Raw genomic sequence first — 57,671 nt, forward strand, 5'->3', positions numbered from 1 at the left:
TATACGGTATCTGATGACGGTATGTGGCTTGCTTATCGTTTAAATAAAAAAGACGATGACGCAAAAGTAGAAGATAAAACCGATAGCGCTAAAAACGAAGTAGACAACGCTATCACGCCCGATAAAAAAGATAAGAGCTATGCGCTTGTTATCGTAAATTTATCTGATAAACGCACCCATACAATAGAAAACGTATTTAGCTACGCGATTAACTCAGCCAACAGCCAGCTATTAGTGAGTCAAAGTTACAGCGATGGTAATAACAACCAAATAGCGTTAATTGAGCTAAGTGACTTTAATAGCAGCGTATTAATTGATGAACCAGGCGCAATCGCAAATAAAATAGCATGGCACCCAACTGACAATATTGCAGTGTTTACATTAGGTAACTATGTAAATGATGATACGCGTCGCCGTAGCTACAGTTTACAGCTATATAAAAACGATAAACTTTCAACAATAACTTCACCTGATAAAACATGGACTCTAGGTAAAACAGCTTCCCTTAAATGGTCAGAAAATGGCGAGCGCTTATATTTTGAAAACCATCCAAAATTAGCAGCTAAAGTAAAAGCCAAAGAATATACCGACGAGGCCTCATTGTACGACTTTGATACCATACGTGAACATAAAGGTTTAGATGTATGGCACAACAACGATGCGCAAATAAAACCGCGTGAAGAACAGCAATGGAACGAAGTTAATAAAAATCGCCATTACAGCGCGGTATATCACGTTAACTCGCAAAAAGTGGTGCAGCTAAGTACCACTAATATGCCTGAAGTTGCACTGAACCCTGAGCGAGATGCCTCTTTACTTGGCTCATCTAACATCCCCTACCTAGAAAAAATAATGTACGGCGGTTTTTTTGCTGATTACTTTGCAGTAAATATAAACACCGGTACACAAACTCCCATTATTAGTAACTACCCGTTTAAACCAAGCCTTGCCCCTAATGGTGAGTTTGCAGCTTATTTTAGCGATAGCCAAATACAGTTAAAAGATTTAAAAAATAATAAAGTAACACCGCTTACAAAAGTGATTCAGGCAACCTTTGCTGATGATAAACACGACTACCCATCAGCTCAACCTAGTTATGGTTTTGCTGGTTGGATGACCGATAGCAGCCAAGTGCTTGCTTATAGTAAATACGATATTTGGGCATTTGACGTAAAAACGCAGCAAGCTAAACGCCTAACTAATGGTAAGCAAAGCAATACGCAGTACCGTGTTATTAAGCTTGATAAAACCCAAGTGGGCTTTAAAAAAGGCGATACATTACTTGTCTCTGCTATTAACTTACAAACTAAACAAAGCGAAGTTGCAAAGCTCGACTTAACCACTAACACACTAACTAAGGTGCTTAGCGGTAATAAACGCTTTGATATGGTTAAAAAAGCCAAAAAGGCTGACAAGTACTTATTTACCTCGCAAACTTATAGCCAATTTCCTGATTACTACCAAACAGATTTTAGCTTTAGCGCACCAAAACAAGTGACCACGCTAAACCCACAAATTAATAATTTTGCGTGGGGCGAAAAACCAGAGCTAATAAGCTATAAAGGGTTTGATGGCGAAGACCTACAAGGCGTACTAATAAAACCAGCGGGCTATAAAAAAGGCGATAAAGTGCCTGTGGTTGTGTATTTTTACCGTTACATGAGCCAGCGTATGTTTGATTTTCCTAAAATGGAATTAAACCATCGCCCTAACTTCCCTATGTTTACCTCAAACGGTTATGCGGTATTTTTACCTGATATTCGTTTTGAAATAGGTCACCCAGGTAAATCGTCAACGCAAACCATGATAAACGCCACCCAAAAATTAATAGATTTAGGCATAGCTGATAAAAACAAAATTGGTTTGCAGGGTCACTCTTGGGCAGGTTATCAAAGTGCGTTTATGATCACCCAAACAGATATGTTTAAAGCGGTTGTATCAGGTGCGCCAGTATCTAACATGACCAGCGCGTATAGTGGCATTCGCCTTAAATCGGGTCTTGCACGTCAATTTCAATACGAAACAGGGCAAAGCCGTATAGGTAAAAACTTATTTGAAGCACCAGAGCTTTATATAGAAAACTCACCGGTCTTTTTTGCAGACAAAGTTAATACGCCTATTTTAATCATGTCTGGCGATAAAGATGATGCTGTGCCTTGGCATGAAAGCGTGCAGTATTACCTAGCGCTACGCCGTGCAGGAAAAGACGCTACATTTTTACAATACGAAGGTGAACCACACCACTTGAAAAAGTTTCCTAATCAGGTCGATTTTTCAGTGCGTATGATGCAGTACTTTGATCATTACTTAAAAGGCAAACCGGCTGCTAAGTGGATGACACAAGGCGAGGCATTTATAGAGGAATAGATATAACATTTATTCAGAGCTCTACGTAAGCGATAACGGCGAGCTCTGCGTCAATTAAATCAAGGCGAGGCATATTACATTTAAGTAATCAGTCACTACCTAGTCCTTCATACCTTTGAAAAATGCTGTAATGATCTTTAAACTTTTATAAACACCACCGTATATAAGCGTTTTAATCAAAGTAAAAAACTATAATAAAAGCCTAATATAAGTAATAATCACTAAATTCAGAGGTTAAAGAGTCGTTCATTATGCTAGGTTTTTGGTACAAAGAGTTTCCACAATACCCAAAAGACCATAAGGATTTTTGGCGTACTCGCTTAATAGCCCACTCTTTACTAATAACTACATGTTACTTTTTAGTTTTTAGTTTTAACACTCCTCAATCTTTTTTATTTTAAAAGCTATGACATTGCTTTAATTGATGCCTTAGGACTTACTATATCGTTAGGTATTTATACTTGGTTTAATAAAACAGCCAACGTAAATGCAGCAGCGTGGGCTGTTACCCTTATGGTCGTTAGCTTAATTATGATGTTTGTGGTTTCTGTAGGTGGGCATGCGCATTCTTTATTTTGGGCGACGTTAATCCCGCCTTTTAGCTTTTTTTTAGTTGGAAGAAACTGGGGAAGTCTATTTAGTGCAGTCGCCTTTACTATTTGTGCGTATCTTGTGTATTTACAACAACAGCAAACCGTAACAATTGGCTTAGGCTCTTTATTTAATCTTATAGAGGTAAGTCTTGCTCATATTTTAATTTTTAGATTTTACGAAAAAACACGGTTTTCGGCATACACTCGATTATCTATCCGTAACTTAGAAATTCAACACTTAGCAGAAACCGATAAGTTAACGGGGCTTTATAACAGGCAAAAATTTGATTTTGAATTATCACAGTTAATTGCTAAAAATGACGTTTTTAAAACCCCGCATTGCTTACTTATTTGCGATATAGACCACTTCAAAAATATAAACGATACCTACGGGCATTTAGTTGGCGATAACGTACTCACTGAATTTTCTAAAATATTAAAAATGCGTATGGGAAATGATGCACTTATTGCGCGATGGGGCGGAGAAGAATTCACGATTATTTTATCGAACACCTCTTTAAATGATAGCGCTAAAAAAGCTGATGACCTGAGAAAATATATTGCCGAAAACAGCATTACAAATATAGCATTTACTATAAGTATTGGGTTAGCAACGATACAAAAAGACGATACAGTGCTAAAACTATTGGAGAGGGCTGATACTGCGCTATATAAGGCTAAAAATAATGGACGCAATAAAGTATGTGTTAGCGATAACGATTCAACCGTTATCGCTCAATCAACTTACTTAAATGGGTCTATAGCCTAAACTTAAGCGTACTGCCCACAAGCAAATCCACAGCTCCAAGCATACTGGAAATTGTAGCCCCCTAACCAACCCGTTACGTCAGTTACTTCGCCTATAAAGTATAGGCCTTTAGCTTTTTTAGCTTCAAAGGTTTTTGAGCTCAACTCGTCGGTATCTACACCGCCCAAAGTTACCTCAGCAGTACGATAGCCCTCGGTCCCATTAGGCTTTATTTGCCACGCATGAATATAATTTACTAACTCATCTATTTGAGCATGTGTAAGCTGATTAATATTACAATCTGGTATCGCTTTGCTTTCGTGCAGTATTTCTATAAAGCGTTTAGGTAAAATAGTCGCAAGGCTGTTTTTTAACGACTTTTGGGCTTGTGTTTCACGCCAATCAGCAAGTTGCTGCTTTAAATTAATTTCAGGTAATAGGTTTATAGTTACAGCCTGCCCTGCTCGCCAAAATGAGCTTATTTGCAATATTGCAGGGCCCGATAACCCTCGGTGAGTAAAGAGGATATTTTCTTTAAATACGGAGCCATCTTCGCTTGAAACTTCACATGGGATACTAATTCCCGAAAGTCCTTCAAAACGGTCTTTATCGTGCTGGTGCAAAGTAAATGGTACAAGTGCTGCCATGGTTGGTAATACATTTAACCCAAACTGCTCTGCAATTTTATAACCTATTGGTGTAGCCCCTAGTTTTGGCATGGTTAAGCCACCTGATGCTATAACTAACGACTCACAGCTTAAGGTTTCTTGCTCTGTGGTAACGCTATAGCCGGTTTCGGTTTTTGATACGCTGATCACTTCACTGCGTAGCTTTATATTTACTCCGGCCCACTCACATTCGGTTAGTAAAATATCAACAATGTCTTGTGCATTGTTATCGCAAAAAAGCTGGCCTAGTGTTTTATGGTGATACGCCAAGCCATGTCTGTCCACCAGCTCAATAAAGTCATGCTGTGTATAACGACTTAAGCATGATTTAACAAAATGAGAGTTTGTGCATAGGTAGTTATCCGGGGTTGCATTTTCATTTGTAAAATTGCAACGCCCACCACCACTTATTAAAATTTTACGACCTGGTTTTTTCCCCATATCAAGTACTGTAACGCTTCGGCCACGGTATCCAGCTTGCGCTGCACACATTAATCCTGCTGCTCCCGCACCTATTACAATTACATCTACTTGGGTCATTTATTTATCTCATTAAAAAATTTGCTCGATTATAGCAAAGTTTAATAGCTAACAACGCAGCATTTGAATTATTAGTAATAACACAACAAAAACGCATCAGTAATAAGTAGGGAATAATTACCCCCACAATAAAACAACCCTTTATGCTTATTTTTAATTTATATGACAAATACTAAACAACGAGTAAACCGCTAAAAACCTGGGTTATAACTAAATGAAAGAGGTACATAATAAATTGATATTTTAACCTAGTTAACAGATCGTTTACTTTTGTTCCCGCATCGTGATCTTATATCACGAAATAATAAATAAAAATCTAGGGATAATTATGACAACTAGTAAAACTTTTAAAAGATGCGCAATTGCAATTACAGTTAGTACGCTTTTTGCAGCAACATCTGGCATGGCTCAATCAGTTTCAAGTTCAATGGCTGAAACATCGGCTAAACTACAAAGCCAAGGCAGTTTCGAAACTCAGTTCATTATTAAATATAAAAATAATAACGAAATGGCGAGCTTTTCAACTGCTGACGCAAACCCGTCTAGCATGAAAAAGCGCGCACAGAGCTTTGTTAAAAACTTCGCTTCTAAAAAAGGCAAAGTAAAAGCAAAATATATTCGTGCAATGGCACTTAATAACCACCACGTAATGCGTGCTGATAAAAAATTAAGTGCGGCAGAGGCCCAAGAGTTTATGCAAGAAATGGTTGATTCAGGCAATGTTGAATACATTGAAGTGGATCAAATGTTAAAGCCGTTTTCAACTCCTAACGATCCACGCTTTGATGACCAATGGCACTACTACGAGCAAGCCGGTGGTTTAAACTTACCTACTGCATGGGATACCGCAACGGGTAGCGGTGTAGTTGTAGCTGTACTAGATACGGGCTACCGCCCACATGCCGATTTAAATGCTAACATTTTACCGGGTTACGATATGATCTCTAACCTATCGGTAGCTAACGATGGCGGTGGTCGCGATAGCGATGCACGTGATCCTGGTGATGCAGTTGCTGCGAATGAATGTGGCACTAACGGTGCACAAAACTCTAGCTGGCACGGCACGCACGTAGCCGGCACAGTTGCTGCGGTAACCAATAACGGTGAAGGTGTTGCAGGCGTAGCTTATAACGCAAAAGTAGTGCCTGTTCGTGTACTTGGTAAGTGTGGTGGTTTAACCTCTGATATTGCAGATGGTATTATTTGGGCATCTGGCGGAAGTGTTTCAGGCATTCCTGCTAACTCAAACCCTGCAGATGTAATAAATATGAGTTTAGGTGGCAGCGGTTCATGTAGCTCTACAACTCAAAATGCAATTAACACCGCGCGTAGTAACGGCACTGTGGTAGTTATTGCTGCAGGTAACGATAACGATAACTCCGCAAACTACAACCCAGGTAACTGTAATGGTGTAGTAAACGTAGCATCAGTAGGTCGTAATGGCGGTCGAGCTTATTACTCAAACTACGGTAGCAATATTGATGTTGCAGCACCGGGTGGCGCGCAAAGTTTTGCAAACGACTCCGAGGGTGTTCTATCAACTTATAACTCAGGTTCGTCTACACCTTCAAGCGACAGCTACGGTTATTCGCAAGGTACATCAATGGCTGCGCCTCACGTAGCAGGTGTTGCGGCACTTATTAAGCAAGCAAAACCAGATGCAACGCCTGACGAAATAGAAAGTATTTTAAAATCAACAACCCGTTCGTTCCCTGCTACATGTACTAGCTGTGGTACGGGTATTGTTGATGCAGCCGCAGCTGTTGCAGCTGCAAGTGGCGGCACTACTCCGCCTACAGGCGGTGATAGCGAGCTTATTAATGGTGAAGCTAAAACAGGTTTAAGTGGGGCTGCAAATGCACAAGCGTTTTACACTATGACCGTACCAAGCGGTGCAACTAACGTAACATTCACTATGAGTGGTGGTACTGGTGATGCTGATTTATACGTACGTGCGGGCAGTAAACCTACAACTACTACCTATGACTGTCGCCCTTATAAAGGCGGTAATAGCGAAGAGTGTTCTATTGATAACCCTACTGCGGGAACTTACCACGTAATGCTTAACGGCTACTCTGCGTATTCAGCTGTGAGCTTGGTAGGTAATATTACTGGTGGTTCATCGTCTGGTGGCGGTACAGGCACTCCACAAGCAGGCGGCGGCACTATAAGCGATGTGACAGCCAATACTGGTCAGTGGAAACATTACACGTTAGATGTACCTGCAGGAATGAGTACGTTTACAGTAACAACGTCGGGTGGAAGTGGCGATGCAGACTTATTTGTAAAATATGGCAGCCAACCAACAACCACTACGTACGATTGTCGCCCTTATAAAAATGGCAACGCAGAAACATGTACATTTACCAATCCACAAGCAGGTACTTGGCACTTGAGCGTTAACGCTTATAGCACTTTCTCTGGTTTAACACTTAGCGGACAATACCAACCGTAATTTAAAATTTGAGCCGTAAATAAAAAACCGATGTTGTTTCCAACATCGGTTTTTAAATAGTAAGTAGCTGATTAATTAAAGCTAAAACCTACATTTTATTACTGTTATAGCTTCTCTAGTACTGATTCTGCACGGCTTACAACAAACTCTTTGTCTTGCTCTACAAATAAACCAGTTACTACTGCATTTTCAACAATCATAGCGTAACGCGTTGAACGTAAACCACCAAAACTAGCGGTATCTTTATCAAGCCCTAACGATTTAGTGAAACTTCCATCGCCATCAGCAAGCATTGTAATTTCTTGCGCGTTTTGCGAGTCGCCCCATGCTTTCATAACAAATGCGTCATTAACAGATACACAGTAAATAGCATCAACACCTTTTGCTTTAATTTTATCAGCAAGAGTAATAAATTCAGGTAGATGTGCATTTGAACACGTTGGTGTAAATGCACCTGGCACTGCAAATAACACGACTTTTTTACCTTCAAACAACTCTTTGTTTGTAAGAGATTGCATACCGTCGTCAGTTAATTGCGTTAACGTAACCGATGGTAATTCTTGGCCTTGCTCAATCATGGTGGTTCCTTTAAAAGATCAATACAGAATAAGTAACAATCATACTACGTAACCTATTACAGTGTAGGTAAAGTGTAACTAACTTAGTAACCCAGAGTAGTCTAGCAAAGGTTTATAGACCGCGTTCACTACATTTTATGAAAACTATTTTAGCTTCTATAGTTTTCATAAAATTTATTGCTCTGTAGTTAAGGTAAATTCAAATCGTTTATAAAGCGAGAAAAGTCATTACCTAACTTTTTATCCCGCATGCTGTACTCGACAATTGCTTTTAAATAGCCTAACTTATCTCCGCAATCGTGAGAGCGACCACTCATATGGAATGCTTCAACAGTTTCTTGTGCCATTAATGCGTCAATAGAATCTGTAAGTTGTATTTCACCGCCAGCACCTACAGACGTTTTTGCAAGTAGAGGCCAAATATTCTTACTCAGTACATATCGCCCTACAACAGCAAGATTTGAAGGTGCTAAATCTGCATCAGGTTTTTCAACCATTGCTTTAATTGCAGCACTTTTACCTGGCATTAACTCAACACCGTTTATATCAGCAATACCATATTTACTAACGTCTTCTTTAGCTACTGGCTCAAGCATTATTTGACTTGCTTGAGTTTCTTTAAAGCGTTTAATCATGGCCGCTAAGTTTTCAGTTTTTTGGTCCGCTGTATAAGCATCAAGTATCACATCTGGCAGGAGCACTACAAAGTTATCGTCACCAACTATTGGCTTAGCACACAAAATAGCATGCCCTAGCCCTTTAGCTTCACCTTGGCGTACACTCATAATGGTGACATCAGGCGGACAAATAGAGCGAATCTCATCTAATAAAGCACGTTTAACACGTTTTTCAAGAGTAGCTTCTAGCTCGTAACTTGTATCAAAATGGTTTTCGATTGCATTTTTAGAGCTGTGTGTAACTAATACAATATCTTTAATACCGGCAGATACACATTCGCTGACAATATATTGAATTAGAGGTTTATCAACTATAGGGAGCATTTCTTTTGGAATAGCTTTTGTCATAGGGAGCATTCTCGTCCCTAAGCCTGCTACTGGAATTACAGCTTTCATATCTATCCTTAGTGATTAAGTTTGTAAATAAACTAGCAGATACAAAATAGATACCAGCTGAATAAAGTTACCTCTTTTGAAGGAGTAAATTTGAAGCTGCTTTTAAAGTGAAGACTCTACACTTTGGGAATATAAAATAGATAGGTAAATAGTGAACTTATTAATGATTTTGTTGGGGGGGGGGGTGAGATTACATTAGCTAAATAAAAAAGCCTGAGATTGTTATTAATAACAACTTCAGACTAATCAATATTTAACAATACCTTACTGAAGGTAGAGTTATAAAACCTTTTTATAATTAAAGACCAGCGCGATCTTTAATCACTGCAATAAGTGGTGAGCTAGCAAAGTTGCCTTCAGCCCAAGCAATATCAGCACCATCTGTTAACGCACTTTTTGATAAGTTTTTAACTATATACTCACCAGTATCCACTGCATTACTAGCAACAGCATGGCGTAATAAGTTATTACCATTACATTGTACTGCATCATAAATATTACGAATTTTTACACGAGAGCTTTTAAGCTTGCTGCGTAATCGGTTTTTATCGTCTGCCGCAATATATTCACAAATAGATACTGCTAATTGATCTTCAGCATTTGCAGGTGCTGTATACGAAAAAGAACTTACAGCGACAACAGCAGTAAGTGCAACTAGCTTTGGTAATTTAAACATGACAAACCCTTTATAATACTTTGTTCTTATATAGACTATCAAATATTATATCAATCTATCAAAAATTACGCAATAATGTTAATGTTCTTTATACAAAGTTACGAATTTATAACTAGATTTGTTTTTTTCATCAGGGAGGTTTTCTTGCTCTTCTTTCACGCCCCAATTAGCAACTTTATTGTAATCAGGAAACTGTGTATCGCCTTTAATATCTAAATCAATAAAGGTTAAATACAAGCGTTCTGCTTTTGGTAAAAATTGCTCATAAATATTACCGCCACCAATAATCATTACTTCTTCAACAGCACAAACCAGTTCTAGTGCGGCCTCTGGTGTGGTTACCACTTCAATACCCTGTGCAGTATATTCGCTGTTTCGAGTAATAATAATATTACGACGCCCAGGTAAAGGACGGCCTATTGACTCAAAAGTTTTACGACCCATGATCACAGGTTTACCCGTAGTTATTTTTTTAAAATGCTGAAGATCCGCAGGTAAATGCCATGGCATTTTATTATCTAGGCCAATTACACGGTTATTTGCCATTGCTGCAATCATTGAAATTATCATAATAAACACCTAGTACTTTATTCTTAAACAAAGAAAAAGGAGCATAAGCTCCTTTTTAATAAATTCTATTTAATTAACGCTCGTAGACAACTTCTACGTCGTAATCATCTTCATCCCAGTCGTCCCAATCATCATCATTGCCTTTACCTTTAGTGGCTTTTTCATGATAGGTATCCCACTTGAATTCAACTTCTTCATCTTCAACTTGTACAAACTTCTCTTTAGGCATGCTATCAAGTAGTGTCATTATGTTGTGGATTAAAGGTTGAGTATTAAGTTTATTAATTGCTGAAATGTGATAAATATTTTCAGTTTCGCCCAGCTCTTCTGCAATCGCTTCGCATAGCGCTTTTGCTTCATCTTCTGGTAATAAATCTATTTTATTAAACACTAACCAGCGTGGTTTTTCAGCTAATTTAGGACTGTATTGGTGTAGCTCGTTAATAATCGAGAATGCATTATCAACAGGGTTTGAACCATCTACCGGCATTACATCAATAATGTGCAATAACACACGACAACGCTCTAAATGCTTCAAGAAGCGAATACCTAGGCCTGCACCATCAGATGCACCTTCAATTAGACCCGGAATATCGGCTATAACAAATGATTTATTTGCTTCAGGACGTACCACACCTAAATTAGGAATAAGCGTCGTGAATGGGTAATCAGCTACTTTTGGTCTTGCTGCAGATACACTGCGGATAAACGTAGATTTACCTGCATTTGGTAATCCTAGCAAGCCCACATCAGCTAATAATAGTAACTCTAACTTTAAGTTACGTACTTCACCGGGTGTGCCCAATGTTTTTTGACGAGGTGCTCGGTTAGTACTTGATTTAAAACGTGCATTCCCCAAGCCGTGGAAACCACCTTTTGCAACCAAAATTCGTTGACCATCTTGAGTTAAGTCGCCAAGTCCCTCTTGGGTATCAACATCCATGATGCGCGTGCCTACAGGCACCATAACAAATAAGTCATCGGCTTTTCGGCCTGTACAGTTACGGCTACGACCGTTAGTACCACGTTCAGCTCTATGAAAGCGCTCAAACTGATAATCAATTAGGGTATTTAAGTTTTCATCAGCTTGTAGATAAACACTACCACCGTCTCCACCGTCACCGCCGTCTGGTCCACCATCTGGAACATATTTTTCACGACGGAAAGACACGATGCCGCTGCCACCGTCTCCAGCTTCTGCGCGAATTTCTACTTCATCTACAAACTTCATGATTACTCACTTTAGGGATTGGCTTGTTTAATAACTCTATTATATACCCAAGCCAACACAAATGCAGGCTTGGGTATATATTTTGACTGACTACAAAACAAAAAACCCCGCAAAGGCGGGGTTTTTAACTACCTTACTGATTACTCAGTTACGATAGTTACGTATTTACGGTTTAAAGGACCTTTTTGTTCAAACTGAACTTTACCATCTGCTTTTGCGAAGATAGTGTGGTCTTTACCGATACCTACGTTAGTACCAGGGTGGAAACGAGTTCCACGCTGACGAACAATGATGCTACCCGCTAGAACTGATTCGCCACCAAAACGCTTAACACCTAGGCGTTTGCTTTCTGAATCGCGACCGTTACGAGTACTACCAGCTGCTTTTTTATGTGCCATTTCTAAGTACCTCTAATTAAGCGCTAATGCTAGTGATTTTAACTTCAGTGAACCATTGACGATGGCCCATTTGCTTACGAGAATGCTTACGGCGTCTAAATTTAACAACCTTAATCTTCTCACCGCGACCATGTGAAACAACCTCAGCTGTTATCTTGCCACCGTTTACGAACGGTACACCGATCTCGATTTTCTCACCATCAGCAACTAAAAGTACTGAATCAAATTCTACTGCCGCACCAGTTTCAACGTCTAATTTTTCAAGACGAATCGTTTGACCTTCAGTCACACGATGCTGTTTACCACCACTTTGGAAAACCGCGTACATAATTAACTCCGTCTGTGCACCCTCAAATCGGCGCAACTAAAATATTCTTCGATAGGGCGCGAAGTTTACGCTAACGCGAAATAACTAGCAAGCCTATTTTGTAATTAAAATGAATAAAAAGTAGCTGCTTTGAGAGCAATTCAATATTTACCCCATTTTATATTAATTAGCCCTTTTGCCAAGCGCTTTTTAACTCTTAGTCGAAATAAATTAATGTACTCAAATATGACCCTCACAGCTTAATATCTAAGCACACCATAAACTGTATATTGATTATCAATTAATCAGTTATCTTGGCTAATTCAGTCTAAATTAAGTACTTTAATAGTGTTTTTTCAATCAATCGTCACAAAATATCGAGCTAGTGCATTTTTTGTTGTACAATCTGCGCCGTTCACACATAAAAATTGGCTCGGAGATCAATGGATATAAAAGCTATCCAGGCGTTAATCGAAAGCGATATGAATGACGTCAATCAACTTATACATGCGCAAATGCGCTCAGATGTGGCGTTAGTTAATCAGCTTGGTTTATATATAGTTAGCAGTGGCGGCAAACGCGTTCGTCCAATGCTGGCGATTTTAGCAGCCAAAGCGCTCGGTTATCAGGGTAAAGATCACATAACACTTGCAACAATTGTTGAGTTTATTCATACAGCAACGCTATTGCATGACGATGTTGTAGATGAATCAAACTTACGACGTGGCACACCTACAGCAAATGCTGAATTTGGTAATGCTGCTAGCGTATTGGTTGGTGACTTTATTTACACTCGTTCATTTCAGCTTATGGTTGGCCTTGGAAAAATGCAGGTTATGCAAGTACTTGCCGATGCAACAAACATTATTGCTGAAGGTGAAGTATTGCAGTTAATGAACTGCAACGACCCAGATACAACCGAAGCCAGTTATATGCAGGTTATTTACTCTAAAACAGCTAAGTTGTTTGAAGCAGCGACAGGCCTTGCTGCCATTATTACTGAGCAAGACCAAACTACTCTCGATGCACTAAACCTATATGGTATGCATTTAGGTACTGCGTTTCAGCTAGTAGACGATGTACTCGATTACAATGCAGATGCTGAGCAGTTGGGTAAAAACATTGGTGATGATTTAGCTGAAGGCAAACCAACGCTTCCACTTATTTATGCTATGCAACATGGTAGCGAGCAGCAAACGCAGCTTATTCGTGATGCAATAGAGCACAGTAATGGTATGGAGCATTTAGAAGACATTCTATCGGCACTAAAGCAAACTAATGCGCTTGAATTTACAATGCAAAAAGCAGAGCTTGAAGCTGACAAAGCTATTGCGTGTTTAGACTTTTTAGCTGAGTCTGACTATAAGCAAGCACTCATAAGCCTTGCTCGTATTGCGGTTGACCGCGACCACTAGTTTTAACTAGTTACACAGTGTGAAATTAATTCTGAGCAATAAAAAAGCCTGCAAATGCAGGCTTTTTTGTTATTCTACTTTGGCTATTACGCCATGAAATCAACACCTTCTTTGATGTCTTTTTTCAGTGTTTCAAGCATGTCATTTTTTGCTTTTGTTTCAAATGCGCTTAGTTCGCCGTAAGAAAGAATTTCTTCTACGCCGTTTTTACCTAAACGTACTGGATGTGCAAAGTACTCTGCATCGCCATTTTCAACAGCAACGTAAGCGTAATCTACAACTTCTTCACCCTGTAGGCCTTTAACTAAAGACATACAAAAACGAGCTGCAGCAGCCCCCATAGATAGCGTAGCTGAACCACCGCCTGCTTTAGCATTTACAACTTCAGTACCCGCATTTTGGATACGTGGAGTAAGTGCAGCAACTTCTTCATCAGTGAAAGAAACACCTTCAACTTGAGAAAGTAGAGGAAGAATAGTTGTGCCTGAGTGACCACCAATTACTGGTACTTTCACAGTTGCTACGTCTACGCCTTTAAGTTCAGCAACAAATGCTTCTGAACGAATAACGTCAAGCGTAGTAATACCGAATACGCGTTTAGCGTCGTAAGTACCTGCTTTTTTGAATACTTCAGCAACGATTGGAACTGTGCCATTTACTGGGTTAGTAATAATACCTACTAACGCTTTAGGACAGCTAGCAACAATGCCTTCTGCTAAAGTTTTGATGATACCAGCATTTACATTAAATAAATCAGCACGATCCATACCTGGTTTACGTGGCATACCCGCTGGGATAAGAACGATGTCAGAGCCTTCAAGCGCTTTGTTTAATTCGTCTGCGCCAAAGCCTGCTACTTTAACATCTGTTGGGATGTGAGAAAGGTCAACCGCAACACCTGGTACTACTGGTGCAACATCATAAAGTGATAATTCAGAGCCAGCTGGTAAGCCTGTTTTTAATAATAAAGACAACGCTTGGCCGATACCGCCTGCAGCACCTAATACAGCAACTTTCATTGGAATTCTCCGTAATTTGAGGTAGGAAACATTTGTGGCTCTTAAGATAATGAAATTAGCGACTAAAAACAAATTTATCCTGTCTATTTCAAGTATATTTTCGACCATAGTCGTAAACTTTTGTGATTTAACGCATCAAACTGGCAAGTTAACTAAACAACTGCTGCATAATTATTCATTTTTGTGTAGAATTTGCGGCATAAATAACAAAAACGAATAAAGACTATGCAACCACAAGATAAACAAGAAGCACTGGTAAAAGCATTTAAATCACTATTAAAAGAAGAAAATTTTGGCTCTCAAGGCGAAATAGTTGATGCATTAAAAGATCAAGGCTTTGACAATATAAGCCAAAGTAAAGTATCGCGCATGCTAAGTAAATTTGGTGCTGTACGCACACGTAACGCCAAACAAGAAATGGTTTACTGCTTACCAGCTGAAATGGGTGTACCTACGGCTAAAAGCCCATTACGCCAATTAGTAATCGACATTATGCACAACGAAATGATGATCATTATTCGTACCAGTCCAGGTGCTGCTCAGCTTATTGCGCGTTTATTAGATTCATTAGGTAAAGCAGATGGCGTACTAGGAACAATTGCAGGCGACGATACTATTTTTATCGCTCCTGCTAAAATATCTGAAATAGATGTAACACTTGAACGTGTTCGCATTTTATTTGATACGGTTTAATAGCAAACTAAATTTGTTTTAAAAACCCGACTGAAGGCGCAAAGAAAGCAGAACCCATATCGGCTTGAGTAAAATCAAGCCAGTGGTCGTAACAATCCCCTTCCCCTAAACGACTATTAAGTACTTTTTCAAATGCGGTGCCCGTACAAGCGCATGAAATTGATAACATTCCCTGCTCATACACATCGCCATAAGGCATGCTCTGATTTAATAATAGCGGTTGTCCGTCTTCGTCTTTTAGCTCACTACGTGAAGCATGGCTGGTTTCAATCGCAGGGGTAATTAGCGTGTTATCAAGGCGCGTACGTCCCATTATTTGTTCTTGCTCGCTCAATGATAAGTGCTGCCACATAGTTAAATCATGCTTATAACGCTGTACATGAATATAACTCCCCTGATCTTCAAAATTGCCAGGGTTACTAATTAAAGCCGTAGCGCGCTTTTTTCTTCCATGTGCGGTGTCGCCACCATAAATAAAACCATTAAAATCACGACCATCTAAAAAGCGAAAATTACGAATTTGCTCCACCAGCTCAACATCGGGGGCAAATAGTTTTAAAATTTGCAGCGCAAATAAATGGTTAACGTCTTCACGGTCAGAGCGAATTTGCACAAATAAATCGCACGGTTGTACGCTCATTTGATGATCGCTATGGTTTATATTAGGAAAGCTCTGTAATTCGCTTGGGATGTATTCAGGGAGGATATGCGGCCAATATTGCGCACCAATAGCAACCATGCAAGAGAGCATTGATTCTGAAAATTGATCGCTAAATTCTTCTTCAATAGCGCTTACTTGTTTTAACTTTGCGCGAAGTGATTCATCTTGACCATCAAACACATTAAAAAATAAGTGCAAACCGTGTAAGTTTGCTTCAGCACAAATCCCTGATTGCGCTTGCGCCATTGTTATTCCTTAGTTTTACAGATAAAAACACAGCGAATAACAAATTAATTACGATTCGAAAAAATTCACCGTGTGAGGTTTTATTTTTATTATAACCTGTTCATTATTTTCAAATGACTGGCCATATTGTGCAGCAACTTCAATTTCTTGTTTATCAATAACAAGTGAATAAACATACGCCGAACCAATAAAGCGACGACTTATGATTGTAGCTCGCTTGCTGAATTTGTCACTTTGGTTATCTGCCACTAATTCTATTTGATGGGGACGTACATATATAAGCCCTACGCTTACGTCATGCTTACTCTCAACATAAGATTCGACTAAACCAAATGGTGTTTTGTATTCAGTTGCTGTTAATACTTCTGCGCTCAAGTATATGCCTTGACCCAGAAACTCTGCAACCTCCTTTGAACATGGATCTGCAAAAAGCTGCTCAGGCGTGCCTTGTTGCTCAATTTTACCGCGATGCATAATGGCAAGTGTATCTGAAAAGGCAAACGCCTCTTCTTTTGAGTGTGTAACAAACACAGCAGATACTTGAGTTGCTTTAATAATTCGACGTATATCGGCAATTAATTCAAAGCGTACTTGTGTATCAATATTTGAAAAAGGTTCATCTAGTAGCAATAGACTAGGCTTATAAGCTAATGCGCGAGCAATAGCTACACGTTGTTGTTGACCACCCGATAACTGATGCGGAAACCTGTCGGCACAGCCAATTAAATGTACCAGCTTAAGCATTTCATCTACGCGTTGCTGCTTTTGAGCTTTACTCATTTTACTAAGCCCAAATGCGATATTATTTGCCACCGTCAAATGCGGAAACAACGCATAGTCTTGAAACATCATGCCGATGTTTCGGTGCTCAGGCGAGACAAACGATTGCTCATCACTCACTAATTTACCGTCTATAAAAATAGACCCTTGCTTAGCTTCAATTAAACCTGCAATCGCTTTTAACGTGGTCGTTTTACCGCAGCCGCTTGCACCAAGTAAGCATACTATTTCATCTTTACCCACTGTTAAATCTAAATCGTGAATAACCTGTGTACCGTTATAGTGATAGCTCACGCCTTGTAAAATTAAACTACTCATTTAACTACGCTGCTCCATAGAACGATTAATAAAATACAAAGGAATAAACCCAACAATAACAATAAATAATGCCGATATAGAAGCAAGCTCTAACTGCTCGTCACTCACATACTGAAATACATGAGTAGCTAAGCTTTCAAAATTAAACGGCCTGAGCAATAGCGCAGCCGGCAGTTCTTTCATGCACTCAATAAATACCAATAAAGCAGCAGTAAGCAATCCTCTTCGCAGTAAAGGTAGGTGCACTAAACGCAGTGTTTGTCCTTGGCTTTTACCCATTGATTGGCTTGCCATATCAAGTGATGGGCTAATACGTAAAAAACTCGACTCAATTGCTCCGTGTGCAATGGCGTAAAACCTAACAATATAAGCAATAATAATAGTAAGAATGCTACCTGTAAGCAGTAAGCCAATATCTAAATTATACGGCTCGAGCGCTGTGTTAATGGTGTTCTCTAATAATGTAAGTGGTAACAAAACCGCAATAGCGAGTACTGTGCCAGGCAACGCATATCCTGTGCTTGCTAAACGCCCAGGAATAAGCGGATACGTTTGCTTTGCCACACGCTGATAAAAAACGACAAAAATACTCAACGTAATCGTTATTAGGCTCACAACCCCAGCCACTTTTAAACTTTGCCAAGCGTAACTAAAAAACTCTACATTCCATGCTTTATCAAAGTAGGTAATGGCGTAATTTATAAGTACTGCAATAGGGATTACAAACGCGATAAATAAAATAAAGCTGCAAAATGCCGTTGCGAGCCAAGCTGACTTTCCTTTTAATACATAGAGAGATTCACTATTTACACTTGATTGGCGCTCAAATACCGCTTGGTTACGACGACTAAAGCGCTCTGCCATTAATGCTAAAAATAACAGTAATAACATCACACCCGATATTTTAGCTGCCGCTGTAAGTGAGTAATAACCAAACCACGTATCGTATACGGCAGTCGTTAATGTACTTACGGCAAAATAACTCACTGTTGCAAAGTCAGCCATGGTTTCCATACTTATAAGCGCAAGAGCCGCCACAATAGCCCCACGAGAGAGTACTAAGCTTACTTTAAAGAAACTTTGCCAAGGAGATAATCCCATTAACTGGCTAGCTTGTACTAATTTGAATGACTGCTCGCGAAGAGCCGTTTTAAAAATCAAAAATAAATACGGATAAAGCACCAAGGCAATCATAACGATGGCCCCGGGTAATGTACGTATATCAAAAAACCAATAGTCATTAGGCGATTGCCAGCCAAACCATTCTCTCAGCGCTATTTGCACCGGGCCCGCATAATCTAATAAATCAGTGTATACATAGGCAATAATATAGGTGGGCATAGCAAGGGGCAGCATAAGTGCCCATTCAAACTGTTTTTTACCCGGGAAACTACAGTAAGCCGTTAGCCACCCAAGTGGCAAAGCTATGGCGCAGCTAAGGACGCAAACACCTAAAACAAGCAATACGGTATTGGTTATGTAATCCCAAAGCACGGTATCCCACAGGTGGGAAAACACCTCAGAGCTACCTTGTAGAGATTCAAAAAGAAGAAAAAACAACGGGGCCGATAGAATTAAGCCAGTCGACCACGCAAAGAGCTGCCATTTAGACAGCTTAAATTTATTAGTCATTAAAGATCGAACTTCACCTCATCAATTAGCTTAAGCGCTAACGGACGATATTTACTAATCTCATCAAGTGGCAAGCTGTCTTCTTTAAAACTCCCCCAAGAGGCAACCAAACTTGATAGTTCAACACCCGACTTAACTGGATACTCCATATTTAATGAGGCATACATGTTTTGTGCTTTGCTGTCGGTCATATATTCTATGAGCTTTAATGCATTTTCAGGGTTTTTAGCATATTTGGTAATAACCGCACCCGAAACATTTATGTGTGAGCCACGATTAGTTTGATTTGGAAAGTTAATATTTACGGCCTCTGCCCAACCTTTTTGCTCTTTATCTTCTAGCATTTTACCAAGATAGTAACTATTACCTAATGCCAAGTTACATAAACCTTCTTTAACTGCTTTAACTTGAGCACGATCGTTACCTTGAGGTTTACGTGCTAAATTAGCCTTAACACCTTCAAGCCACTCTTTGGTTTGCGCTTCACCATGGTGTGCAATCATAGAAGCCACTAAACCTAAGTTATATGGATGTTTGCCTGATCGCGTACAAATTTGTCCTTTGTATTTAGGATCTGCTAAATCTTCATAAGTGAGCTTAGGTAACTCACCAACTCGCTCTTTTGATGAATACACATTACGCACTCGCTTAGTGAGCGCGACCCATTGGCCATCACCGTCACGAAAAGCTGCAGGCACGTTATTATTTACACTGTCACTTTTTATAGTTTGTGTTAATTTTAAATCTTCTAATTGAATAAGCGCACTAAAATTAGAGGTTAATACTAAATCGGCTTTACTGTGCTTACCTTCACGTTTAACACGCTCAATTAACCCTTTTTTAGCAAAAACAACATTGGTTTTTATTCCCGTTTGTTTTGTAAAATCTTCTAAAATTGGCTGAATCAAAAACGGCTGACGAAAAGAATAGATATTAACAACGTCACTTGCAAAGGCTGGTGCCGATGCTGCTAATCCTAAAACAAGTGTAAATACTGTCTTCATTATTTCACCTAAATAATTGTTATTATCATTGAATTCTACCGCGCTCATTCAAAAAGTGCACACTTTAAATAAATGTAAATATGTAAATAACGCCCAAAAAGGAAATGCAGTGTAAGAGATGTCTCACGGATGTGACAGCTAATGAGTAAAAATCAAGATAAAAAACACACAAAAACAACCTAACAATCTGTATTAATTGAACTTTTACATTATTACTATTGCATAAATACTAATTGAATGTAGTTTTATCCCTATTTTAGTTGCTCTATTGCACTATAATTTACGCATCAACCAAGCAATGACGCTTATTGAGTAAAAGGAAATGGACTGCTTACTCAACCAACCAATGATTAGGTTACCAGGACAACACGGATTTTAGGACAGGCTCAGGATGAGTATCACAACGCGATGTTGTAAAAAGGACAGCGTCAGGAAGATGCGAAAAGGATAACAACACGGCTAAGTTGTTTAACAGGATGTTTAAGGAATAAATGGACAGGCCTTTAAGGCAACACAATGGATTGGTTAAAATAGGGATACACTAGGAAGTGTAATTAAGGATTTGGTAATAGTATTTACCCTACAGGATATTTAGGAATTTAAGGATACAGGCCCGGATGGTCTACATTACATAGAACTAAAAAGTAATATAGTAATAAACATGGATTAGTAAAAATTGGAGTTGATTAAGTTCAATTGCAGGATGCAGAAAATTAGAAGATTCCGCAAGCGCGCCTAGAGATAGAGCGCGCTTTTCTTTGCCTAAAATTTGGGTTTAGTAAAGCTCTAAGCAACTACCACTAACTTTTGCAGGGTAATACTGCATCCCAGCTAATCAATATTAATACCTTCAAATACTTTATTAATATTTTAAATTTCGCTAAGTTTTTCATTAATTGCGCCGATAACTAAGTAACGCAAGGATCATAAATACTCAATGGATATGAATTTTAAAACGCCGCAAAGCAATACCTTTTTATGTAAAGTATCAGACGCAAGTACAGCAAAACCAATTGGCGTTTTTAGTGCCCAAACTCCCAACGAAAATCCGTATAAAGCTTTATTTAGCCCCAAAGGTTATAACTTTTTAAATATGCCAATGAGTGAGTTTAAAAACATACTTAACGTAATTATCCAGTTAGAAAGCGATATTTCTATTAGTAAATGGGGTGAGGGTTCTCGACCTGATGAATTTAGTTATCAGCTTAATAGAATATCTAACGCTATTGCGACTACTCACTTTAAAGGAAAAACCGATATTAGCTGTTACTTTTTAAAGCGAGTCGAAGAGGCTAAGGATATGATTGGTGAGGACTGCACCTCGTTTATTCAGGCTCACAATAGCGTAAGCCAATTATATAATACGGTTTTACAATTAACATCTGAAGAAGGCTTCAGAGCAATTCAAAATAAAGCACTTGCTCACTTAAAAGAGCAGCAAGCTTTCGCTTAACTGCGTAAAACTACTCTTCTAGCGGTCGGCCTTTATTGCGCTTACCAAGCAAATACGCATCACGAAACTTAATAAAATGCTGTTCTAATTTAGAAGATGCATCCATTTCTCCCGCAAGCGCTAGCACCATAATAGCCACTTCAGCAGTGCCTAGTTGATGCGCATGAGGGGCAACACGTAATCGGTAATCAGATAGTTTATCAGCAGTAACAGAAAGTACAGGCAAGTTATCTAAGTATGGGCTTTTGCGAATCATTTTTTTAGCTTCACGCCAGGTACCATCTAAAAATATAAATAGCGGTTTTTTACCCTCTTCAATACTTATTTCGGTAATGGCCCTGCCCTCTTCTACATCTTCAGCAGGGAATACTACCATTGGCTGATATTGTGAATCGCTTATCAAAGCTAAAAGAGCGGGGTTAGGGTCTGTTCTATCCCATCTAAATGCGTGGTTATCTGGCACTATTTCAGCAATTAAGCGCCCAGTATTAGAAGGTTTAAAACTTTCATTGTGATACATTAATAAGCACACAGCTGCTTTACAATCTGCATGCTCAACACCTTTACAAATACAGTAGTGCTTAGCTATTAAGCATTGCTCACAGCGATCTAATTTACCGCCTCGAGCATTAAACTCTCGACGGGATTCACTTATTTGTTGAGCGCGTAATGCTAAAACTGAGTTTTTCACTGTATTTACCTTCAATTAATTAAGCGCGCATTGTAACGACTTATCGCTATTTAATCTTATATTTATAGTCATACCAACCTGCATAAATCTTTGATCAATTTAACGAATTAAATTGCACTATAACGTCGTTAAAAATTTTTTATTTAGAACAACTAGATACAAAAACTTTTGCCTAGTTCTAGCGTAATTTTCTTAACGTTAAATAGACCCCATATATAAGCAGATTGGTATCATTGAATTAATTCAACATCTCTTAAATTAAAAACCAGGCATAAAAAAACCCAACCAAAGTTGGGTTTTTCAAACAAATGCTAAAAAGTTAAATTACTTCTTTTTAACTGCTTTTTTGTTTGGTAAGTCAGTGATCGAACCTTCAAAAATTTCAGCTGCAAGGCCGATTGATTCATTCAATGTAGGGTGAGCATGAATAGTAAGCGCTAAGTCTTCACCATCAGCACCCATTTCAATACCTAAACCGATTTCGCCAAGCATTTCGCCCGCGTTAATACCGATCATAGCACCACCGATTATACGGCCACTTTCTTTATCAAAAATAAGTTTAGTAGAACCTTCAGTACGAGATGATGCAATAGCACGACCAGAAGCTGCCCACGGGAATACCGCAGTTTCAATTTTTAGGCCTTGCTCTTTTGCTTCTTTCTCAGTAACACCTACCCAAGCGATTTCTGGGTCAGTATACGCAATCGAAGGAATACATTTAGGGTCGAAGAAATGCTTCTGACCAGAAATAACTTCTGCAGCAACATGACCTTCATGAACCGCTTTATGCGCAAGCATAGGCTGGCCAACTAAGTCACCAATTGCAAAAATATGGCTTACGTTAGTACGTAATTGCTTATCAACATTAATAAAGCCACGCTCATCAACGTTTACGCCCGCTTTTTCAGCATCAAGTAAGTTACCGTTTGGAGTACGGCCAACTGCAACAAGCACTTTGTCGTAACGTACAGGTTCTGCTGGTGCGTTTTTACCTTCAAACGTTACGTATAAGCCATCTTTTTTAGCTTCAACACCAACAACTTTAGTTGAAAGCATTACGTTGAATTTTTTGCTTACGTATTTTTGGTAAATTTTGATAATGTCTTTATCAGCTGCTGGAACTAATTGGTCAGCAAATTCTACAACATCAATTGCAGAACCTAGTGCACGGTAAACCGTACCCATTTCAAGACCGATAATACCACCACCAAGTACAAGTAGTTTTTCTGGTACATCTTTAAGCTCTAGCGCGCCAGTTGAATCAATTACACGGTCATCTTGTGGGATGAAAGGTAAGTTAACTGGTTTAGAACCTGCTGCAATAATCGCGTTATCAAACGTGATAGTTGTAGAGTCTTTCTCGCCTTCAACTACTAAAGTATTGCTGCCAGTGAATTTACCGTAACCAGATACAACTTTCACTTTACGCATTTTAGCCATGCCCTCTAGTCCACCAGTTAACTGGCCAACTACAGAATCTTTCCAAGTACGAACTTGGTCAAGATCGATCTTTGGTGCGCCAAAAGTAACACCATGAGATGACATTTCAGCTGCATCATCAATCACTTTAGCTACGTGTAAAAGTGCTTTTGAAGGAATACAACCAACATTAAGACATACGCCGCCTAATGTTTCACGAGATTCTACCAATGTAACTTCTAAGCCCAAGTCAGCAGCGCGGAATGCCGCAGAGTAACCACCAGGACCACCGCCTAGTACAACAACTTGAGTTTTTAATTCGTTGCTCATGCTATTACCTTAATTGTTTGAACGGGACACTGCCCTAAAGTTTAACTGCCATGTTTCTGCAAGGCAGAAAGTGAGAGCAGATCACAAATTTGTGCAAAGATTGTATCATTGCAAATGGTAAAAATCCCAGCTAAAAACAACTGGCTGGGATTTGATTCTATTCATTGTCCAGCGATTACATCACCAATTGGCGAATATCGCTCATGTAACTTGCAAGAGTCACAGTAAAGCGTGCAGCTAAGGCTCCGTCAATAACCCTATGGTCGTATGACATAGACAGCGGAACCATTAGTTTTGGTTCAAACTCTTTGCCATTCCATTTAGGTTTCATTTCAGATTTAGACACACCTAAAATAGCCACTTCTGGTGCATTAACAATCGGCGTAAATGCCGTACCGCCAATACCGCCAAGGCTAGAAATAGTAAAACAACCACCTTGCATATCAGACGATGTAAGCTTCCCGTCACGTGCTTTAACAGATACTTCCATTAATTCGCGTGATAGTTCAATAATGCCTTTTTTATCAACATCTTTAAACACTGGTACAACTAAACCGTTTGGCGTATCAACTGCAACACCAATGTTAATGTACTTTTTAAGGATTAAGCTTTCGCCGTCCTCAGAAAGCGATGAGTTGAATTTTGGAAATTCAGCAAGTGCTTTTGCAGCTGCTTTCATTACAAACACAAGCGGCGTAATTTTAACACCCAGCTTTTTCTTCTCGCTAAGCACATTTTGCTCTTTACGGAATACTTCAAGGCTTGTGATATCAGCTTCGTCAAACTGTGTAACATGTGGGATTTGCACCCAGTTACGGTGTAAGTTTTTGCCTGATAGCTTTTGAATACGAGACAGCTTTTGCTCTTCAATTTCGCCAAACTTAGCAAAATCAACTTTAGGCCATGGAATAAGACCAAGCTCGCTACCACCAGCGCTACTACCTGCTGACAATTGACCAGACTCAACTTGCTTAACTAAGTTTTTAACGTAGTTTTGCACGTCTTCTTTAACTATACGGGCTTTGCGACCAGTGCCTTTAACATTAGCTAGGTTAATACCAAACTCACGCGCTAAACGGCGAACAACAGGTGATGCATGAGCATACGCGCTGTTTTCTGTGAAGCTTTCATTACTTGCTTTTGCTGGTGCCGCTTGAGCCGGTGCCGACTCGGTTTTAGCCGCAGCTGCAGGTGCTGATTTTTCAGCTGGTGCAGATACTGCTACTGGCGCGCTGCCTGCAACTTCAAATACAAAAATTAATGAGCCAGTCGATACTTTATCGCCAGCGGCTACTTTAATTTCTTTAACTGTACCGGCAAATGGAGCTGGTACTTCCATTGCAGCTTTGTCGCCTTCAACGTTTAAGATTGATTGATCTTCTTCAACCGTATCGCCAACTGCAACCATAATTTCAGTTACTTCAACTTCATCGCCACCAATATCAGGTACATTTACTTCTTTAGTAGTTGGTGCTGCGCTTGCTGTTGAGCTAGCTGCTGGCGCTTCTACAGGAGCCGACTCTTTAGCCGGTGCTGCAGATTCACTTCCTGCTACTTCAAAAACAAACACTAATGAGCCTGTTTTAACTGTATCGCCAGCGGCGACTTTAATTTCTTTAACTATACCGGCAAATGGAGCGGGAACTTCCATTGCTGCCTTGTCGCCTTCCACGTTTAAGATAGATTGCTCTTCTGAAACGGTGTCGCCAACAGCAACCATGATTTCAGTTACTTCAACTTCATCATCGCCAATATCTGGTACGGTTACTTCTTTAGTTGAAGAACCTGTAGAAGCAGCAGGTGCTGCCTCTTCAGATTTAGCTGGAGCAGCGGCTGATGCTTTTTCTTCACCAGTGCTTTCACTCTCGCCTTCAAACAAAAATACTAAAGAGCCTGTTGTAACGGTGTCGCCAACATTTACTTTAATTTCTTTAACTGTACCCGCTTGCGAAGCAGGTATTTCCATTGATGCTTTGTCGCCTTCAACATTTAATAATGATTGGTCCACATCTACTTTGTCGCCAACGCTTACTAATATTTCGGTTACTTCTACTTCATCGTCACCAATATCTGGTACTTTAATTTCAATACTCATTGCAAACCTCTTATGCGTACAGTGGGTTAAGTTTGTTAGTGTCGATGTTGAACTTTTTAAGTGCTTCAACAACTACTGACTTCTCAACTTCACCGCGTTTAGCAAGTTCAGATAACGTAGCAACAACAACGTAGCCCGCGTTAACTTCAAAGTGACGACGTAGGTTTTCACGGCTATCAGAACGACCGTAACCATCTGTACCTAACACTTTGTAGTTGCTGCTTGGAATGAATGAACGCGCTTGTTCTGCGTAGTTTTTCATGTAATCCGTTGCTGCAACAGTCACAGAGTCGTTTAATACGCTTGTGATGAATGCTGTTTTTTGCTCGCCTTCAGGGTTAAGCATATTGAAACGTTCAACATCTTGACCTTCACGCGTTAATTCGTTGAAAGACGTTACAGAGAACACGTCAGACGCAATGCCATACTCTTCGCTTAGAATCGTAGCGGCTTTACGCACTTCAGTCATAATAGTACCTGAGCTTAATAGCTGTACGTTGGCTTTTTTACCTTCGTAACTTTCAAGCTTGTAAATACCTTTACGGATACCTTCTTCAGCGCCTTCTGGCATAGCTGGCTGATGGTAGTTTTCGTTCATAAGCGTTAGGTAGTAGTAAATATTTTCTTGGTCATCACCGTACATACGACGAATACCGTCTTGTACAATAACAGCAACTTCAAACGCGTAAGTTGGGTCATATGAAATACAGTTAGGAACCGTATTAGCAAGAATATGACTGTGACCATCTTCGTGTTGCAAGCCTTCACCATTTAGCGTTGTACGACCCGCAGTAGCACCTAATAAGAAACCACGTGCTTGTTGATCGCCCGCCATCCATGCCATGTCGCCAACGCGTTGGAAACCAAACATAGAGTAGTAAATGTAGAACGGGATCATTGGTAAATCGTTAGTGCTATATGAAGTTGCAGCAGCAACCCATGACGACATTGCACCTAACTCATTAATACCTTCTTGAAGCACTTGCCCTGATACAGTTTCTTTGTAGTAAGAAACAATATCACGATCCTGTGGCGTATAGTTTTGGCCATGCGGATTGTAAATACCGATTTGACGGAATAAACCTTCCATACCAAATGTACGCGCTTCATCGGCAATAATTGGTACGATGTTTTTACCAATGCCTTTATCTTTTAATAAGATATTAAGTGCACGAACAAAACCCATAGTCGTAGAAATATCACGTTTTTGTTCTTCAAGTAGCGGCTTAAACGCGTCTACTTCTGGCAACGTAAGTTTTTCACTAAAACGTGGAATACGCTTAGGTGTGTAACCTTTAAGTTCATCACGACGAGCATGTAGGTATTTATACTCAGGTGAACCTTCTTCAAGTTCTAAATAAGGTAGTTCTGCAAGTTGCTCTTCAGATACTAAATCATCAAGACCAAGGCGTGAACGTAAATGCGCAACATGCGACATGTCCATTTTTTTCACTTGGTGCGCAATGTTTTTACCTTCAGCTGCTTCACCCATGCCGTAACCTTTTACAGTTTTAGCAAGAATTACAGTTGGACGGCCTTTAGTGTCTTCTGCTTTTTTAAATGCAGCAAATAATTTTGATGACTCATGACCACCACGCTTAAGCGCGAAAATTTCGTCATCTGTCATGTCAGCAACAAGTGCTGCTGTTTCTGGGTAACGACCAAAGAAGTTTTCGCGTACGTACGCGCCATCTTTAGCTTTATATGTTTGGTAATCGCCATCAACAGTTTCGTTCATTAACTGTAGTAATTTACCCGTTGTGTCTTTAGCTAGAAGAATATCCCAACCGCTGCCCCACACTAGTTTAATTACGTTCCAGCCAGCGCCTTTAAACAAGCCTTCTAGCTCTTGAATAATTTTACCGTTACCCATAACTGGGCCGTCTAAACGCTGTAAGTTACAGTTAACTAAGTAACAAAGGTTATCTAATTTTTCACGTGCAGCAAAAGAGATTGCACCGCGTGATTCTGGCTCATCCATTTCACCGTCACCTAAAAACGCGTATACACGTTGGTTTTTAGTATCTTTTAAGCCACGACCATCTAAGTATTTTAAGAAGCGTGCTTGGTAAATAGACGAAATAGGACCTAAGCCCATTGATACCGTAGGGAACTGCCAAAATTCAGGCATTAACTTAGGGTGAGGGTACGATGGTAAGCCTTCGCCATCAACTTCTTGGCGGAAGTTATCTAGTTGTGCAGCCGATAAACGACCTTCAACAAATGCACGTGCGTAAATACCTGGAGAAATATGACCTTGGTAATAAACTAAGTCACCACCGTCTACATCATTTGGTGCTTTAAAAAAGTGGTTAAAACACACTTCATAAAATGCAGCAGATGATTGGTAAGACGCCATATGGCCGCCTAAGTCGAGATCTTTTTTAGATGCACGTAGAACGATCATAATCGCGTTCCAACGTATAATTGAACGAATACGACGCTCAAGATTTACATCACCCGGGTAAGCAGGTTCTTGATCTACAGGAATAGTATTAACGTAGTTCGTGGTAATACCCGTTGGCATATCAACGCCGTCTAAACGGGCTTGCTCTAATACTTGCTCAAGTAAAAACTGAGCTCGTTCAACACCTTCTTCGCGCACAACTGATTCAAGAGCTTGTAACCACTCTTGTGTTTCTAGCGCGTCTACGTCAATTTTATTGACTTCAGACATATGGAGGTTTCCTTATGTTTAAAATACGAATATTGTTAATTTAATATCACAGCTACTTAATTTATGTGTTCAAAGTAGTTATGTACTAACTTAATTTTGTTTAGTGCGTCTTAAACTACGTTCAATTCGCGAATGTTCTTTGCCTGCTTCAAGTAGTGCTTCTTCTATAAATGCTAAGTGCGCATTACTTGCTAAACGGGCTTGTTCTGGATTACCGTCAATAACGGCATCCATTAATAAACGCCTGTGTTGGGCTAATTGACTGCTAATATCTGACTTTTTTAATAAAACAGTTAAATTTTGCAATACATTTTGCTCAAGCAGCGCTTTCATGCCTCTTACTAAATGCAGTAACACCACGTTATGCGAGGCTTCTGCCACGCTAAAGTGAAATGCATTAATTGCTTTTGCTTTTTGCTGTAAATCATCATTAACTAGGGCAATTTTATCAAAGCTTTCTTTCACTTTGCTAAAATCGTTGCTGGTCCCGCGCAGTGCCGCGTAGTAAGCAGCAATCCCTTCTAATGCATGACGAAATTCAAGTAAATCAAACTGCGACTCAGGGTGTTTACTAATCAAATCAAAAAGTGGATCAGTAAGCCCTTCTTCGAGCTGATTTTTTACAAACGTGCCGCCACCCTGGCGACGCGTAACTAAACCTTTCGCTTCTAATTTTTGAATTGCCTCACGCAGTGACGGGCGAGACACTTCAAATTGCTTTGCTAGTTCACGCTCTGGTGGCAACTTTTCACCTGGTGCTAACGAGCCTTCAAGAATCATGTTCTCGAGTTGCTGTAAAATAACATCAGATAACTTTGCTGCTTTGATCTTTAAAGACATGAATCAACGTCCGCGTTGTATAAATACCAAGAGCCCATAAAGCGGGGCTTTGAGTAGTATGATTTACCCAAAAGGTAAATTGGTCATACCAAAAATTTTCAATACGGTATCAAAAACCTTATTAGCTGTCAATTTACAGGTAACTTGAGCAATTAAAGTAGCGTAACGCATTTTGAACGAAGATTAAACAATGCGCAATTTACAAAAATTGTTATAACGTTAATAGGATGAAAACAATTGGTCTGACCAGAAGAAATTAGAATATTAGCTCTATTTTATTGTGTTTAAAAATTGCAGGAAGAGATTAAAGCACCTTACATTGCATAAGGTACTTTATTAAAAAGGTATTAACTTAAGACAGTCCACCAAATAATGTAAGTAGTGCTATAAGTACTAAGTAAAATAATACATTGCGCTTAACAAGCTTAATCATACAAGTGGCCTCGTAGGTACAGCCGTAATAACGCTTTTCAACTTGCTCTGCAGCCAGCGCAGTACATGTTACTACTTCTCGGTTTGGAGATTTAAAGTTAAGTACGTAACGTAGCCAACAGCTTGTGCCTTTATTAAAGTTACCTATTACTAAATAACCAAAGCTTGTAATGCGTGCAGGTAACCAGTCGAGCCAAAACAGTAGTTTATGTATAAGTTTAAAACGCTTAGCAAATATTACTTTATGATCTTCTCGTACTAAATCAGCTAAAGTACGTACCAGAGCATATAAAACCGCACCTGGCGCGCCTAAAACAACAAACCAAAAAATAACCGCGCAGTAAAATCTAAAGTTTACCCATGCCAATGTTTGCCCAAAGGTTCCGCCACCATCTTGATCATCAGTACGCTTTTGACCTATTTGCAACGCATATAAAGATGCAGCAGTACCATCATCTCGCGTTAACGCATTTAAGTACGACTTATATAAAGCACGCTGCTTAGCACAACCAAAGCAAACCAAAAGCACCGCGATATTAATGCCCAACTGCCACAATACAAAATCTGACAAACAATAAATTAGTGCCATCGCAATCACTGGAAGTAAAAGCCAAATTAAAAAGCCCGGTGCTGAGCTAAATAAGCCCTTATCACCAAGTAATTTATTAGAGCGATTTAAATAACCATTTGCGTAATAACTTATCTGCCAGTAATTAGACCGAGCTCCTAAGCGCTCTAGTATTAATGCAATTATTATAGAAACTAAAATCATGGGAGTAACTCTCTTAACTTAGTTGTTCAAGCATATTAAAAAACAATGGCCAATTAAAGCTACTGCCAGGATCTGTTTTACGCCCAGGGGCAATATCGCAATGCCCAACAATACGCGAAGAGGTAATTTTTGGATAGCGTTGCATTATAGATTTACTAATAATAGTTAATGTTTTGTACTGTGCTAAAGAATATGGAGCGGTGTCGGTACCTTCAAGCTCAATGCCAATGCTAAAGTTATTACAAGCAGGTACCCCCTCAAACTCGGATTGCCCTGCATGCCAAGCGCGCTTTTCAAAAGGCACGTATTGTATAACCTCACCGGTGCGCTTTATAAAGCAATGGGCCGATACACGTAAATTATTTAAGTCACTAAAACTCGGATGAGCATTGCAATCAATGCTACCCATAAATAACTCATCAACGAAAGATGTACCAAACTGCCCTGCTGGCAATGATATATTGTGAATCACCAATAAAGAAATATCAGCCTCATCAGGGCGCTCATCAAAATGCGAACAAGGCCGCTGCGCTACCGTACTTAAAACACCGTTTAAATCTATTTTCATGATACGTTTATTATATAAATATCAAGATATACATAGCACTGATGCTAATGGATTTATTAAAAAAATGATAGTAACAAGCGAAGTATAAAACCTCACCTACAAATAATTCAAGCCCATACGTAGGTACGAATTTACATCCGCTCATGTAACATAACTTTTGAAATTAAAAGCGAGGTATAAAACCTCACCTACAGATAATTCAAACCCACACGTGGGTGCGAATTTACATCCGCTCATGTAACGTAACTTTTGAAATTAAAAACGAGGTATAAAACCTCACCTACAGATAATTTAAACCCACACGTAGGTGCGAATTTACTACAAGCGCTTATCTTTATATTGGCGAAAAGGCAATCGCTTCTCTTTCTTTTATAAACATAGTAAAATTTGCTTAATTTATTAACGCTTATGAGCTTTTATTATGTCTATCCCGCACTCTTTAGTTAGCCAACTTGTCACTCTTGCACTCGACGAAGATCTAAATTATCAAACCGCGCAAGCAGGCGATATTACCGCGCAGCTTATCCCTCAGAGCGAGCAAGCCAACGCAAAAGTAATCACCCGCGAAGACTGCATTTTTTGTGGAAAAGACATCATCCTTGAAGTATTCAAACAAGTAGACCCAAGCGTTAAAGTTAATGTACTAATAAACGACGGCGACGCAGTTAAAGCAAACAGCACATTATTTACCGCTATTGGCTCGGCTCGTTCAATATTAACTGCCGAACGAACTGCCCTTAACTTTGTGCAAACCTTATCGGGTACAGCAACTACTACAGCGCATTACGTAAAAGAGTTAAGTGGTACAACTACGCAACTACTCGATACACGCAAAACCATACCTGGTCTGCGCGCTCTTCAAAAATACGCAGTAAAATGTGGCGGGGGTGCAAACCATCGTATTGGATTATTTGACGCTTTTTTAATTAAAGAAAATCATATAGCAGCTTGCGGCACAATAAACAAAGCCGTAGCTCAAGCTAAACAAAACCACCCAAACAAACCAGTCGAAGTCGAAGTCGAATCACTCCCTGAACTTAAGCAAGCGATTGAGGCTGGTGCCGACATAATTATGCTCGACAACTTTAGCGTAGAGCAAATTAAACAAGCTGTAATTTTGACCAACAAACGTGCAAAACTAGAGGTTTCAGGCAATATGACCCTAGAAACGCTCAAAACTTATTCACAAGCCGGCGTCGATTTTATATCAAGCGGAGCGTTAACAAAAAACTTACAATCAATCGATTTATCGATGCGTTTTGAACAATTTTAAAGCAGCAACTGCCAATTAATACCGCTAATCGATTGACAAGTTAAGTAAAAAAGCATTAAATAACCCGAAAGGCTTACTTTGTAACATTTTGTTAAATAAAATCGCTTTTTTATAAGAAGATACGTGCTAAATACTAAAATAAAATGGTAGACTAATTCTGTTGTACTATTTTATTTTAAAAGGTAGTCATAAATAACTAGTACCTTTATTTTTTAAAGACATAATTAAAAACTAAAGCAACTAAACTACTTACTTTATGCCTATACTATTTGTTGCTACAACATGTAGTGCTCTTAGTAAACTTTTATAGTTAGTACTAAACATAATGAATTCACATACGGCTTTTGTGTTTCATACTCTAAAGCTAAAGTGTAATAAAATTAATTTTAAGTAAAACTGTAAAGTAAATCAGTTAAATTAAGTGAGGCATTTTGCCGCTTAAGTGATTTAAGTTACAAAAATCTATCCTTTAGGAGAGGAAACATGAAAACAATGACTCAAAAACAACAGGGTTTCACCCTAATTGAATTAATGATTGTAGTAGCAATCATCGGTATTCTTGCTGCAATTGCATTGCCTGCTTACTCAAACTATCAAGCATCAGCTAAATTAACAGCCGGCTTGGCAGAAATATCTGCTGGTAAGACAGGCTTTGAAGTTGCTGCTAATGCAGGTGAAATACCGGATATAGATGATGCGGGTTTGCAAGCAAAAACAGCAAACTGCGACATAACTGTTTCAGGAACAGCGATTAAATGTGCTGTTATTAATGCACCTTCTCAGCTAGGTACGGCAACAACAATGACATGGACGAGAACAGCTGCTGGAGCATGGAGCTGTTTGACCGTAACAACTACAGCAGGCGCAGATCTTGTACCTAAAAGCTGCCCAACAGCCGTTACTCCTTAATATATCCTAGACGATATACATTAAAACGCTCATTTGAGCGTTTTTTTTTAAGTGATTATGACCATACTGAATTTGTTAGCTTATAATTGATTTACCAATACTGTTAGGTAGTTTTATTTATGGCAAAAAAACAACAAGATAAAGGCCTCGATACTTTTCAGTGGATAGGTGTAAGTGCACGAGGGAAAAAACTTGAAGGGGAGCTTACAGGCAATAGTATATCATTAGTAAAAGCCCAGCTTCGCAAACAAGGCATTACGCCCTCAAAAGTCAAACGTAAAGCAAAACCGTTATTTGGCATTCAGAGTGTTCAAAAAATCACCCCAAAAGATATAGCCTTATTGACTCGCCAAATAGCGACTATGTTGATGGCCGGCGTTCCTTTAATACAAGCTATTGAAATGATTGGTTCTGGCTCAACCAATAAAAGTGTCGCTAAGCTAATGGAGACTATTGCCGATGAAGTAAAAGCGGGCCAGCCATTATCTACAGCGCTTAGAAAACACCCTCGCTATTTTGATGATTTATATTGTGATTTAGTCGCATCAGGTGAGCAGTCAGGTGCGCTTGATAGAATATTTGATCGTGTTGCTATTTATAAAGAAAAGTCTGAAGCATTAAAGTCAAAAATTAAAAAGGCGATGTTTTACCCTATTTCGGTATTGGTGATTGCAGGTATTGTTACCTCAATATTATTAATATTTGTAGTACCGCAGTTTCAAGAAATTTTTGCTGGTTTTGGAGCTGAACTCCCTGCATTCACATTATTTGTAATTGGTATATCAGAATTTATGCAAGCATATTGGTGGATGATTCTTATTGGAATGTTTGCTTTTGGATACGCATTTAAAGAAGCAAAACTCAGAAGCCTAAAACTAAGAGATGCAACCGACAGAGCAATACTAAAACTGCCTGTTATTGGCATGATTTTAAATAAAGCGGCTGTTGCTCGCTATGCAAGGACTCTTTCAACTACGTTTGCTGCCGGTGTGCCGCTGGTTGATGCACTTGACTCTGCCGCTGGGGCTTCCGGCAATGCAGTATATCGTTACGCTATTTTAGATATAAAAGTTGAGGTAAGCTCTGGTAATCAGATGAACTGGGCAATGCGTAACTCAAAAATATTCCCTGATATGGTAATACAAATGGTTGCGATTGGTGAGGAGTCTGGCTCGCTAGACGGCATGCTTGCTAAAGTAGCGACTATTTACGAGCAAGAAGTTGATGATGCTGTAGATGGCCTTTCTAGCCTGCTTGAGCCACTTATTATGGCTGTACTCGGTGTACTTGTTGGTGGCTTGATTGTTGCTATGTACTTACCTATTTTCCAACTTGGCTCTGTTATTTAATTACCAAAAATAACAATTCACAGGAAATAAAAGAGAAGGCTTACTTTTTGATAAGGTATAGCTATTAATGTCCTCTCATTTACTCTCTTTCACTTCTCTTTGTGATAAATACTTCACTTAATTTTTAAACGCTTAATTTTTAAAATAATTTTCAGGTAATATGATGCAAAGTATTATAGAAGTAATGCAAAGCCAGTTGTGGTTTTACTTAACCACCGTTGGCTTAATTAGTTTATGTATTGGTAGTTTTTTAAATGTGGTTATTTATCGCTTACCGCTAATGATGCAACGTGAGTGGCAAAGCGAATGCAGACTACTGTTAGAAGATGAACTTACAGGGAATAAACCTAAACAAGCCAATATCAGCGAGCCTTTTAACTTAGTAAAACCCAACTCTACCTGCCCTAAATGTAAAACTGCCATTAAACCTTGGCAGAATATTCCTATTATTAGTTGGTTAGCACTTAAAGGTAAATGCGCAAGCTGCAGTAATCCTATTTCGGCCCGATACCCTGCTGTAGAGCTAATTACTGCCATATTAAGTTTAGTTGTTGCTTATAGCTTTGGTGCGACCGAGCAAGCCCTTTTATATATTTTTGTAACGTGGATTTTAGTAGCACTAACCTTTATTGATATTGACCACATGTTACTGCCAGACCAGCTTACATTACCGCTTGTATGGCTTGCACTTATTGCCTCGGTATTGGGTTACACAATTACACCAACCGATGCCATTATTGGCGCGGCTTGTGGTTATTTAAGCTTATGGAGCGTGTTTTGGTTATTTAAGTTATTAACCGGTAAAGAAGGCATGGGCTATGGCGACTTTAAACTGCTTGCTGTATTTGGTGCTTTGCTTGGCTGGCAGTCATTACTCACTATTATTCTGCTTTCGAGCGTAGTAGGTGCAATTATAGGTATTGCACTATTAAGCATACAAGGTAAAGACAAAGCTACCCCTATCCCTTTTGGGCCTTATTTAGCGATAGCGGGCTGGATTGCAATGCTTTGGGGTAACCAAATTCAAGGCGCTTATTTTAATTTAATTGGTTATTAAAATGAGCGAGCAAATAACTAAAGTAAACAGCTGGGTATTAGGTTTAACTGGCGGTATTGGCTGTGGAAAAACAGCCGTTAGTAATATGTTTGAAGAGCTTGATATTACAATAGTTGATGCCGATATAATTGCGCGTCAAGTAGTAGAGCCAAACAGCAAAGGTCTAAAAGCGATTACCCAACACTTTGGTGAGCATATTTTATTGCCAGATGGCACATTAAATAGAGCAGAGCTACGTGCAAAAATATTTACTAACAACAGTGACAAAGAATGGCTTAATTCACTACTGCACCCTCTTATTCGGATAAAAATACTAAACGATTTAAATAATGCAACTAGCCCTTATGCTGTTTTAGTAGCGCCTTTATTGTTTGAAAATAACCTTGATAAATATTGCGACCATACCTTACTTATTGACGTACCAACCTCAGTACAAATAGCGCGTACAGTAAAACGTGACAACACAAGTAGTGAGCAAGTTAAAAGTATTATTGCCTCGCAAATGTCACGTGCCGATAAACAACAAAAAGCAGATGATATTTTAAATAATGACCGTAGTTTAAACCTAGTGCATATAGAACTTGTTGATCTTCATAAAAAGTACCTACAATATGCATTACACAACAAAACTAACTCACATTAACACTGTCCTAACTCACACAAACTCGTATTTTAGTTAGTAAAATCACAACAAAGAATGAAAGGTGATGTAATCCCCTTCTTTTTTCTGATAAATTGCTTACTATTGAAGGAATAAAACAGGTGCGCAATGAATATTAACTCACCGTTATTGAGAAAATTTATAACCCTTGGCCGCATTGATGCCGACACGGTTAAAAACAAACAAAATGAATTTGCCTCAACAGCTGAGCTTATTTCTAAATGTGGAAAAATCGATAGTAAAGATTTAGCTGAACAATGTATTGATTTGTTTCGCGTACCTTATTTTGATTTAAAAGACTTCGATCCTACAAAAATCCCAGCCGATCTCGTAAAAGAAAAACTTATACGTAAACATCACATTTTGCCACTTGTTCAAAAAGATCGAAAAGTTTATATAGCAGCATCAGACCCAACAGATTACGGCGCATTCGAAAACTTTGAGTTTAGTACCGGTCTTTCATGCGAAATTGTTGTTGTTGATTATATTCAACTCGATACCAAAATCGAGCAATTACTAGATGCCACTGGCAGCTTAAATCTAACTGATGACGAGTTTCAAGAATTTGCTGACTTAGATTCAGAAAGCCAAAGAGATACAGCACCACAAGATGACGACAAAGATGATGCGCCTATCATCGTATACATCAACAAAATTTTAATGGATGCCATTAAAAAAGGCGCCTCTGATTTACATTTTGAACCATACGAGCACAAGTACCGTATTCGCTTTCGTATTGATGGCATTTTGCATGAAGTTGCAAGCCCACCTAATACATTAGCAACCAAGCTTTCTGCGCGTATTAAAGTAATGTCGAGACTCGATATTGCCGAAAAACGCAAACCACAAGATGGTCGTATAAAACTAAAAATCACTGAACGCAAAAGTATCGACTTTCGTGTAAGTACCATGCCTACCTTGTGGGGCGAAAAAATAGTAATGCGTATCCTTGATTCATCAAGCGCTATGTTAGGCATTGATGTATTAGGCTATGAGCCTGAGCAGAAAAAGCTCTATATGGATGCACTTGCCCAGCCTCAAGGGATGATACTTGTAACAGGGCCAACGGGTTCTGGTAAAACAGTATCGCTATACACAGGTTTAAATATATTAAACCAGCCAGAGCGCAATATTAGTACTGCGGAGGATCCGGTTGAGATTAACCTTGAAGGTGTAAACCAAGTACAAATTAATATTAAAGCCGATATGACTTTTGCCAACGCACTGCGTGCATTTTTACGTCAAGATCCTGATGTAGTTATGGTAGGTGAAATACGTGACCTAGAAACCGCAGAAATATCAATAAAAGCGGCGCAAACAGGTCACTTGGTTTTATCAACATTGCATACAAACTCAGCACCGGAAACAATCACCCGTTTATTAAATATGGGTGTGCCGGCTTATAACGTAGCAAGTTCTATCAGCTTAATTATAGCCCAGCGTTTAGCACGTCGTTTATGCCCTAAATGTAAAGCGCCAGAACAACTTCCGAGTGAAGAACTGGCTCGCCAAGGATTTAGCGCCAAGCAAATTGAAGAAATGACGTTATATACGCCTAAAGGGTGTGATAGTTGTACCGATGGTTATAAAGGCCGAGTGGGTATTTACGAAGTAATGCAAATTACCCCTGAAATTGCCCAAATTATTATGCGCGGTGGTAACTCGCTTGAAATAGCTGACGTTTCACTTAAAGCCGGATTTAATAATTTACGTTTATCGGGTTTACGCAAAGCAGCCGATGGTCTTACATCCCTTGGTGAAATTAACCGCGTGACTAATTTTTAAAGGTCCATAGTAAAAGTGACAAGGTTCTGAACACTAAATTCAGAGCCTTACTTATACCTAGAGACTCATATCTAAGTAATGTAAAATGCAGAAAAAGATTGTAAAGAGTAAATTATGCCTACTATTGTAAACTGCCCAACCTGTAAAACTAAAGTTGAATGGTCAGAGCAAAGCCCATTTCGTCCTTTTTGCTCAAAACGCTGTCAGCTAATTGATTTAGGTGAATGGTCGTTTGAAAATAACAGAATTTCTGCACCAATCACGTCCGCAGAAGAGTTTAGCCAAGACATGATTGAAGATATTGAAGCTATGCTGGCTAAAAATGAAGATGACTTTTTTAAGTAATTTATCTTCATTATGCCCTAATACCAATCCGCAATAATACTTAATCAATTTGAGGGGTTAAATCTGACGTTAACTGCGTTAAAAATTTCTGATATAGAACAACTAAATAACGAAATTTTTGCCTTGTTATCGACACGATTTTCTTCCCTCAAAATAGATCACTTAATTAAGCGAATTGGTATAAAAGCAAAAACCAGCATTAAGCTGGTTTTTTAGTATTTACAAAAAGTATAATTAACTTTTTTGTTTACGGTGCTTTTTATTCATACGCTTTTGCATTTTAGCAAATTTCTCTTTTTGCTCAGCGTTAAGTACCTGCATTACTTGGTGTTGCGTTTTTAGTTTAATTAAACCAAATTGCTCACCTTTTTCGCGGCGTTCATTTAATAGCTCTTTTGCTGCATTTTCGTCAAATGTTGCAGCCGAAAGTAACGCATCCATTTTAGCTTTGTGCGCTTCACGCATCGCTTTACGGGCTTCTTTATCGTCGCCACGCAACGCTTTCATTTGTGTTTTTTGCGCTTCAAAAATAGCCTTTAGCTTAGTTTGCTGCTCATCTGTTAAGCTTAATTTTTCAACGCCGCGTTCAGAAAGTAAAAAACGAGCTTGAGAATGGCCTTGTTTATGTCCGTCGCCTTTAGCTAATACGCTACCAGCACCAAGCGTTGCTGTTGCTAAGCCACAGATAAGTACTAATTTTGAAAGTGTGTTTAATTTAGTCATAATCATTACCTTAATATTGGGTTGGTTGTGGCTGCTAAGCCAGTGAGTTAACTATACCTAACTCAATGCAAAGTAACGCAAAGCAGTGTAAAGGTTGTGTAAAGATTCACCTTTGCACTATTTAGCGGGTAAAATAACGCTATAAACAACTCTAAGGGTTTGTAAATGAAACTATTAATGATTGATGACGATACTGGTCTTTGCGAGCTATTAAGTGAGTATTTAACTGCCCAAGGGTTTGAAATACAAAGCGTACACGACGGTGAGCAGGGCCTTAAACTAGCACAAGCAAATGACTACGCCCTTATATTGCTAGATGTAATGTTACCAACGCTTGATGGTTTTGAAGTACTTAAACAACTTAGGCAAACAAAACTCACACCGGTCATAATGCTTACTGCAAAAGGTGAAGACTTTGACCGTATTTTTGGCCTAGAGCTAGGCGCCGATGATTATATTCCAAAGCCTTTTAATCATCGTGAATTACTAGCCCGCGTAAAAGCGATAACACGCCGTATAGAGCACATTAATAGCTTAAATGCAGCTACAACGAGTAAGTTACTCGTTAATGGTATTACTGTTAACCTTGCAGCGCGAGAGGCCTCAATCGACGGCTCTACACTAACCCTTACCGGTACAGAGTACGAAATACTCACGCTATTGTGTAAAAATGCAGGCGAAGTTGTTAGTAAAGAGCAAATTAGCGAAGAAGTACTAGGCAGGCGTTTAGCTTCTTTTGATCGCTCTATCGATATGCATGTAAGTAATATCCGTAAAAAAATAGCTGAGCATATTCCAGGTGAGCGAATTAAAACAATGCGAGGTACGGGTTATGTCTTTATCCAAGGCGAATAAAAGCACTTACTTTGCTTGGTTAAAACATCCTGGGCACTACCTGTTTTTTAAAGTATTTATTTGGTTTTGGTTAACTATAATCGGCACCGTAGCAGCGCTTATATTTTTAAGTAATATAACCGCTATTAATGCGGTATCTAACGAGCCACTTTATGGCCCGATGAAAAAAAACCTAATATACACCGCCAAAAGTATTGAGCGCACTGCTATTAAACATAAGCGCAGCCTAAGCGAAGTATTAGTACACCCTCGCCTATCAAAGCGTAAACTTTTATACTTAAGCGCAGCTCAAAGCGAGGACTCTCTTAGTAGTAAAGAGGTGCCAGAGAGCATCGATTTAAGTTTATTAAACTTCACTCAAAATATGTCACCGCAAATTATTTTCACTGAAAAATATCAAGCCTTCGGCCCTGTTAATATAAACGTGCCTGAAGGGAGTTTTTATCTTTACGAAATAGATATTAACCATCAACCACCGCTAATAATGCGCTTTAAGCTTATGCCTAATTGGATGAAAATAGTCATCGCAATTGTTGCCTCTCTTATTTTAAGCTTTGTATTTAGCCGGAACTTAATAGCCCCTATAAATAGTCTTAAAAAAGCGGCAATTAAACTATCAGCGGGTAACCTAAGCGCAAGAGCCGACATTTCTGTAAACCGAAAAGATGAGCTAGGAATACTAGGGCGAGATTTTAACAGCATGGCTAATCAGTTAGAGCTTTTAATCAGCTCACAAAAACGCTTATTAGCCGACATATCACATGAATTACGATCGCCTCTTACACGTTTAAAAATGGCTACCGGGCTTGCACAAATGCAAGCTAACGACGCTAGCCAATCGTATTTATTACGCATAGAAAAAGAAGCAAACCAGCTCGATAAGATGATTGCCGACGTGCTTCAAGTTTCTCGCTTAGAAGCAAAAAGCCAAGCGCTTTCACTGCAAAAACAATCATTACAAATAATTGTAGATCACGTTATTAACGATGCGCAGTTTGAAGCAAAACAAAATAATAAGCAGCTAAATATAGTGGGCGCTGTAGACGTAAACATTAATTGCGACGAAGGCCTTATTGCCAGTGCGCTTGAAAACCTACTTCGCAACGCCATTAAATACGCAAATAATACGATTAGTATTACTCTAAAGCATGCTGATGCCATTTATATAGAAATATGTGACGATGGCTCTGGTGTGCCAGATGATCAACTGAGCAAGCTTTGCGAGCCCTTTTTTAGACAGTCAGATGCGCGGGATCGCGTAAGTGGTGGCACGGGGTTAGGTCTTGCGATTGCTAAAAATGCTATTACTGCGCATGGCGGCAGTTTAGTATTATCAAATAAAGAACTAGGTGGCTTGTGTGCTAATATAACCTTGCCATTAATAAAAGAGTAAAGCATGTTTTATAGTAGTGAGCGTGAGCTTAAGAGTAATCAAATAACAATTAATAACTTTTATAAAAACACGCTAATTAAAGCTTATTTAGATACACCTAACGGGCAATTATTTTATGCTTATGCCATACCAGATAAAGCCAAAAATGCCATTGTAATAAGCTCTGGGCGCCTTGAAGGGTTAGATAAATATAAAGAGTTGTTATGGGAGCTGTATAACAATAATTTTGCCATATTCATAGCCGATCACCAAGGACAAGGCCGCTCTTATCGCCACTTAATAAATAAGCATAAAGGCCACGTTAATCAATTTAACGATTACAGTGCCGATCTAAACTTATTTAATAAACAAGTTGTGGATACTTATTGGCAGGGCAAAAAAGTGTTAGTGAGCCATTCTATGGGCGGCGCTATTGCTTTTGATTACCTTGCGCATTTTGAACACAATTTTAGTGGCGCGTTTTTATCAGCGCCCATGCTTGATATTTATACAAAAAACACACCAAAACCTTTAGCTAAATTAATAGCAGGTACCGCTACTCTTTTAGGTCAAAAAGACAACTACGCGCTAGGGCAAACCGATTATATACCTGATGAGTTTGCTACAAATGTATTAACCAGCAGTCCAGTGCGTTACGAGTTATTTAGGCAAACATATAAAGAAGAGCCATTACTACAGCTCGGTGGTGTTACTTACGGCTGGCTAAATGCGACGTTTGCATTTATAACCTCGGTGGATAATTTAAGCGTGACTATTCCACTTTATATTGCCAGTGCGCAAAACGACGAAGTAGTCGATAACAATGCCCAATATAAATTAGCAAACAGGCACGTAAACACTGTACTTAAAAGCTTTGAAGGCGCTAAACACGAGCTATTTTTTGAACGTGATGAAATACGCCAGCCATTGCTTAAAAGTTTGTATCAGTTTTGTGAGTCGGTGACGGCTTAGCAAGTACCGATAAAGGGTCGAGGTGGATCAGTATATCTACCTCAGATTCAAAACGTTCTTTAAGCATTGACTCCACTTCATCAGCTACGTTATGAGCACGTATTAAACTTAAATGATCATCAAGCTCTAAGTGCATTTGGATAAACTTAACTTTTCCGCCTTGGCGAGTACGAATGTCATGCACGCCGTGTACATCTGCATGGGCTCTGGCTATATCAAATATGCTTTGCTTTTCATCATCTGGCAGTTCTTTATCCATTAAATGATCGGCGCTATCGCGAGCAATATCCCAGCTGTTATAAAGTAAATAACCCGCTACACCTATCGCAAAAACCGGATCGGCATACAACACACCATAATAAGCTAACAAGATAGCTAATAGCACAGCGGCATTTAATATTAAGTCGCCTTTGTAATGTACTGAGTCGGCTTTAATAGCAATTGAATCGGTGTATTTAACTACTTTATTTTGCACAAATACAATCACCAGCGTACACGCAATAGCAAAAATACTTACCCATACACCTAATAAAGAATGGCTTAACTGTATAGGATTAAATAAACGCTCAATACTATGAAAAGCAAGTAGGCAACCTGAGCCTGCAATAAACGCGGCTTGTCCAAGTCCTGCAAGTGCTTCGGCTTTACCGTGTCCAAATCGGTGATCGTCATCTGCTGGGCGCAGTGCGTAACCTAAAACTAAAAAGCTCATAGCAGTGGCTGTTATATCCATTAACGAATCTGTTAACGAGCCAAGCATTGAGGCCGAGCCCGAAGCAAGCCACGCCCATGTTTTTGCGCCAATCATTAAACTAACCATTACCATGGTAACAATGCTGGAAGTTTTAACCCAAAATTCGTAGCTACGGTTATGCACGTTTTAATCCGATAATTAGGAGTACTCAATAGTATGAGTATATCATTTTTTTGAAGGGTTTCGTGTATACTGAAAATCGTTAAACTACAGATTATTTAAAAGGCTCACTATGCTGGATATTGTTTTATACCAACCTGAAATTCCACCTAATACAGGTAATATTATTCGTCTGTGCGCAAATACGGGCTATGCACTGCATTTAATTGAGCCGTTAGGTTTTGAATGGGACGACAAACGAGTAAAGCGTGCTGGCCTTGATTACCACGAATTTAGCCATGTTCAACGCCATGCCTCATTTGAAGATTATCTTGAGAAGTGTAAGCCTAAAAAAATATATGCATGTACAACCAAAGGTAGCCAATTTCACCACGAAGCTAGCTACGAAGCCGGCGATTGCCTAGTTTTTGGACCTGAAACCCGCGGCCTGCCTGATGATATGATCCAAGCACTGCCAAAAGAGCAGCGTGTACGTATTCCTATGCAAGCCAATAGCCGCAGCATGAACTTATCAAACGCAGTAGCCGTGTTTGTTTACGAGTCGTGGCGCCAGTTGGGCTTTCCTAACGCGCAATAAGCACCTTATACCAAGCAACAAAGAACAAAAAACCGACATAACGTCGGTTTTTTAGTTTTAGTATACTTTGTATAAATTTATTCAGAACGCTGCTCTCGGCCTAATAGCGCCATTGCTGCTTCTTTCATGTCTTTATTTTCATAAAGCACTTTATAAATTTGCTCAGTAATCGGCATTTCAACACCGCTGCGCTGCGCGAGTAAATATACTTCTTTGGTATTTCTAAAGCCTTCAACTACTTGGCCAATAGACTCAATAGCAGCATCTACACTTTCGCCTTTACCTAGTGCTAAACCAAATCGACGATTACGAGATTGATTGTCGGTACAGGTGAGTATTAAATCACCAAGACCCGCCATTCCCATAAAAGTTTCTGGTTTTGCGCCCAAAGCACAGCCTAATCGCGTTAATTCAGCAAGACCTCGAGTGATCAGCGCAGTACGCGCATTAGCACCAAAACCAACACCGTCCGAAATACCGGCACCAATGGCAATTACATTCTTAACCGCACCACCGAGCTGTATACCAATAAAATCATCATTGTTATACACGCGGAATGAGCGGCCACAATGAAGTAAATCAGCTAGCTCCTGAGCAAATTCAGGCGACGTAGAAGACACTGAAATAGCTGTAGGTGAGCCCATCGCCATTTCTTTTGCAAATGTAGGGCCCGAAAGTACGGCAAGTGGAATATCATCACCCAATTCTTGCAAAGCCACTTCTTGCAACAAGCGCCCAGTATTTGGCTCGAGCCCTTTCGTTGCCCACGCAACTTTAGCACCCTTTTGCAATGCCGGTTTAATTTGCGCAAGTGTGTCGCCAAAAGCATGGCTTGGTACAACAACAAGTACAATAGCGCTGCTAGCAACGGCATTTAGTAAGTTAGCTTCAAGAGTAAGAGTGTCTGGGAAAGGAGCATCAGGTAAGTAACGTTGATTTTTCCGCTCAGCTGCAAGCGTGGCAACGTCGTCGCTATTTCTTCCCCAAAGTGTCACGTGGTGACCATTTCGGGCTAAACAAATAGCAAGGGCGGTGCCGTAAGACCCCGCCCCTAATACAGTAACAGCTGTAGTTGCTGTACTCATAGGTTATGCGTCTGCTGTAACCTGGTCAGCTTGCGCAGTACGTTGTTGCATGTATTGTGCAAACAGTGCGTCAAAGTTAACTGGCGCAAGGTTAAGCTGTGGAAAAGTACCACGGTTAACAAGATTTGAAACAGCTTCACGTGCATATGGGAACAACACGTTAGGACAAAATGCACCAAGCATGTGCGCAAGTTGCACTTCTTCAACTTCAGCAATAGTAAAAATACCTGCTTGTTGAATTTCACATAAGAACGCAGTTTCTTCACCAAGAGAAGCAGTTACAGTTAGTGCTAAAACAACTTCAAATACACCTTCGTCTAGTTTGTTAGAGCGTGTATCTAGGTCTAGCTTAACTTCTGGCGTCCATTCTTTTTGAAAAATGGCCGGAGAGTTTGGCGTTTCAAACGATACATCTTTAGTGTAAATACGTTGAATAGTAAATTGTGCACCGGCTTCTGCAGCTGCTACGTTTTGATTTTCTTCGTTCATTGTTATTCCTAACTTGTTCGTTATTATAATTAAATTAAGCGTTTAACTTAGCGTCAAGTTTACCTTGCGCTTCAATAGCCATCATGTCGTCGCAGCCACCGATATGTTCATCATTAATAAATATTTGCGGTACTGTGCTTGCGCCACCAGCTTTAGTAATCATTTCAGCACGTAGCTCTGGTTGTACACCAATATCATAATTAGTGTATTCAACGCCTTTGCTATTTAAAAGCGAAAGAGCACGCTGACAAAATGGACAATACGCCTTGGTGTATAAAACAACATTACTCATAATAAATCCTCTATCGGCCAAGCTAAACTGATTAGCGACCTGTTGTAGTTGGTAAGCTGGCAGATTGCCACGCACCCATGCCACCTGCTAATAAATAAACTCGTTCAAAACCAGCTTTACTCATAGCGGCTGCAGTACCTTGGGCAGTCATACCTGTAGTACATACAACTATAATGGGTTTAGTCTTGTACTTTTCAAGGCTTGAAAAGTCAGATTTTTTCGCATTCTCTGGGCTTAAGTGCTCAGCGCCAGAAATACGTCCTGCATTAAACTCTTTTTGTGCACGTATATCGATTACTTGGCCGTCATCACGGTTTATAAGTAACGTAAGCTGCTGAGGATTTATTTGACGAACAGCTGAAAACTTACTTTTTATCCAGCCACTAACAATAAGGAAAACAATACCAACCCAAGCAAGGCTTAAAATGGGATGATTTGTAATAAATTCAATATATTGATCCATTCTACTTCCACTATGAAATTATGTTTTAAAACGTGATGTTTTAAGGATTTTGTACTTTAGCCACGCAAGTATACCCAAACCAACCTAAAATGCGAGTTTAGGAGTACTTAGAAGCGTTTAAAAAACGATAAAGCCCCCCATATATAAAGTAAGTGAAAAAAATTAATATCTTGTTTTCAATGCTGATCCTAGCTTAAAAACACGGTATGCTAAAACCACGCTAATAAACCTTTTAGGTGCACAGTATCCATCAACAGATACTAATTTTCAGGAGCTATTATGACAGAGCATAAAAAACCACTGGTATTAATGATTTTAGACGGTTGGGGATACCGCGAAGATACGCAAAGTAATGCTATTCTTGCAGCTAACACACCGGTATTAGACAATTTATGGGCCACACGGCCACACACATTAATATCAGCTTCGGGTTTAGATGTGGGTCTTCCTGATGGTCAAATGGGTAACTCAGAAGTTGGCCATGTGAACTTAGGTGCTGGTCGCATTGTTTATCAAGATTTTACTCGTATCACCAAAGCAATTAACGATGGCGAATTTGATTCAACACCAGCCTTAGTTGAAAACATAGATAAAGCAGTAAAAGCAGGCAAAGCCGTTCATATTATGGGACTTTTAAGCCCAGGTGGCGTACATAGTCACGAAGATCACATTGTTGCTAGTATAAAACTGGCTGCAAAACGTGGCGCTAAAGAAGTTTACTTTCATGGCTTTTTAGATGGCCGCGACACACCTCCACGTAGCGCTAAAGCATCAATCGAACGTATTGAAGCATTGTTTAGCGAACTTAAATGTGGTCGTTTAGCGTCACTTATTGGCCGTTACTACGCAATGGACAGAGACAACCGTTGGAACCGAGTAGAAAAAGCTTACAATGTAATAGCTCTAGCCGAAGGCGACTTTAATTTTGATAACGGCGTAGAGGCACTTAATGCAGCCTACGAGCGCGACGAAAACGATGAGTTTGTAGCTGCTACAACTATTACACCAACAGGTGCAGAGCCAGCCGAAATTAACGATGGCGACACTCTAATTTTTGCCAACTTTAGAGCAGACAGAGCCCGCGAAATTACTCGCGCTTTTGTTGAGCCTGACTTTGATGGATTCGCAAGAAAAAGAACACCAAAACTTAGCGCATTTGTAATGATGACAGAGTACGCAGCTGATATAGATGCCCCTGTTGCCTTTGGTTCAACACCGTTAGTAAATGTACTTGGTGAGTGGTTTGAAAAAAATAACAAAACACAGCTTCGTATTTCAGAAACCGAAAAGTACGCACACGTTACATTTTTCTTTAGTGGCGGGCGCGAAAGCGAATTTGAAGGCGAAACACGCGAACTAATTCCTTCGCCGCAAGTAGCAACTTACGACTTACAACCTGAAATGAACTCAGAAATGTTAACCGACAAGTTAGTAGCAGCAATTAAAAGTGGAAAATACGATGCTATTATTTGTAACTATCCTAATGGCGACATGGTAGGTCACTCTGGCGTGTTTGACGCTGCAGTTAAGGCCTGTGAAGCGGTAGATAGCTGTATTGGACGTGTTGTTGATGCACTTGAAGAGTTTGGTGGTGAAGCACTAATAACAGCTGATCATGGTAATGCTGAGCAGATGGCAGACCTTAAAACAGGCCAAGCCCATACAGCTCACACTAGCGAACCGGTACATTTTATTTATGTGGGTCGCGATGCAGAGCCAATGCAAGGTAAAGCATTAAGCGATGTAGCCCCTACCATGCTTCACTTAATGGGCATGGAGCAGCCAAACGAAATGACTGGTACGCCTATCATGATGTTGAAATAACGCATGAATAGACGTATTAACCGGTTAATTAAGTGCGGTTTAATACTCACTTCATTAGTGACTGCATCTGCAGTTGCTAATGAAGATCGTACTAAAAAAGACTTATCAGAAGTTCAAAATGCACTTGAGCAAAGCCAAGCTGAGTATAACGCCCAAAGAAAAAAAATAGCGTCACTACAAAAAAACCTCAAAAGCCATGAACTCGATATAGCTAAAAATGCTAAAGCACTTAACATGGCAGAACAATCAGTAAGAGAAACAAAAACACAGCAAAAAGAGCTACAAAATAAAGCCGATGAGCTCGATAAAAAGCATACTCAGTTTCAAAAAGTCTTAGCCGCGCAGCTCAAAAGTGCCTACATGGCGGGTGGCGACGACTATTCTAAAATGCTGTTAAACCAAGAAGACACCGCAAAATTTGAGCGCACACTAAGTTATTACAACTACTTAAATAAAGCCCGTATTGAACAAATTGAAGATCTAAAAAACCTTCAACAACAAATAGCACAAAACCAAGAAGAACTTGTTAAAACTCAAGAAAAGCTAGAGCTTTTGTATGATGAGCAAAAAAGGCGCCAAACTGCATTGCTTAATGCGCAAAGTGAACGCCAAGCTAATCTTAAAAATTTACAAGCTCAGCTCAACAGCACCAAAAGCTCAATAAATTATTTAAAAGAAAACCAACAAACGTTAGTAACAACAATTGAAGAACTCGAAAAAGAAAAAACACAAAAAATTGAATTACTCGGCCTAAATAAAAGCAAGGGCAAATTAGATTGGCCGAGCAAAGGCAAGTTAGAGCACACATTCGGTCAACGTAAACATGGTGGTATTGATTGGAAAGGCGTATTAATTGGTGCAAAAGAAGGCACTAATATTAATAGTGTACATAATGGTCAAGTTGTATTCGCCGATTGGCTTAAGGGCTATGGCTGGGTAATTGTTGTAGACCATGGTGAAGGTTTTATGAGCCTATATGGTCATGCCCAAACACTGCTAAGAGATGTAGGCGACATGGTACGCGAAGGCGAAACCCTTGCTTTAGTTGGCCAAAGCGGCGGACAAGCTAGTTCTGGTCTATACTTTGAAATACGCCACAAAGGACGCGCAGTAAATCCTGTAAAATGGTGCAAACGCATTTAATTAAATAAATCGCTGCACCGCTCTGGAGCAGCTGATGACAACTAAAAAAACTGTAGTAACTACCATTGATCAAAAAAATACAGGCTTTTATATAAGTCTGTATTTGCTTGTATTACTAACCTTAATCGCTTTTTCTAGTAACGCACTAGCAAGCTCGATTAAAGATCTTAAAAGACAACAAATAGACGAAATACTCTTTAACATTCATGCCTACTATGTTGAAGATCTCACCTTACAAAATAGCCACCACATTAAATATAATAGCCAACAGTTTGAGCGTTTATATTCAAAGCTCGACTCTTACTCTAAGTACTTAAATGAGCACGAACTAACCTCATTATTTGATAACACAAATGGACGTTACACCGGTATCGGTATTGAGGTTAAAAATATCGACGAGAATATGACTATTGTTAATGTGGTTAATAACTCCCCCGCAAAAGCAGCGGGTATTTTGCCAGGCGATATTATTGTAAGTGTAAACAACCAAGCAGCCCAAAACCTTACAATCGATGAAGTAGCAACACTAATAAGAGACAGTAAATTTTCAAATATAGACCTAATTATAAGTCGTGATAACAATAAAAACCCACTCACGTTTCATGTAGCACGCCGCCAAATAAACCTCGAAAGCGTAACAAGCGAACTTCTAGATTTTGGTACTGGTTATATAGCTATCAATAACTTCTCTAACCACACATTACATGAGGTTGCTCTGCAAGTTGCTGCCCTGCAAAGCCACTTTGGTTACCCACTTAAAGGCTTAGTAATTGATTTACGTGATAACCCAGGGGGTACATTACAAAGCGCAGTAGCGGTATCAGACCTATTTTTACAAAGTGGCACTATAGTGACTACTAAAGGACGTTTTTACGATGCCAACCAAGCATTTTATGCAAAGCGTGGAGACATTCTAAAAAATGCCCCCATTGTTGTACTTATAAATGAAAACTCAGCCTCTGCAGCCGAAATACTTGCAGCAGCACTTAAAGATAATAAACGAGCAACCGTTGTTGGCAGTCAGTCTTTTGGGAAGGGTTCTGTACAATCGCTCATTCCGCTAGGTGACGGCAACACTGCATTAAAGCTCACTACTGCTAAATATTTTACGCCGCTAGGAAAGTCGATTGATGGGATAGGAATAACCCCCGATGTGGCTGTTAATCAAACAACCCTTTCACAAAGTAATAAAGCCGTTATAATAAAAAATGAACACGCTAACAGTAACGCGCAATTACTCTCGAGTAACTTAGCCGATTTACAGCTAGTTAAAGCAAAACAATTACTCAGCATGCAATAGCTTGTATAAGCTGTATAAATAAAGCTAAAAAGATAATAAAAACTATAAACGTGAAAATAATAAAATGGCTAATATTAGCTATTTGTTTTAGCTCAGCAACAATTAGCGCTAAGCAAATAGCAATAGTGATAGACGACATAGGCTATCATCAACGGGACTTAGAGTTCCTTTCCTTACCAGGGCAATTGTCATATTCAATTTTGCCCCATACCCCTTATTCGCAAATTTTTGCAACGCTTGCCAGTCAATCAAATAAAGAACTATTACTTCATGTACCTATGCAGGCTCTTAGTGGTAAAGAACTAGGACCTGGCGCGCTCACTTTAAATATGAATAAAGAGCAGCTTCAGCAAACTTTAGGAACAGCTCTCGCCAGTTTGCCGCAAGTTAAAGGCGTTAATAACCACATGGGCTCAGCACTTACGCAGCAAAGCCAAGCTATGAAGTGGACAATGGAAGTGCTTAAAAAGCGCCATTTATATTTTTTAGATAGCCGCACAACCGATTTAAGCCAAGCACAAAATGCTGCTAACTTTTTAGGTGTTGCCAATATTAGTCGCCAAGTGTTTTTAGATAATATAACTACACCAGAACAACTGCAGCTAAGGCTTGAAGAATTAAAACAACTAGCCACCATCCATAATTCTGCTATTGCAATTGCTCACCCCTACCCAGAAACAATCGAATTTTTACGTCATGCCTTACCCGAGCTAACTAAGCAAGGTTTTGAGCTCGTGCCGGTTTCGCAGCTGGTTGAGCGTAAATACATTCAGTTAGCGCAGGCTGAGGGTAAAGGGATTAGTGCTCGATGAGATGATGAGTGTCCAGACTTAGTCGTGAGGTATTTAAGTTAATATAATTTAAACTATTAAATGATATAATTATTCATAATAAAAACACTAGCTGCACCTCAGCTATTAAAGCTTGTAACCTCAAACCATAATTTAGGGATATCAATTGTTAAAAACAATTATTGCTGAAGCAAGGAATCAACCTATTTCATTTGTGGGCTCAATTGCGAGTATCATAGCAATAATAAATACCTTCTATGCAGTTCCTACTATTATTTTTGGATATAACTTAATACCCATTAGAATTAGTGTCGACTTGGTATTTGTTGCTTGTTTATTCTTCTTACTTGAAGGTTCACTTGCATCAGTATTTGGACGCATTTATATATACTTTTGTAGGAAAGGATCAGGCTACCCTCTTATGCTAATGTGCGTTAACGCCATTATTTCTGCAAGTGTTACTGGCTTTAATTGTATATGGATGTTTGTAAATACTGTTGAAAGCAATAACAAATATTCTGCATTTAGCTTTACAATGTTTATTGGTTACTTAATTTCTCTTTATTTCCTTCATTCTCACTGCCAAGCAGGGAAAACTAAAGATAACCTTCAGATAGACTGTGATAAGGATGAAATAGAAGAAAAATACACAAAGTGGTATTGGGTCTCATTTTTCCTCAATACATGTGCTTTCATATTTATCTTTATCTATTTAATTGATGGTATTTAAGGTTAATCTTCCCTTATTTTTTAGTTATTTGGTCTTCATAAAACAAAAAAGCCCCGCATTTTCATGCAGGGCTTTTAAATTTGCTGCTTGAGCAATATTAGCTCATAGCGCTTTGTAACTTTTTCATCGCTGTTTTTTCAAGCTGGCGAACACGTTCAGCAGATACACTGTACTTTTGTGCAAGCTCTTGAAGAGTCGCTTTATCATCCGACAACCAACGTGCGCTAACAATATCTTGTGAACGTTCGTCTAGTGTTTTAAGTGCGCTAAATAAACGAGTATGCGCTTGCTCTTTCCACTGTTCTTGTTCAACGTCGTCAGCTAAATCAGCTGCGCCATCTGTTAAATATTGTACTGGAGAGTACGTGCTTGTTGGTGCGTCGTCGTTATCGTCGCCCGTTAGGTCAAAGCCCATGTCTTGGCCGCTCATGCGCGATTCCATTTCACGTACTTCTTTTTCACTCACACCTAGCTCGCTAGCAACGGTACTAACCTCAGCTTGATTAAACCAACCTAAACGCTTTTTGTTTTTACGAAGATTAAAAAACAATTTACGTTGCGCTTTAGTGGTTGCAACTTTAACTATGCGCCAATTTTTAAGCACAAACTCGTGAATTTCGGCTTTAATCCAATGCACTGCAAACGATACTAAACGTACACCCACTGTAGGGTCAAAACGTTTAACCGCTTTCATCAGGCCTATATTACCTTCTTGAATAAGGTCAGCTTGTGGTAAGCCGTATCCCGAGTAGCCTTTAGCAATATGTGCTACAAAGCGTAAATGCGACATAATGAGTTGCTTGGCAGCACTAAGATCACCTTCTTCCTGAAGCTTTTTAGCAAGTTCTTGCTCTTGTTCAACTTTAAGCATAGGAATAGTGCTTACCGCTTGAAGGTAACCGTCCATGCTTGCGCTTTGTTGTCCGACTGTAAGTGCCATTGCGTATAAATCTTTACTCATTTTTCACCTCGGTGATAAACATTTGAAACTATCTTAGCACTCTTTCTTTAAGAGTGCTAACCCCAATTTAAAACTTTTTTAAAGTATAAATCAAGCAGTTTTTAGTATGTGTTTAGTCTACTACAAGCGACTGAATAAGTGATGAATTGAGGGGCTGCAGCAGGTTAACCTCGCTGCATCACCTTATTTACAACTCATTACTTCATGGGAGGATAGTACATAAATATGACAGTTTTAATAACAGGAGGTACAACCCAGTTCGGTACGATACGCATATCAAGCTGGGTTGGTTCACTTATAGTTTGCAGGATTGTTTATACTTTATCGGGTTCTATTTCTTTAATATATCGATTTACAGAAAGGTACGAGCCTACAAATCCTAAGCTTGTTGCAAGTAACACTAAAAAGCCGAGCTCATTAAGCGATAATCCAATTAACGAGAAGCTTGTTTGATACACCCCCGCTACACTACTCACAGCGCTTGAAAGCCACCACATCATTAATCCTACGCATATAAAGGCGAATAAACCACCTATTACACCATACCAAATACCGGTCCACAAAAATGGGGCATGTATAAAGGTGTTAGTTGCGCCGACTAGCTTCATTACTTGTATTTCTTCTTTTTTATCCATGATCGACAAACGGATGGTGTTACCAATAATAAGCGTCACTGAGGTAAGCAGTAATAATGCGATGGTTATTACACTTTCTTTCAGTAAATCTAGTAATGCATTTAAACGCTCTAGCCACGCTATATCGAGCTTACCAAAATCAACTTCACGTTCACTTTCTAATTTAGTTAGCAGTACTTTAGCGGCATTTGGGTGTCTGTGACGTTTTGTAGGAGTAACAAGTACCACATCAGGTAATGGGTTTTTATCTAAGTACTCTAAAGCTTGCCCAAAGCCAGATACGTCTTTAAATTCTGTTAGTGCTTTTTGCTTTGATATAAATTCAACGCTTTCCACTTCTGGATAAAGTGCTAAACGCTTTACTAATGTTTGCGTTTCTTGCTCGTTCATACTTTCTTTTACAAACAACGATATTTCACTCGCTTCTTCAAAACCACTACTTACTTGCTGTACGTTTTTAACAACGAGATAAAGTGTTGCAGGTAACGTTAGGCTCAAACCAAGTACAGCAATAGTCATCATAGATGCAAGCGGCGTACGCCACATTTCACCTAAGCTATGAACACCTTGGCGAAAAATATTAATAATGAAAAAATAGCTGCCAGCTAATACTGATTTTTTTTGCTTGTCGTTACTATTTTGACGACTTTTAAAAAGTAAACTCATAGTGCTCCCTCAGCGAGCGGATCTTGAAGCATGCGGCCATCTTTTAAGGTTAGACTGCGGTACTTCATACGTGCAACCAAACCTAAGTCATGCGTCGCTATAAGAACAGTGGTGCCGTGTTTATTAAAGTCCTCAAACAGCTTTAGGATTTCCATTGAAAGCTCAGGGTCTAGGTTACCTGTAGGCTCATCGGCTAACAGAATTGGCGGGGAATTTACGATTGCTCTGGCAATACCAACACGTTGCTGCTCGCCTCCAGAGAGCATAGACGGATGACATTTTATTTTGTCTATCAGGCCTACTTTATCAAGCGCACCATGAACACGTTTAGCTATTTGCTTATGGTGAGTACCCTCAATAATAAGAGGCAGTGCCACGTTATCAAAAATAGTATAGCGCTCTAGTAAACGGTGGTTTTGAAAAATAATACCTATATCACGGCGAGCATAAGGAATTTGACGCGAGTTTACTTTATTTAAATCAACACCGTTGATAAATACACTGCCTGCCGATGGACGTTCCATTAAGCTAATTAACTTAAGCAACGTACTTTTACCCGCACCACTGTGGCCGGTTAAAAAGGCAAGTTCACCCGGTTTAACATGAAAATTAACTTTTTCGAGGGCGCGGTGCCCTCCAGGATAAGTCTTACTTACTTGCTGAAAATTTATCATTTTTTTATTATGCCAATTCAATTAGTTTACTAATAAAATTGGTATTCCTCGCAATTAAAAAGGGAGCAAGCTCCCTCTTTTGGTAAATTAAACGTCGTCCTCATCTTGGCTAAATAACGCATCAATAAAGTCATCGCTTTTAAAAGCGCGTAAATCATCAATACCTTCACCAACACCAATGTAACGAATTGGAATATTAAACTTATCTGCAACCGCAAAAATAACACCACCCTTTGCAGTTCCATCAAGTTTTGAAAGCGTAATACCAGTTAAGCCAACGCATTGATTAAATAAGTTCACTTGGCTAATTGCATTTTGACCTGTGCCAGCATCAATGGTTAGCATCACTTCGTGCGGCGCATCAGGATCAATTTTTTTCATAACACGAGCTATTTTTTCAAGCTCCTGCATTAAGTTATCTTTATTTTGCAAGCGACCCGCTGTATCTGCAATTAACACATCTATATTACGTGCTTTTGCAGCTTGGAATGCATCAAAAACAACCGATGCACTATCTGCACCCGTATGCTGTGCAATAACAGGAATGCTGTTACGTTCACCCCAAACCTGAAGTTGCTCAACAGCAGCCGCTCTAAACGTATCGCCAGCAGCCAGCATAACCGACTTACCTTCGCTTTGAAATTGCTTAGCCATCTTACCAATAGTCGTTGTTTTACCAACGCCATTTACGCCCACCATTAAAATAACAAATGGCTTTTTATCTTTGGTAATTACTAAAGGCTGTTCAGCCGTTTTTAGCATCGCCGCCATTTCTTGTTTCATTAACTCATAAAGCGCATCACCATCTTTTAACTGCTTACGGTTTGCAGCATCAGTTAAGCTATCAATCAACTTCATGGTGGTATCAACGCCTAAATCGGCGGTGAGCAGCTGTGTTTCAAGATCTTCAAATAATTCGTCATCTATTTTTTTACCACTAAAAATAGATGCAAAACCAGAACCTATATTAACGCGAGTTTTTAACAAGCCCTTTTTAAGACGAGAGAAAAACCCTTCTTTTTTCGGCTTTTCTGCTTTTTTAGCTTCTTCTATTGCAAGTTCTTCTGCAATGCGTTCTTGCTCTAAACGCTCATTTTCTGCTTTTTCAGCAGTAATGCGCTCTTGCTCTAAACGCTCGTTTTCTGCTTTTTCCGCTGCAATGCGCTCTTGCTCTAAACGTTCGTTTTCTGCTTTTTCTAAAGCAATGCGCTCTTGCTCTAAACGTTCATTTTCTGCTTTTTCAGCTGCAATGCGCTCTTGTTGTAAACGCTCGTTTTCTGCTTTTTCAGCCGCAATGCGCTCTTGCTCTAAACGCTCATTTTCTACTTTTTCAGCAGTAATGCGTTCTTGCTCTAAACGCTCACTCTGAGTTTTTTCAGCCGCAATACGTTCTTGTTCTAAACGCTCGTTCTGAGCTTTCTCAGCAGTAATACGTTCTTGTTCTAAGCGCTCGCTTTCTGCTTTATCAGCAGCAATGCGTTCTTGCTCTAAACGCATTTGCGCTTCTTGTTCTGCTAAACGTTTTGCTTGATCTTGTCTTTGTGCTTCAGCATCTGCTTGTTCTTTTGCTAATAACTCAGCATTCGCTTGCTCTATTGCAAGCTTTTCAGCCTTTACAGCTTCATCCTTTTTTTCAAGGCGTATTTGCTCTAGTCGCTCAGCCTCTATTTTTTCTGCAGCCAATCGCTCTTGCTCTAACAGCATCTGCGTTTCTTGATCGGCTAAACGTTGTGCGTGTTCTTGTCTTTGCGCTTCTGCATCAGCTTGTTGTTTTGCAAGTAATTCAGCATTGGCCTGCTCAATGGCAATCTTTTCTGCGTTTTCAGCACGCTCTTGCTCTAAACGTTTTGCTTCAATTTGTTCAGAAGCAATACGCTCCAGCTCTAAGCGCTCTGTTTCGGCTTCTGCTTTTAAACGTTCAGCTTCAGCTTGCTCCTGTGCTAGCTTTTCTTGCTCTGAACGTTTAGCTTCAATTTTTTCAGCAGCAATACGCTCCTGCTCTAAGCGCTCTGTTTCGGCCTCTGCTTTTAAACGTTCAGCTTCAGCTTGCTCCTGTGCTAGCTTTTCTTGCTCTAAACGTTTAGCTTCAATTTGTTCAGCAGCAATACGCTCCTGCTCTAAGCGCTCTGCTTCGGCTTCTGCTTGTAAGCGTTCAGTTTCAGCCTGCTGCGCAAGCTTTTCTTGCTCTAGCTTCTGCGCTTCTTCTTGCGCTAATGCTTGTTGTTTATCAGCGGCTGCTTTTTGCTCTGCTTCTTTTTTATCTGACTTGCCAAAACCGAGCCACGACATGAATTTACTTTTTTTTGTCATACTTGCTAATAACCACTTATAAAAATCTGATAAACTAAAATTTGAAATAGCTTGGCAATGCCCAGCAATAGTTGCTAATAAATACAACCATTCAAAACGTAAGTGTTCAATAGTAACACTTTTAATACGGTTGAAAAATGAAGCTACACGTAATCACCCATAATATTATCTGAGCTAGATACCATATACCATTTTTTAGTGAGCTAAATGAGAAAAAAAACAACGCAAAATAAAGCTACTAACAAGCCCAGTGATGGCTTTATTAGAGTGATTAGTGGCCAATTTCGAGGCCGAAAACTCCCTGTTA

Annotated in this window: 52 protein-coding genes and 1 pseudogene (2 of these 53 cut by a window edge); 23 read left to right on the forward strand and 30 right to left on the reverse strand. The window is 39.4% G+C overall.

Translation table 11 applies throughout. The annotated features are described in order from the left end of the window. Positions 1 to 2,367 carry the 3' portion of a prolyl oligopeptidase family serine peptidase gene (locus I6F66_RS08945; protein WP_197209126.1) on the forward strand. Its footprint begins 402 nt before the window's first position, so only the last 2,367 of its 2,769 coding nucleotides appear in the window; its start codon lies beyond the left edge, outside the window; the stop codon is at positions 2,365 to 2,367. A 251-nt stretch (positions 2,368 to 2,618) separates the two neighbouring features. Then, positions 2,619 to 3,729, forward strand: a pseudogene (locus tag I6F66_RS08950) (GGDEF domain-containing protein). 2 nt (positions 3,730 to 3,731) lie between these two features. On the opposite strand, the gene I6F66_RS08955 reads toward I6F66_RS08950, so the two are convergent. Continuing rightward, positions 3,732 to 4,916 carry an NAD(P)/FAD-dependent oxidoreductase gene (locus I6F66_RS08955; RefSeq protein WP_197209127.1) on the reverse strand — a complete coding sequence of 395 codons (1,185 nt, stop codon included), beginning with the start codon at positions 4,914 to 4,916 and terminating at the stop codon, positions 3,732 to 3,734. A 328-nt stretch (positions 4,917 to 5,244) separates the two neighbouring features. On the opposite strand from I6F66_RS08955, the gene I6F66_RS08960 reads away from it, so the two are divergent. Continuing rightward, positions 5,245 to 7,371 carry a S8 family peptidase gene (locus I6F66_RS08960; RefSeq protein WP_165727155.1) on the forward strand — a complete coding sequence of 709 codons (2,127 nt, stop codon included), beginning with the start codon at positions 5,245 to 5,247 and terminating at the stop codon, positions 7,369 to 7,371. A gap of 104 nt (positions 7,372 to 7,475) precedes the next feature. On the opposite strand, the gene I6F66_RS08965 is transcribed toward I6F66_RS08960, so the two are convergent. From I6F66_RS08965 to rplU, 7 genes are all read right to left on the reverse strand, one after another. Next, positions 7,476 to 7,949 carry a peroxiredoxin gene (locus I6F66_RS08965; protein WP_007586078.1) on the reverse strand — a complete coding sequence of 158 codons (474 nt, stop codon included), beginning with the start codon at positions 7,947 to 7,949 and terminating at the stop codon, positions 7,476 to 7,478. Positions 7,950 to 8,137: 188 nt separating this feature from the next. Then, positions 8,138 to 9,022 (reverse strand): UTP--glucose-1-phosphate uridylyltransferase GalU, encoded by an 885-nt coding sequence (gene galU, locus I6F66_RS08970; protein ID WP_007586080.1) that lies wholly within the window; start codon positions 9,020 to 9,022, stop codon positions 8,138 to 8,140. 298 nt (positions 9,023 to 9,320) lie between these two features. Further along, a complete protein-coding gene (locus I6F66_RS08975; protein ID WP_007586082.1) occupies positions 9,321 to 9,698 on the reverse strand; it encodes a DUF3718 domain-containing protein in 378 nt (125 codons plus the stop codon). Between the two features lie 78 nt (positions 9,699 to 9,776). Beyond that, positions 9,777 to 10,268 (reverse strand): type 3 dihydrofolate reductase, encoded by a 492-nt coding sequence (gene folA / locus I6F66_RS08980; protein WP_197119675.1) that lies wholly within the window; start codon positions 10,266 to 10,268, stop codon positions 9,777 to 9,779. Between the two features lie 73 nt (positions 10,269 to 10,341). Next, positions 10,342 to 11,499: an Obg family GTPase CgtA gene (gene cgtA, locus I6F66_RS08985; protein ID WP_007586086.1), complete on the reverse strand. Its 1,158-nt coding sequence runs from the start codon at positions 11,497 to 11,499 to the stop codon at positions 10,342 to 10,344. 140 nt (positions 11,500 to 11,639) lie between these two features. Then, positions 11,640 to 11,897: a 50S ribosomal protein L27 gene (rpmA, locus tag I6F66_RS08990; RefSeq protein WP_002957747.1), complete on the reverse strand. Its 258-nt coding sequence runs from the start codon at positions 11,895 to 11,897 to the stop codon at positions 11,640 to 11,642. A 16-nt stretch (positions 11,898 to 11,913) separates the two neighbouring features. Continuing rightward, on the reverse strand, positions 11,914 to 12,225 hold the full coding sequence (gene rplU, locus I6F66_RS08995; protein WP_002957748.1) for a 50S ribosomal protein L21: 312 nt from the start codon (positions 12,223 to 12,225) through the stop codon (positions 11,914 to 11,916). A 422-nt stretch (positions 12,226 to 12,647) separates the two neighbouring features. Between rplU and ispB the strand changes: the two genes are divergently transcribed. Next, a complete protein-coding gene (gene ispB, locus I6F66_RS09000; protein ID WP_007586099.1) occupies positions 12,648 to 13,619 on the forward strand; it encodes an octaprenyl diphosphate synthase in 972 nt (323 codons plus the stop codon). Between the two features lie 86 nt (positions 13,620 to 13,705). Here ispB and mdh read toward each other — a convergent pair whose 3' ends face one another. Further along, a complete protein-coding gene (mdh, locus tag I6F66_RS09005) occupies positions 13,706 to 14,638 on the reverse strand; it encodes a malate dehydrogenase (RefSeq protein WP_007586102.1) in 933 nt (310 codons plus the stop codon). 225 nt (positions 14,639 to 14,863) lie between these two features. On the opposite strand from mdh, the gene argR reads away from it, so the two are divergent. Then, positions 14,864 to 15,331: a transcriptional regulator ArgR gene (argR, locus tag I6F66_RS09010; RefSeq protein ID WP_002957753.1), complete on the forward strand. Its 468-nt coding sequence runs from the start codon at positions 14,864 to 14,866 to the stop codon at positions 15,329 to 15,331. 7 nt (positions 15,332 to 15,338) lie between these two features. Here argR and I6F66_RS09015 read toward each other — a convergent pair whose 3' ends face one another. From I6F66_RS09015 to I6F66_RS09030, 4 genes are read right to left on the reverse strand one after another with little or no spacing between them, the layout of a single operon-like run. Then, on the reverse strand, positions 15,339 to 16,238 hold the full coding sequence (locus I6F66_RS09015) for a Dyp-type peroxidase (protein WP_197119676.1): 900 nt from the start codon (positions 16,236 to 16,238) through the stop codon (positions 15,339 to 15,341). Between the two features lie 48 nt (positions 16,239 to 16,286). Next, on the reverse strand, positions 16,287 to 17,336 hold the full coding sequence (locus I6F66_RS09020; protein WP_197160339.1) for an ABC transporter ATP-binding protein: 1,050 nt from the start codon (positions 17,334 to 17,336) through the stop codon (positions 16,287 to 16,289). Beyond that, positions 17,337 to 18,968: an iron ABC transporter permease gene (locus tag I6F66_RS09025; RefSeq protein WP_165727150.1), complete on the reverse strand. Its 1,632-nt coding sequence runs from the start codon at positions 18,966 to 18,968 to the stop codon at positions 17,337 to 17,339. Then, positions 18,968 to 19,972 (reverse strand): Fe(3+) ABC transporter substrate-binding protein, encoded by a 1,005-nt coding sequence (locus I6F66_RS09030; protein WP_165725142.1) that lies wholly within the window; start codon positions 19,970 to 19,972, stop codon positions 18,968 to 18,970. Before I6F66_RS09030 ends, I6F66_RS09025 begins: the two co-directional genes overlap by 1 nt. Before the next feature lie 937 nt (positions 19,973 to 20,909). On the opposite strand from I6F66_RS09030, the gene I6F66_RS09035 reads away from it, so the two are divergent. After that, entirely contained in the window at positions 20,910 to 21,425 is a 516-nt protein-coding gene (locus I6F66_RS09035; RefSeq protein WP_165727149.1) for a hypothetical protein, read from the forward strand. A 10-nt stretch (positions 21,426 to 21,435) separates the two neighbouring features. Here I6F66_RS09035 and I6F66_RS09040 read toward each other — a convergent pair whose 3' ends face one another. The 7 genes from I6F66_RS09040 to ampD all read right to left on the reverse strand — a co-directional run bounded on the left by I6F66_RS09040 (position 21,436) and on the right by ampD (position 31,249). Next, positions 21,436 to 22,116 (reverse strand): tRNA-uridine aminocarboxypropyltransferase, encoded by a 681-nt coding sequence (locus I6F66_RS09040; RefSeq protein ID WP_024590630.1) that lies wholly within the window; start codon positions 22,114 to 22,116, stop codon positions 21,436 to 21,438. 324 nt (positions 22,117 to 22,440) lie between these two features. Then, positions 22,441 to 23,865, reverse strand: coding sequence for a dihydrolipoyl dehydrogenase (lpdA, locus tag I6F66_RS09045; protein WP_007586124.1), 1,425 nt, complete (start codon positions 23,863 to 23,865; stop codon positions 22,441 to 22,443). A 175-nt stretch (positions 23,866 to 24,040) separates the two neighbouring features. Further along, positions 24,041 to 25,960 carry a pyruvate dehydrogenase complex dihydrolipoyllysine-residue acetyltransferase gene (gene aceF / locus I6F66_RS09050; RefSeq protein ID WP_197209128.1) on the reverse strand — a complete coding sequence of 640 codons (1,920 nt, stop codon included), beginning with the start codon at positions 25,958 to 25,960 and terminating at the stop codon, positions 24,041 to 24,043. A 10-nt stretch (positions 25,961 to 25,970) separates the two neighbouring features. Then, positions 25,971 to 28,637, reverse strand: coding sequence for a pyruvate dehydrogenase (acetyl-transferring), homodimeric type (gene aceE / locus I6F66_RS09055; RefSeq protein ID WP_010553346.1), 2,667 nt, complete (start codon positions 28,635 to 28,637; stop codon positions 25,971 to 25,973). A gap of 90 nt (positions 28,638 to 28,727) precedes the next feature. After that, positions 28,728 to 29,477 carry a pyruvate dehydrogenase complex transcriptional repressor PdhR gene (gene pdhR, locus I6F66_RS09060; RefSeq protein ID WP_007586129.1) on the reverse strand — a complete coding sequence of 250 codons (750 nt, stop codon included), beginning with the start codon at positions 29,475 to 29,477 and terminating at the stop codon, positions 28,728 to 28,730. A gap of 352 nt (positions 29,478 to 29,829) precedes the next feature. Next, positions 29,830 to 30,681: a beta-lactamase regulator AmpE gene (gene ampE / locus I6F66_RS09065; protein ID WP_197209129.1), complete on the reverse strand. Its 852-nt coding sequence runs from the start codon at positions 30,679 to 30,681 to the stop codon at positions 29,830 to 29,832. A gap of 13 nt (positions 30,682 to 30,694) precedes the next feature. Then, the gene (gene ampD, locus I6F66_RS09070) at positions 30,695 to 31,249 is read right to left on the reverse strand and encodes a 1,6-anhydro-N-acetylmuramyl-L-alanine amidase AmpD (RefSeq protein ID WP_197209130.1); all 555 of its coding nucleotides are present in this window, start codon (positions 31,247 to 31,249) and stop codon (positions 30,695 to 30,697) included. A gap of 421 nt (positions 31,250 to 31,670) precedes the next feature. Between ampD and nadC the strand changes: the two genes are divergently transcribed. From nadC to yacG, 7 genes are all read left to right on the forward strand, one after another. Beyond that, a complete protein-coding gene (gene nadC, locus I6F66_RS09075) occupies positions 31,671 to 32,522 on the forward strand; it encodes a carboxylating nicotinate-nucleotide diphosphorylase (RefSeq protein ID WP_197209131.1) in 852 nt (283 codons plus the stop codon). Between the two features lie 483 nt (positions 32,523 to 33,005). Continuing rightward, positions 33,006 to 33,431 carry a pilin gene (locus tag I6F66_RS09080; protein ID WP_197209132.1) on the forward strand — a complete coding sequence of 142 codons (426 nt, stop codon included), beginning with the start codon at positions 33,006 to 33,008 and terminating at the stop codon, positions 33,429 to 33,431. A 119-nt stretch (positions 33,432 to 33,550) separates the two neighbouring features. Next, positions 33,551 to 34,780: a type II secretion system F family protein gene (locus I6F66_RS09085; protein WP_197209133.1), complete on the forward strand. Its 1,230-nt coding sequence runs from the start codon at positions 33,551 to 33,553 to the stop codon at positions 34,778 to 34,780. Between the two features lie 163 nt (positions 34,781 to 34,943). Further along, positions 34,944 to 35,837 carry an A24 family peptidase gene (locus tag I6F66_RS09090; protein ID WP_197119687.1) on the forward strand — a complete coding sequence of 298 codons (894 nt, stop codon included), beginning with the start codon at positions 34,944 to 34,946 and terminating at the stop codon, positions 35,835 to 35,837. Position 35,838: 1 nt separating this feature from the next. Further along, positions 35,839 to 36,480, forward strand: coding sequence for a dephospho-CoA kinase (coaE, locus tag I6F66_RS09095; RefSeq protein WP_197209134.1), 642 nt, complete (start codon positions 35,839 to 35,841; stop codon positions 36,478 to 36,480). Positions 36,481 to 36,606: 126 nt separating this feature from the next. Then, the gene (gene pilB / locus I6F66_RS09100; protein WP_197160317.1) at positions 36,607 to 38,283 is read left to right on the forward strand and encodes a type IV-A pilus assembly ATPase PilB; all 1,677 of its coding nucleotides are present in this window, start codon (positions 36,607 to 36,609) and stop codon (positions 38,281 to 38,283) included. A gap of 114 nt (positions 38,284 to 38,397) precedes the next feature. After that, complete coding sequence (yacG, locus tag I6F66_RS09105) at positions 38,398 to 38,628, forward strand: DNA gyrase inhibitor YacG (RefSeq protein WP_007586146.1); 231 nt, start codon at positions 38,398 to 38,400, stop codon at positions 38,626 to 38,628. Between the two features lie 234 nt (positions 38,629 to 38,862). Here yacG and I6F66_RS09110 read toward each other — a convergent pair whose 3' ends face one another. Then, entirely contained in the window at positions 38,863 to 39,351 is a 489-nt protein-coding gene (locus tag I6F66_RS09110) for a Spy/CpxP family protein refolding chaperone (protein ID WP_197102096.1), read from the reverse strand. Between the two features lie 165 nt (positions 39,352 to 39,516). Here I6F66_RS09110 and I6F66_RS09115 point away from each other — a divergent pair, with 165 nt between their 5' ends. Genes I6F66_RS09115 through I6F66_RS09125 form a run of 3 tightly spaced genes read left to right on the forward strand, consistent with a single transcriptional unit; the run spans position 39,517 to position 42,550 of the window. Continuing rightward, positions 39,517 to 40,206: a response regulator gene (locus I6F66_RS09115; RefSeq protein WP_007586150.1), complete on the forward strand. Its 690-nt coding sequence runs from the start codon at positions 39,517 to 39,519 to the stop codon at positions 40,204 to 40,206. Next, entirely contained in the window at positions 40,184 to 41,599 is a 1,416-nt protein-coding gene (locus I6F66_RS09120) for an ATP-binding protein (RefSeq protein WP_024590618.1), read from the forward strand. The genes I6F66_RS09115 and I6F66_RS09120 overlap by 23 nt, the downstream gene beginning before the upstream one ends. 3 nt (positions 41,600 to 41,602) lie before the next feature. Beyond that, positions 41,603 to 42,550: an alpha/beta fold hydrolase gene (locus tag I6F66_RS09125; protein WP_197209135.1), complete on the forward strand. Its 948-nt coding sequence runs from the start codon at positions 41,603 to 41,605 to the stop codon at positions 42,548 to 42,550. Here the strand turns inward: I6F66_RS09125 and I6F66_RS09130 are convergent. After that, positions 42,510 to 43,376, reverse strand: a complete 867-nt coding sequence (locus tag I6F66_RS09130) for a cation diffusion facilitator family transporter (RefSeq protein WP_197209139.1) — start codon at positions 43,374 to 43,376, stop codon at positions 42,510 to 42,512. The genes I6F66_RS09125 and I6F66_RS09130 overlap by 41 nt on opposite strands. Before the next feature lie 160 nt (positions 43,377 to 43,536). Between I6F66_RS09130 and trmL the strand changes: the two genes are divergently transcribed. Further along, positions 43,537 to 44,001, forward strand: coding sequence for a tRNA (uridine(34)/cytosine(34)/5-carboxymethylaminomethyluridine(34)-2'-O)-methyltransferase TrmL (trmL, locus tag I6F66_RS09135; RefSeq protein ID WP_007582820.1), 465 nt, complete (start codon positions 43,537 to 43,539; stop codon positions 43,999 to 44,001). A 77-nt stretch (positions 44,002 to 44,078) separates the two neighbouring features. Here trmL and gpsA read toward each other — a convergent pair whose 3' ends face one another. The 4 genes from gpsA to I6F66_RS09155 are packed head-to-tail and all read right to left on the reverse strand — an operon-like array spanning position 44,079 to position 46,330. Beyond that, complete coding sequence (gpsA, locus tag I6F66_RS09140; RefSeq protein ID WP_197209136.1) at positions 44,079 to 45,086, reverse strand: NAD(P)H-dependent glycerol-3-phosphate dehydrogenase; 1,008 nt, start codon at positions 45,084 to 45,086, stop codon at positions 44,079 to 44,081. Between the two features lie 3 nt (positions 45,087 to 45,089). Further along, positions 45,090 to 45,575 (reverse strand): protein-export chaperone SecB, encoded by a 486-nt coding sequence (secB, locus tag I6F66_RS09145; RefSeq protein WP_166420933.1) that lies wholly within the window; start codon positions 45,573 to 45,575, stop codon positions 45,090 to 45,092. 34 nt (positions 45,576 to 45,609) lie between these two features. After that, the gene (gene grxC / locus I6F66_RS09150) at positions 45,610 to 45,867 is read right to left on the reverse strand and encodes a glutaredoxin 3 (RefSeq protein ID WP_165740928.1); all 258 of its coding nucleotides are present in this window, start codon (positions 45,865 to 45,867) and stop codon (positions 45,610 to 45,612) included. A 31-nt stretch (positions 45,868 to 45,898) separates the two neighbouring features. After that, entirely contained in the window at positions 45,899 to 46,330 is a 432-nt protein-coding gene (locus I6F66_RS09155) for a rhodanese-like domain-containing protein (RefSeq protein WP_007376037.1), read from the reverse strand. Positions 46,331 to 46,609: 279 nt separating this feature from the next. Here I6F66_RS09155 and gpmM point away from each other — a divergent pair, with 279 nt between their 5' ends. The 5 genes from gpmM (at position 46,610) to I6F66_RS09180 (ending at position 52,118) form a co-directional block, all read left to right on the forward strand. Beyond that, positions 46,610 to 48,154: a 2,3-bisphosphoglycerate-independent phosphoglycerate mutase gene (gene gpmM, locus I6F66_RS09160; RefSeq protein WP_197140912.1), complete on the forward strand. Its 1,545-nt coding sequence runs from the start codon at positions 46,610 to 46,612 to the stop codon at positions 48,152 to 48,154. A gap of 3 nt (positions 48,155 to 48,157) precedes the next feature. Beyond that, complete coding sequence (locus I6F66_RS09165; protein WP_197140915.1) at positions 48,158 to 49,297, forward strand: murein hydrolase activator EnvC; 1,140 nt, start codon at positions 48,158 to 48,160, stop codon at positions 49,295 to 49,297. Between the two features lie 34 nt (positions 49,298 to 49,331). Beyond that, positions 49,332 to 50,597: a S41 family peptidase gene (locus I6F66_RS09170; RefSeq protein WP_165741838.1), complete on the forward strand. Its 1,266-nt coding sequence runs from the start codon at positions 49,332 to 49,334 to the stop codon at positions 50,595 to 50,597. Between the two features lie 50 nt (positions 50,598 to 50,647). Next, positions 50,648 to 51,409 (forward strand): divergent polysaccharide deacetylase family protein, encoded by a 762-nt coding sequence (locus I6F66_RS09175; RefSeq protein WP_197140918.1) that lies wholly within the window; start codon positions 50,648 to 50,650, stop codon positions 51,407 to 51,409. A gap of 145 nt (positions 51,410 to 51,554) precedes the next feature. Next, positions 51,555 to 52,118 (forward strand): hypothetical protein, encoded by a 564-nt coding sequence (locus tag I6F66_RS09180; RefSeq protein ID WP_165741842.1) that lies wholly within the window; start codon positions 51,555 to 51,557, stop codon positions 52,116 to 52,118. A 97-nt stretch (positions 52,119 to 52,215) separates the two neighbouring features. Here I6F66_RS09180 and rpoH read toward each other — a convergent pair whose 3' ends face one another. The 4 genes from rpoH to ftsY form a co-directional block, all read right to left on the reverse strand. Beyond that, complete coding sequence (rpoH, locus tag I6F66_RS09185) at positions 52,216 to 53,079, reverse strand: RNA polymerase sigma factor RpoH (protein ID WP_007582838.1); 864 nt, start codon at positions 53,077 to 53,079, stop codon at positions 52,216 to 52,218. Between the two features lie 314 nt (positions 53,080 to 53,393). Next, a complete protein-coding gene (gene ftsX, locus I6F66_RS09190; protein WP_165727133.1) occupies positions 53,394 to 54,380 on the reverse strand; it encodes a permease-like cell division protein FtsX in 987 nt (328 codons plus the stop codon). Then, positions 54,377 to 55,054, reverse strand: a complete 678-nt coding sequence (gene ftsE / locus I6F66_RS09195; RefSeq protein WP_007582842.1) for a cell division ATP-binding protein FtsE — start codon at positions 55,052 to 55,054, stop codon at positions 54,377 to 54,379. The genes ftsX and ftsE overlap by 4 nt, the downstream gene beginning before the upstream one ends. Positions 55,055 to 55,141: 87 nt before the next feature. Continuing rightward, positions 55,142 to 57,364, reverse strand: a complete 2,223-nt coding sequence (gene ftsY / locus I6F66_RS09200) for a signal recognition particle-docking protein FtsY (RefSeq protein WP_165741274.1) — start codon at positions 57,362 to 57,364, stop codon at positions 55,142 to 55,144. 207 nt (positions 57,365 to 57,571) lie between these two features. On the opposite strand from ftsY, the gene rsmD reads away from it, so the two are divergent. Continuing rightward, positions 57,572 to 57,671, forward strand: partial view of a 16S rRNA (guanine(966)-N(2))-methyltransferase RsmD gene (rsmD, locus tag I6F66_RS09205; RefSeq protein ID WP_166376409.1) — the 5' end (the start) only. 506 nt of this gene lie beyond the right edge of the window; only the first 100 of its 606 coding nucleotides appear in the window; its start codon is at positions 57,572 to 57,574; its stop codon lies off the right edge, out of view.

The organism is Pseudoalteromonas sp. NZS100_1 (assembly GCF_015864285.1).
Taxonomy (GTDB): Bacteria; Pseudomonadota; Gammaproteobacteria; order Enterobacterales; family Alteromonadaceae; genus Pseudoalteromonas; species Pseudoalteromonas arctica.

Coding starts and splice junctions, on each gene's coding strand:
- I6F66_RS08955 (WP_197209127.1), bottom strand. CDS start 4,916: ATGACCCAAGTAGATGTAATTGTAATAGGTGCGGGAGCAGCAGGATTA.
- I6F66_RS08960 (WP_165727155.1), top strand. CDS start 5,245: ATGACAACTAGTAAAACTTTTAAAAGATGCGCAATTGCAATTACAGTT.
- I6F66_RS08965 (WP_007586078.1), bottom strand. CDS start 7,949: ATGATTGAGCAAGGCCAAGAATTACCATCGGTTACGTTAACGCAATTA.
- galU (WP_007586080.1), bottom strand. CDS start 9,022: ATGAAAGCTGTAATTCCAGTAGCAGGCTTAGGGACGAGAATGCTCCCT.
- I6F66_RS08975 (WP_007586082.1), bottom strand. CDS start 9,698: ATGTTTAAATTACCAAAGCTAGTTGCACTTACTGCTGTTGTCGCTGTA.
- folA (WP_197119675.1), bottom strand. CDS start 10,268: ATGATAATTTCAATGATTGCAGCAATGGCAAATAACCGTGTAATTGGC.
- cgtA (WP_007586086.1), bottom strand. CDS start 11,499: ATGAAGTTTGTAGATGAAGTAGAAATTCGCGCAGAAGCTGGAGACGGT.
- rpmA (WP_002957747.1), bottom strand. CDS start 11,897: ATGGCACATAAAAAAGCAGCTGGTAGTACTCGTAACGGTCGCGATTCA.
- rplU (WP_002957748.1), bottom strand. CDS start 12,225: ATGTACGCGGTTTTCCAAAGTGGTGGTAAACAGCATCGTGTGACTGAA.
- ispB (WP_007586099.1), top strand. CDS start 12,648: ATGGATATAAAAGCTATCCAGGCGTTAATCGAAAGCGATATGAATGAC.
- mdh (WP_007586102.1), bottom strand. CDS start 14,638: ATGAAAGTTGCTGTATTAGGTGCTGCAGGCGGTATCGGCCAAGCGTTG.
- argR (WP_002957753.1), top strand. CDS start 14,864: ATGCAACCACAAGATAAACAAGAAGCACTGGTAAAAGCATTTAAATCA.
- I6F66_RS09015 (WP_197119676.1), bottom strand. CDS start 16,238: ATGGCGCAAGCGCAATCAGGGATTTGTGCTGAAGCAAACTTACACGGT.
- I6F66_RS09020 (WP_197160339.1), bottom strand. CDS start 17,336: ATGAGTAGTTTAATTTTACAAGGCGTGAGCTATCACTATAACGGTACA.
- I6F66_RS09025 (WP_165727150.1), bottom strand. CDS start 18,968: ATGACTAATAAATTTAAGCTGTCTAAATGGCAGCTCTTTGCGTGGTCG.
- I6F66_RS09030 (WP_165725142.1), bottom strand. CDS start 19,972: ATGAAGACAGTATTTACACTTGTTTTAGGATTAGCAGCATCGGCACCA.
- I6F66_RS09035 (WP_165727149.1), top strand. CDS start 20,910: ATGGATATGAATTTTAAAACGCCGCAAAGCAATACCTTTTTATGTAAA.
- lpdA (WP_007586124.1), bottom strand. CDS start 23,865: ATGAGCAACGAATTAAAAACTCAAGTTGTTGTACTAGGCGGTGGTCCT.
- aceF (WP_197209128.1), bottom strand. CDS start 25,960: ATGAGTATTGAAATTAAAGTACCAGATATTGGTGACGATGAAGTAGAA.
- aceE (WP_010553346.1), bottom strand. CDS start 28,637: ATGTCTGAAGTCAATAAAATTGACGTAGACGCGCTAGAAACACAAGAG.
- pdhR (WP_007586129.1), bottom strand. CDS start 29,477: ATGTCTTTAAAGATCAAAGCAGCAAAGTTATCTGATGTTATTTTACAG.
- ampE (WP_197209129.1), bottom strand. CDS start 30,681: ATGATTTTAGTTTCTATAATAATTGCATTAATACTAGAGCGCTTAGGA.
- ampD (WP_197209130.1), bottom strand. CDS start 31,249: ATGAAAATAGATTTAAACGGTGTTTTAAGTACGGTAGCGCAGCGGCCT.
- nadC (WP_197209131.1), top strand. CDS start 31,671: ATGTCTATCCCGCACTCTTTAGTTAGCCAACTTGTCACTCTTGCACTC.
- I6F66_RS09080 (WP_197209132.1), top strand. CDS start 33,006: ATGAAAACAATGACTCAAAAACAACAGGGTTTCACCCTAATTGAATTA.
- I6F66_RS09085 (WP_197209133.1), top strand. CDS start 33,551: ATGGCAAAAAAACAACAAGATAAAGGCCTCGATACTTTTCAGTGGATA.
- I6F66_RS09090 (WP_197119687.1), top strand. CDS start 34,944: ATGCAAAGTATTATAGAAGTAATGCAAAGCCAGTTGTGGTTTTACTTA.
- coaE (WP_197209134.1), top strand. CDS start 35,839: ATGAGCGAGCAAATAACTAAAGTAAACAGCTGGGTATTAGGTTTAACT.
- pilB (WP_197160317.1), top strand. CDS start 36,607: ATGAATATTAACTCACCGTTATTGAGAAAATTTATAACCCTTGGCCGC.
- yacG (WP_007586146.1), top strand. CDS start 38,398: ATGCCTACTATTGTAAACTGCCCAACCTGTAAAACTAAAGTTGAATGG.
- I6F66_RS09110 (WP_197102096.1), bottom strand. CDS start 39,351: ATGACTAAATTAAACACACTTTCAAAATTAGTACTTATCTGTGGCTTA.
- I6F66_RS09115 (WP_007586150.1), top strand. CDS start 39,517: ATGAAACTATTAATGATTGATGACGATACTGGTCTTTGCGAGCTATTA.
- I6F66_RS09120 (WP_024590618.1), top strand. CDS start 40,184: ATGTCTTTATCCAAGGCGAATAAAAGCACTTACTTTGCTTGGTTAAAA.
- I6F66_RS09125 (WP_197209135.1), top strand. CDS start 41,603: ATGTTTTATAGTAGTGAGCGTGAGCTTAAGAGTAATCAAATAACAATT.
- I6F66_RS09130 (WP_197209139.1), bottom strand. CDS start 43,376: ATGGTAATGGTTAGTTTAATGATTGGCGCAAAAACATGGGCGTGGCTT.
- trmL (WP_007582820.1), top strand. CDS start 43,537: ATGCTGGATATTGTTTTATACCAACCTGAAATTCCACCTAATACAGGT.
- gpsA (WP_197209136.1), bottom strand. CDS start 45,086: ATGAGTACAGCAACTACAGCTGTTACTGTATTAGGGGCGGGGTCTTAC.
- secB (WP_166420933.1), bottom strand. CDS start 45,575: ATGAACGAAGAAAATCAAAACGTAGCAGCTGCAGAAGCCGGTGCACAA.
- grxC (WP_165740928.1), bottom strand. CDS start 45,867: ATGAGTAATGTTGTTTTATACACCAAGGCGTATTGTCCATTTTGTCAG.
- I6F66_RS09155 (WP_007376037.1), bottom strand. CDS start 46,330: ATGGATCAATATATTGAATTTATTACAAATCATCCCATTTTAAGCCTT.
- gpmM (WP_197140912.1), top strand. CDS start 46,610: ATGACAGAGCATAAAAAACCACTGGTATTAATGATTTTAGACGGTTGG.
- I6F66_RS09165 (WP_197140915.1), top strand. CDS start 48,158: ATGAATAGACGTATTAACCGGTTAATTAAGTGCGGTTTAATACTCACT.
- I6F66_RS09170 (WP_165741838.1), top strand. CDS start 49,332: ATGACAACTAAAAAAACTGTAGTAACTACCATTGATCAAAAAAATACA.
- rpoH (WP_007582838.1), bottom strand. CDS start 53,079: ATGAGTAAAGATTTATACGCAATGGCACTTACAGTCGGACAACAAAGC.
- ftsX (WP_165727133.1), bottom strand. CDS start 54,380: ATGAGTTTACTTTTTAAAAGTCGTCAAAATAGTAACGACAAGCAAAAA.
- ftsE (WP_007582842.1), bottom strand. CDS start 55,054: ATGATAAATTTTCAGCAAGTAAGTAAGACTTATCCTGGAGGGCACCGC.
- ftsY (WP_165741274.1), bottom strand. CDS start 57,364: ATGACAAAAAAAAGTAAATTCATGTCGTGGCTCGGTTTTGGCAAGTCA.